The sequence below is a fragment of the Pseudalkalibacillus decolorationis genome, assembly GCF_024609785.1.
GTDB lineage: Bacteria > Bacillota > Bacilli > Bacillales > Fictibacillaceae > Pseudalkalibacillus > Pseudalkalibacillus decolorationis.
This window is the reverse complement of the sequence record NZ_JANHJQ010000014.1, coordinates 1-57,671: the sequence shown is the minus strand read 5'-3', so window position 1 is coordinate 57,671 and position 57,671 is coordinate 1. Positions and strand designations below refer to the sequence as shown.

The following is a 57,671-nucleotide window of genomic DNA, read 5'->3' as shown; positions in this document are numbered from 1 at the left end:
GAAGAGTTGTACGATAGCTTATAAAAGGAGGACATGAGTTTAATGAAAAAATTTCTAAGTATCCTATTAGTAACGATTCTTTCTGTTTCTTTACTAGCGGCATGTTCAAGTAAGGGAGCTTCTAATCAAAGTGCCGATAGCTCAAAAAAAGAATTCTCCCCAAAAAGAGATATTGAAATTGTTGTGCCTTACAGTGCCGGTGGTGGAAGTGACGTGATTGCCCGGGTATTGGCAAAAGTCATTAAAGATAAAAACCTAGTAGATCAAAATGTTTTGGTTGTCAATAAACCAGGTGGTTCCGGTGCAATTGGTAATACTTATACTTATAGTAAACAAGGCGATCCTCATACACTCATGACGTGGGCTCCTGGTCAACAGGCTGGTACCATTATAAATGATGCAGAAGTTAGGTTAGAGGATCTAACTCCGATTGCTACCATGGCGTTAGATTCCTTCTTAGTTGCTGTTGCTGCGGATAGCAAATATGATAGTTTTGAAGCTTTGGTTAAAGCAGCTAAGGAAAACCCGAATCAGGTTACAGTTGGTGGATCGGGCATCGGAAATGAAGATCATTTACTTTTCCATCTAATTAATAAGCACTATGGAACGAAATTGAAATATGTAACGTTTAAAAGTGGTGGTGAGACGACTGCTGCATTGCTAGGAGGGCATGTAGATGTAGTCATTACGAATCCAAACGAAATCATGGCCCAGATCAAGGCAGGGAAAGTAAAAGCTTTGGCTACTTCTTCGGAGGAAAGGTTAGGAAAACCGCTTGATCAAGTCCCTACATTCACGGAATTAGGGCAGCCTGAAGTTCAAGTTGTCATGTTCCGCGGATTCGTTGGCCCGCCGGAAATGCCTGAGGAAGCGGTTAAATATTGGGAGGGCGTTTTAAAGAAAGTCAGTGAATCGAAAGCCTGGCAGGAAGATTACATTAATAAGTTCAACTTAGATAGCGTCTATAAAGGTTCTGAAGAAAGTGAAAAGTTTTTTAAGGATGTACTGGATCAATATTTAGAACTTCATAGAGAAATCGGAACCCTTAAATAATTCTAGTTTACCAAAAACCCTGTTGCTTAAAAATAACAGGTGATATGGAGGTGTAGGATGAGCAGAATTATTCCTTTAATAGTTGCTATAATTGGAACTTACTGTGCTTATCAAGGATGGTTTCAGTATGGTTTTTGGGTCAACAAAGGCCCAGGTGGTGGTTTCCTTCCAGTTATCATAGGTGTACTATGTGCTTTGTTATGTATATACGAAGCGATAAAGAACACGGATACGTCGGTTCGGTTTGAAAGAAAACACCTATTCCCGATCATAGCCACTATTTTGTTATTTTTTGCTATTAACATTGTTGGAATGATTGCAGCCCTTGGTTTGTTTATGATAGCTTGGCTCTTTTTTCTGGAGAAATTTACAATTTATCGATCCGCAACTCTAGGAATATGCACAACTGGTGTCATTTACATTGTATTTAAACTTTTTCTTCATGTCCCATTCCCTGTAGGCTACTTAGGAATATAACTGAAAGGAAGTGATCGTATGGAAGTTTTCCAGTTTCTTTTTGAAGGTTTTACTGTTGCTCTTTCATTTGAAAATGTTTTAGCTGCTATTGCCGGTGCACTTCTGGGTATTGTTGTGGGGGGACTTCCCGGTTTGGGTTCAGTAACAGGTGTAGCTTTACTCTTGCCTTTAACGTTCCAAATGGATCCAACCACAGGTATCATTATGCTTGCAGGTCTTTATTACGGGAGCATGTACGGAGGGTCATTTAGTTCAATTTTGGTCAATATGCCGGGTGAATCTAGTGCCATCACAACAGCCCTGGATGGGTACCCACTGACGAAAAAGGGGTTAGCTGGAAAAGCTTTATTTACATCAAATATGTCTTCTTTTATAGGCGGAACGATCGGCATTATTATTCTAACCTTTATGGGGTCATTTTTGGCTAAAATCGGTTTAGCGTTTGGCCCGCCGGAAATCGCTGCCGTTATACTATTAGCCTTATGCTCCATTGGTTGGCTGTTTGGAGAAAATCCAAGAAAAGGATTAATCACCACCTTTATCGGGATTTTAATTGCAACCATCGGTGTAGACATAACCACGGGACAACCACGATTTACGTTTGGTTCAATGAATTTTTTAGGCGGAGTTTCGTTTATTCCTTTGGTTATCGGGATGTTTGGCTTCAGTCAAATCATTGAAATGATGACTCAGAAACTGAATAAGGAAAAATTTAATAAAAAGATTACTTTAAAAGAAAGCATGTTAAATAAGAGCGAAATGAAAAGGATCATCGCTCCGTCTATTCGAACAGGTCTGCTTGGAAGTTTTGTCGGTATTTTGCCGGGTGCGGGTGCAACGACGGGGTCTATGTTTTCCTATATATTGGAGAAACGAGTAGGGAAGAATAAGGGTCAAATGGGGAAGGGGGCCATCGAGGGTGTAGCGGCAGCAGAATCCGGAAATAATTCGACGGCCGTTGGTGCTTTTGCACCCTTGCTCTCACTGGGAATCCCCGGTTCTGGAACGACGGCAGTACTATTGGGCGGATTAATCATGTGGGGATTACAACCTGGGCCGTTGATGTTTCAAAATAATCCCGATTTTGTCTGGGGGTTGATCTCCTCAATGTACATCGGGAATCTCATTAGCTTGCTTGCGTCGCTGGCGATTATTCCTTTGCTGATACATTTTATTCGTATACCGAATGCCATTTTAATTCCGATTATAACTGTACTATGTGTTTTAGGGGCATATAGCGCACGGAATAACATGTTTGATGTTTGGCTTATGTTGGCCGCTGGTGTAATTGCTTTTCTTTTAATTAGCTATCATTATCCGATCGCGCCGTTAGTGTTGGCTTTTGTTCTAACGCCAATGTTGGAGACGGCTATTCGTCAATCCTTTTCTATGAGTAACGGAGACCCGAGTATATTTGTTAGAGGTCCGATTACGATAACTTTATTATCAATGATTGTATTATTTGTCATCTCGCCAATGATCATTAATGTAGTAAAGAAGAAAAAGAGGCAGGAACAGGATAGTGATTTTCTTGCTAGTTAGGTACGAACGGTGATAACTAGTTTTTAACAAGATGATAGAATCCTAGTCCTCTGATATCAAATGATAGAAGGAATTTGAATATGAATATTTTTATTCAAGTTATTTTTCCTGCATTACTCGTCTTTTTGTCTGGATTCTTTATTCAAAAACGAAGGAATTTAGATATAAGGTCAATATCAACGATTGCTGTATATATTTTTGTTCCTTGTCTCGTTTTTCAATCTTTATATGAAACTAAATTTGATCAACAATACTTGTATATGGTCGTTTTTGATGCACTTTTAATATTAGTGACGATTCTAATAATTAAACTATACGTGAAAATGAAACATTTCAACGCGGATACAGAAAGTGCGTTTATTCTATCAACCGTATTTATGAATGCAGGAAACTTCGGGTCTCCGATTATTTTATTTGCTTACGGGGAAAAGGCATTTCATTTTGCAATTTCATTTTTCGTTTTGCAAACCATCGCCTTAAATTCAATAGGTTTGTATTATGCAGCTAGAAAAAAAGGAGATATAAAAAAGGGATTTATAAACATGTTAAAGTTGCCGGCAATATATGCGGTTATTTTAGCGCTTTTACTGAAAGAAGTGCCATTAAGATTTCCAGATAATATTTACGCTATTATTGAGCTATTAGCGTATGGAGCTATTCCAACAGTCATGGTGATTTTAGGAATGCAAATTGCAGACCTTACCATTTCGACTCTTGATTGGAAACGTATTTCTTTTGTGACGATCATACGTTTAATGTTAGCACCGATTTTAACATTTTTACTTACATTGATGTTTCCGATGGACCCGCTACTTAGAAAAGTATTAATTGTATTAACCGCAATGCCTACTGCTGTGAATGCGTCAACTTTTGCAATCGAATTTAATACAGATCCTAAATTTGTTTCAAGTGTAACGATAATTAACACGCTCATCAGTTTTTTCACGATTACTATTTTAATAGAAATACTGAGCTAATTTTACCCGATAATAGTTTTTTGATGAATAGGAGGAAAAAGAATGACTTATAAAAGAAAGCCTATAATGGGTTTACTTTATGGAGAAGCAACAGGAATTGGTTCAGAGTTAGTCGTAAAATCTCTTCATGAAGCAGAGGTGCGTGAGTCAGCAACATGGGTACTTATTGGTGATGAACGAGTGTTTCAACAAGGGGCACTGATTGCTGGGAAACCTCTACACTACAAAAAGGCAAATAATATAGAAGAGGTTAAACAAGAAAAAGCTGACGTTTGGTTACTTGATACGTCAAACACTGATCCTGCAAGTATCGAACTAGGAAAACTTTCAGTTGAATCCGGTCAAGCCACTGGCGAAACCTTAACTTTTGCCACAAAATTAGCTCAAAACAACAAATTGGATGGGGTGGTTTACGCACCTTTAAATAAAGATGCTCTTTATAAAGGTGGATTCCAATTCGAAGATGACATCCACTTGCTTGCCTCTTTGTTTGGTTATGAATCGGGATTCGGTGAAGTGAACGTAATGGAGGATCTTTGGGTTACCCGTGCTACTTCTCATATTCCTTTGAAGGAAGTGGCGAAGTACATAAACAAAGAAAGAGTATTGGAAGTTATTGAGTTCGCAAATGAAGTTGTAACGAAAGCTGGTTTGACACAACCCAAAATTGTTGTTGCTGCTCTAAATCCTCATGCTGGGGATGGCGGATTGATTGGTATGGAAGAAATTGAAGAGATCAATCCGGCAGTCCAAGCAGCACAGGAGAAAGGCATAAATGTAGAAGGTCCTTATCCAGCTGATACGATTTTTCTACGACAAAAAACAAATCCTTTTGATTGTTTAGTAGCCATGTACCACGATCAAGCTCAAACAGGTATGAAGTTAATGGGTTTTCATAAAGGAGTAACCATAAATGGGGGCTTGCCTATTGTCCTGAACACACCTGCTCACGGAACCGCTTTTGACATTGCTGGAAAAGGAATTGCTAACACCGGAGCGATGATTCATGCGATGAAGCTTGGCGTTAGAATGGTTTTGAATCAATAAAGCTTAATGAAGTGTAATTATTAGTTGTATATGGCCGATAAAGTTATTTTTTCTTCAGGAGCATCAAAACCTTTCTCATATTGTGTTTAATTCAAGGAATTCTCGCATGAAAAGCTTAAAATCGTTTCTGAGGACGTAATAGCCACGATAGTCCTTAATGTATAAGAGTCTACTTTTTTCATAGAGTAGGCTTTTTTTATGTGTGCAGCAGGACCATATGTATTCTAAAGCAATCGTAATCGACAACCCTCTTGGATTAATATTGCTTCTATACAAGTTCCGTTTTATGTAACAGTTTTCAGTCGGATAATTAGCTTAATTTTTTGCTTCTATTCTCTTAAGTTAGATATGTATAATTTAATATGTAAAATTATTGTAAATTTTACAATTCGCATTATGCATGAATTGTCATTTTTTGTGTTTTTATCTTTTCTTACCCCTCGACCAAAGTCATTGATTTCAGTCGGGATACATTATTTTCCCCCTCCTCTTTTTCTAATACTGTTTAACCTTTCCCAATGTTACTATTAGTTTCATACTATAAATAGTCTGATTTCGACACATATAGCTATTAATGTAGTACTTATGAAATAGATTTCGACAATAGTCCAAAGGACTCATAAAAAATTAGGGCTTTATATCGAAATAAATCGAAATGTTGGAAAATGCATAGACAGGAAGTTGTTATTTCTATAAAATAATTTTGAAAGCAACATAGAAAACTTTGTCACTTAAGGAAAATTTACTATAGGGAGGATAGATATGCTAACCTCTAACATTTTTCGACAACTAGAACAAGCATTAAATTACCGTACATTAAAACATGAAACGATCGCCCAAAACATTGCGAATGTTGACACACCGAATTATAAAGCGAAGGCGGTAGAGTTTCGGGGGGAATTAGACCGTTCCATTAGGGCATTTCAAACAGACCCAATGCATATTCCGTTCTCATCAGAAGCTTCAGGGAATCAAGCTTATGCAATTTGTACGAAAACGGATACATCCTATTTACATAATGGAAACAATGTTGATGTGGATAAGGAAATGAGTGAGTTGGCAGAGAATCAGCTATATTATCAGGCTTTGATTCAACGGATGAATGGGAAAATGAGTTCTATTAAAATGGTGGTAAAGGGAGGGAGATAGATAAATGGGATTGTTTAACGCAATGCACATATCAGGCTCAGCCTTGACTGCACAGCGCTTACGTATGGATGTTGCATCCTCGAATATTGCCAATGTTGATACTACTAGGGGCCGTCTTGTTAATGGTGAATGGCAACCCTACCAACGTAAGATGGTAGTCCTAGAGCCGAAAGGTAATGAGTTTAGATCATTTATTCAGAAGGCAAACGGAAGTATGCATGGAGTAAAAGCCACTCAAGTCCTCGATGATAAACAACCGTTCAAGCTTGTCTATCAACCGAACCATCCAGATGCTGATGATCAGGGATACGTACAACTACCTAATGTGGATCCATTAAAGGAAATGGTGGACCTAATGAGTTCAACTCGATCCTATGAAGCGAACGTGACTGTGATGAATGCGGCAAAGGGTATGTATATGAAAGCACTAGAAATCGGTAGGTAATAGGAGTTGAATTTCAATTATGGAACCCATACAAAATAGTTCATCAATCCCTGTAACGAAAGCTGTTACACCCAGTCAAGCGCGTAACGAACTAACCACGTCATTTAAGGACATACTGACCCAAGTGAATGAAGCACAGTTGAAATCGGATGTGGCAACAGAAAAACTAATAACTGGTCAAACTGATAATTTGCATAACGTAATGATCACTGCTGAAAAAGCAAGCATCATGTTACATACTGCTGTGGAAGTTCGAAACAAAGCTGTAGAAGCTTATCAAGAAGTTATGAGAATGCAACTATAGGTTTAATACATACATCTTTTAGACTTCATAAATAGATTCGAGAGGTTTAGAAACTTTATGACCATACATTAGAAATTTTTTAGTGGATGACAACCGGGGGATAAAATGAACGAAAAGATTATGTCTTACAAGAATCAATTTACGCAGTATTGGAAAAATCGATCAAAAAAGCAGAAAATGCGGATCGTCGGTTCATTTGTCGGATTTTTCGCCTTCATCACAATCGTAACGCTCATTTTCACACATCAAAATTTTGTTCCTTTATACTCCGGTCTCTCTCCGGAAGAAACGGGTCAAATTAAGAGCAGTCTTGAGACAAAGGGTATTAATTATGAAATTGCGAGTAATGGCACCGTGATTAATGTTCCTGATAATCAGGTAGATGGATTGAAGGTGGATCTTGCCTCAGAAGGTATACCGAAAAGTGGTGCAATTGATTACGCATTCTTTGGAGAAAATAATGGTTTTGGAATGACGGATAAAGAGTTCGGTGTTTTGGAAAGAGCAGCGATGCAAACTGAGCTTTCGAATTTAATTAATAGTATCGAAGGGATTAAGAGTTCAGAAGTAATGATTAACTTACCTAAGGAAAATGTTTGGGTAACAGATGCGAAGGATACAGCATCAGCCTCTGTTGTACTGGATTTAAAGCCCGGTTACAACTTGAAACAGGAACAAGTGAAAGCCTTGTATCACCTAGTCTCAAAAAGTGTCCCTTCTTTACCTATCGATAATATCGTCATAATGGATCAATATTTTAATTATTTTGATTTGAAAGCTTCAAGTGACACATCTACAACACTATCTACCTATGAACAACAAAGAAGTATCCAAGAAGACATCGAGAAAGATTTACAACGCGATATCCAGAGAGTACTTGGAACGATCATGGGTCCTGAAAAAGTAGTCGTTTCTGTAACGACAGATATTGATTTTACGAAAGAACAAAGAAAAGAAGATCTCGTTGAGCCGGTAGATCAGGAAAAGATGGAAGGAATCCAAATGAGTGTGGAACGGATTCGCGAAACATACACTGGAACAGGGGCACCGCCGGGTGGTGTGACTGGTACGGGGGAGACAGATATCCCAACCTATCAAGGTGAAGACGGAGGCAAAGGTGACTTTGAACGAATTGAGGAGCGTATCAATAATGAAGTGAATCGAATTCACAAGGAAATTGTTGAGTCTCCCTATGATATCCGTGATATAGGGATACAGGTTATGGTTGAACCCCCAAGTCCGGGAGAACCAAATTCTCTACCACCTGAGAGGTTAAACGATATCGAACGTGTTTTGAGCAGTGTTGTACGAACTACTATTTCCAAAGATGCTAATAATCCACTAACGGATGAAGAGATCGGACAGAAAATCGTGGTCTCGTCGCAGCCTTTTAAAGGCAAAGTGGAACTTACAGAACCGAAGCAAACGATACCAATGTGGGTTTATATTGCTGGAGGGGTCCTCCTCATTCTTATTATTATCCTAGTCTTCTTATTGTTAAGAAAAAGAAATTCACGTGAAGAAGAATTAGATGAACCGATTAAATATAACATTCCTGATGTGCCAGATATACAAACACAACAATTTTCAGAAGAATCGAATCGCAAAATACAACTTGAACGATTGGCAAAGGATCGACCTGAGGAATTTGCAAAATTATTAAGATCCTGGCTGTCAGAGGACTAGGGGGGATATCAGTGGTAAGAGGTATACGAGAACTATCAGGTCGAGAGAAGGCTGCTATATTACTGATCTCTTTGGGTCCGGATGTTGCTGCACAAATATATAAGCACCTGAGTGAAGAGGAAATGGAACGGCTGACACTAGAGATATCAAATGTTCGTAAAGTAGAGCCTACCATGAAAGAAGATATCATAGAGCAGTTTCACCAGATTGCATTAGCACAGGAGTATATTACATCGGGTGGGATTGGTTACGCGAAAACTGTACTTGAAAAAGCACTTGGATCCAATGAGGCAATGACGATAATCAACCGCTTAACCTCAACATTACAAGTACGACCATTTGATTTTGCCCGTAAAGCGGATCCGGGCCAAATCTTAAATTTTATCCAAAACGAGCATCCGCAAACGATTGCGTTAATTCTTTCCTACCTGGATTCAATACAATCTGCACAAATATTATCAGAATTACCCCAGGAAGTTCAGGCGGATGTCGCAAAAAGAATAGCAATAATGGATCGAACATCACCTGAAATCATCACGGAGGTTGAACAAATCTTAGAGAAAAAACTTTCAACCACTGTCACTCAAGATTTCACACAAGCCGGTGGCATCGAGGCAGTTGTCGAAGTGTTAAATGGTGTTGATCGTAGTACAGAACGAACGATTCTTGATGCGTTAGAGGTTCAAGATCCCGAACTTGCTGAAGAGATCAAAAAGAGAATGTTTGTGTTTGAGGACATCGTTACGCTTGATAACCGTTCTATACAACGTGTCATACGTGAAATACCTAACGAAGATCTTCTATTATCGTTAAAGGCAGCAAGTGAAGAGGTAAAAGAGATCGTTTATCAAAATATGTCGAACCGCATGGTTGAGAATTTTAAAGAAGAAATGGAATATATGGGACCTGTCCGATTACGTGATGTTGAGGAAGCTCAGACCCGTATCGTATCGATTATAAGGCGGTTAGAGGAAGCTGGGGAAGTAGTTATTGCAAGAGGTGGGGGAGACGATATCATTGTCTAAACTTATCAAGCGATTTCCAAAACAGCAAACTGCGCATTCGATTCAGATTGGTATTCAACACATCACTGGAAATGTACGCCTTTCAGGGGACAGAAACGATCATTCCAATACCTCGATGAATCTAACGAATGCTAAGAAAGAAGCTGAGAGCATCATATTTCAAGCAGAAAAACAGGCCGAATATCTTCTGTTACAAGCGAAACAACATGCAGATGACAAACATCTGGAATTGATAGAAAAGGAAAAAGAAATCGAACACCGTACCATTCAAGCCATAGAGGAAGGTAGAAAGCAAGGCTTTAGTCAAGGTTACGATGAAGGGGTCTTACAATCCAGATCAGAGTATAGTGAGGCAATTACAGAGGCAAGAACGATACTATCAAAAGCGAAATCTGAATATCATGAACGCTTGAATGAAGCTGAATCCTCTCTCATAAAGCTTAGCCTTGAAGTATCCAAGAAAATCATCGGGGACTCGTTACAAATGGATGAAATGTACCAGCGCTATGTTACGGAAGCCTTGAAGCAAATTAAAGGGGAAGAAGATGTTAAATTATTCGTCTCGCCCGATCAGTACAATAATGTCCAAAAAACAGTTAAAAAGTTGGAAAGCGTTTACAACATAGATATTATTATTTACCCAGATGAAACAATGTCAAAACAACAATGTTTGATTGAAACGAAGTATGGTCAGATCGATGCTTCAATTGATAGTCAACTGACGCAGATTAGAGAAAAATTGCTAGACGTAATAGAGGTAGGTGAAGAGGGTGGACATAACACCGATATTGAATACCCTCGATAAGCTAGACTCCTACCGACGATTAGGAAAAGTAAATCGAGTAGTCGGGTTGATGATCGAATCAAAAGGACCAAAGACATCAATTGGTGATGTTTGTTACATCCATACGGGTGATACCAATAAACAACGGATAGCAGCTGAGGTTGTTGGATTTCGAGATGAACATGTGTTGTTAATGCCAATTTCATCGATTCAGGAAATTTCTCCAGGTAGTCTCGTTGAAACCACCGGTAAGCCGTTACAGGTTAAAGCAGGCGATGCCCTAGTTGGTTCTGTGCTTGACGGGATTGGACGACCGTTAAATGGAGAAGACCTGCCAATAGGGTTAACACCACGCTTAACAGAGTCGTCACCACCAAATCCGATGCAGCGTCCACGTATCACAGAAAAGATCAGTTGTGGAGTACGTGCAATCGATAGCTTTCTGAGTGTAGGAGAAGGGCAACGGATTGGAATATTTGCAGGTAGTGGTGTTGGAAAAAGCACATTACTTGGCATGCTTGCAAGACAGTCAAGCGCTGATATAAACATCATCGCTTTGATCGGTGAGAGAGGTCGGGAAGTTAGAGAATTTATCGAGCATGACCTTGGCGAGGAAGGTTTGAAAAAGTCAATAGTAGTAGCTGCAACCTCAGATCAACCTGCCTTGTTAAGAATTAAGGGTGCGTTAACCGCAACGACATTAGCTGAACATTTTCGTGATAAAGGAAAAAGTGTCATGTTGATGATGGACTCCGTAACACGAGTGGCGATGGCGCAGCGCGAAATCGGATTAGCTGTAGGAGAACCCCCCGCTACAAAGGGGTATACTCCATCTGTATTTGCGTTACTTCCAAAGCTTCTTGAAAGATCAGGGACAAATGAATTAGGAAGTATCACTGCCTTCTATACCGTACTTGTCGATGGAGATGATATGAATGAACCGATTGCAGATACAACTCGGGGGATATTAGACGGTCATTTCGTTTTGGACCGGGCATTGGCTAACAAAGGACATTTTCCATCGATCAATATTTTGAAAAGTGTGAGCCGGATCATGACGAATATCGTAGATACTGAACACCTTGGAGCAGCCATGCGTGCAAGAGAGTTGTTAGCCGCATATGCAGAATCAGAAGACTTAATATCCATCGGGGCATATAAGCACGGTACTTCAAAGAAAGTAGATGAAGCGATTGCTTATGAACCAAAACTGATGAACTTCCTAAAGCAGTCAACGAATAATCCAGTCCACTACACCGAATCAAGAGATCAATTGATTAAACTCTTGGGTAAAGGGGAGCAGTACTAATGACATTTCAGTTTCGAATGGAGCAGATTCTTGAATTCAAACATAATCAAAAAGAAATTGTCCTAAAAGAATTTACAGAACACCAAGGTAAATTCCAGGAGCTTGGAATGAAGCTTTATGAGTTACTGAAGAAAAAGGAAACGTGTCAACAAGAACAATCTGAGCGAATTTACATAGGTGAACAAGTTCGAAATATTCAGCATTACGGGATTTATATTGATTATTTAGATAAGGAAGCAACTACCATTCAACAGCATTTACAGATTGCTAGAGAAAATATGGAAGATGCAAAAAACAGGCTCCTTGAAAAAACGATTGATGTAAAAAAATACGAAAAACTCAAAGAGAAACAATATTATCGATATCAAGAACATATAAAGCATCGAGAAGCACAATTAATGGACGAGCTGGTTGTGATCCGGTATACCAATCAAGAAATTAGGTGAAGTACGTGTGGAGAAAAAATCGAATAAAGCTTTATCAATCTTACTTATCATTGTAATACCGCTCTTGTTTACTGCATCATTGTCTGTCATTATTTTTTCCTTAATGGGTGTCAATATTTTCGATAAGGCAAAAGGATATGCGAATTCGATACCTGTTGTTTCTTCTTGGATCGGGGAGGATAACCCAGCAGACCGTACAAATAAAGTAGTGGTTAAACCGATGGAAGAGCAGATCACGTTATTGCAAAAAAAGGTAGAAGAAGCAGAGTCTGCAGTGTTAGATAAAGATACAAAACTTAAACAACAACAAAATGATATTGAACTTCTGAAAAACCAGTTGAAAGAAAAATCAGTAGAAAATAAACAGCAAAATGTTGCTCTCAATAATATCGCTGATGTATACGCTGCAATGGCTCCCAAAGATGCAGCAGCGATCTTCGAAAATATGAAACTGGGAGAAGCGGCATTAATTATAACGAATTTAGATTCTGACATTCAAGCTTCCGTTCTTGCAGAAATGGATCCTAAAAATGCAGCTGAATTAACAAAACTACTAACCAACGAAAAGCATGGTAGCTGAAGGGGGTGAAAATGTGAATAATATAGCGACAATGTCTGTGCATTCAGTACCAGTAAGCAAAACAAATGGATTACAAAAGACACAATCCATTCAAGGTTTTCAATCATTAATTACTGAGGTGTTAACTGCTGACGATACTGTGGGTGAGACGGAGCTCGTAATAGATGAGGAACGAATGGAGTGGCTTCCCCAGTTCCTCCAAGAATTCAATGAATTAACAGAAGCAGACTTGAGTTTTGAGGAGCTTGTCAAGCAGCTACAACATTTATTAACTGAAAATAATAGTGTCAAGCTTCTTCCAGAGACTATCCAAATACAACCGGTAAAGGTCCAGCATGTTCAGTCGGTCTACCAACCGAAGTTAGAGCACTCCCGAATGGTAATGAAAGAACAGCCTGCACAAATTGTTTTTGAACAAAATAATTTGAACAGTGGTCAGAAGGAGCAATTGTTACAAGATTTTCTCCGTTTTCTGATGAAGGAAGGTAAGGGGAAAGGTATGCCACAAATAACAACACTGGAACTTAAAGGCATGCTAAAGGAAGCAGAACCAAGTGTCAATCAGGCGGAGCCAAGTATTGATGGTAAAGGCAATCGGTTAACAGGTATGGTCCATAATCGTTTTCTGTTCACAATAACGAAAACCATTTCTGAACAATCAATTACAAATAATGGCCAAAACCTCCATTCGGTCATCCTGCCTAAACCTGAATCAAAAATTGTTGGTAATATGGTAATCCCTACGAATACAACGATAATGGGCAAAGTTCAGCAATATATCCTTCATGTTCCACAAGAACAAGTATCAACAAGCTCCTTTGTACAGGAATTAACAAAAATTATCAACCGAGGAAGAATGCTAACACTCCCTAATGGGCAAACGCAATTAAGTATAAAACTATTTCCTGAACAACTAGGTACCCTAGATGTACAAATATTTCAGCGTAACGGGGAAATCGCAGCCAAAATTATAGCGTCTACAGCCCAAGCCAAAGATTTAATTGAATCGAATCTTCATCAATTACGTCACTCGTTAGGTGGGCAGAACATAGCTGTCGATAAAATCGAAGTTACACATCATACACCAGAATGGGTAAACGATAAGCAAAATCGCGAGGAAAGAAACCAACCAGATTCACAGCATCAGGAACAAGGTAGGGAATCGACTAAGGATAAGCCTAAAGATGAATCCTTTGAACAGTGGTTGAAGGAAATGGAGCTTGAGGAGGTATGATCACAACATGGGAACTAAGATTGATCAAAGCTTGTTTTTGCCAGATTCAAAGCCTTTAAAGGAAACAGGTAATACAAACCTTGGAAAAGATGACTTTCTTAAACTATTAATTGCCCAACTCGGAAACCAGGACCCCTTAAACCCTATGAAAGATAGAGAATTTATTGCACAGATGGCATCATTTTCAACACTTGAACAAATGTTTAACATGAATCAAACATTAACAAATTGGGTGTCTCACCAAAATAATGGACAATTACTTCAATATAGTGAACTTATAAATAAGGAAGTTTCTTATACTCGTTCGGTAGAAACAGAGGATGGTACGACTGAAGAAGTTACAGGTGTGGGTACTGTGACAAAAATCCATTTTGAAAATGGCGAAATATCAGTTGAATTAACAGACGGCACAATCGTTATGCCGTATGAAATAAATTCAATCTCTGGTTAGTTAAATAGGAATGAGGTGATGCGATGCAACGTATATATCAGCCACCTATCACGTCAGCGATACCCCCAAAAACGAGGCGGAACGAATGTAAAGCTCAGTCAGCCACGAGTGGTTTTAAGAATCTACTCCAAGCAGAGATACAGGAGCTTAAATTGTCCAAGCATGCACAAGTGAGATTGAAGGAACGAAACATTGACCTTAGTCGATCAACATGGGATCAGATCAATAGCAAGATACTTGAAGCGAAAGAAAAAGGAATAAAAGATTCTCTTGTACTAGTAGATAATGCAGCACTTGTTGTAAATGCTCAAAATAAAACCGTCATTACAGCGATGAATCGAAACGAAGCAGCAGATCACATATTCACAAACATTACAGGAGCAATTTTGATTAATTAGAGCTGGACCGAAAGGAAGCTCACAGTTGTTGACTGACAGATGCAACTGACCGTAATTCAAATCTGAAAGGGGAATGTAACATGTTACGTTCAATGTACTCAGGAATAAGTGGAATGAAGAACTTTCAAGCGAAACTCGATGTAATTGGTAACAATATAGCCAATGTCAATACGTATGGTTTTAAAAAGGGAAGGACAACATTTCAAGACCTTGTTTCTCAACAAATTGCCGGGGCAAGTGCACCAGCTAATGGAAAAGGGGGAATTAACCCGAAACAAGTTGGGTTAGGTTCGCAACTTGCATCCATTGATACCATCCATACCCAAGGAAGTCTGCAAACAACCGCACGTCCGCTTGATTTAGCAATTTCAGGTGATGGATACTTTGTTGTTCAAGATGGACCGAATAATTATTTTACAAGAGCGGGTAACTTCTATCTGGATAGTGGCGACGGAACAAATGCTACATTGGTAAATGCCAACGGTTTAAAAGTGTTAGATACTGAAGGACAACCGATTACAATACCAGTAGATGCGGAGAGTTTCAGTATCGGAAATGATGGAAGTGTAACGTATATACGAAATGGTAATCTGAATACCAACCCACAACAAATTGGAATTGCAAAGTTTGCGAATAATGGTGGATTGGCTAAGGCAGGATCGAATCTATATCAACAAACAACCAACTCAGGTAATGTGGATCCTTTAAATGATTTAGTAGCTCCTAAGGAGGATGGAGCTGGTGGGGTGGTTGCTGGTGCACTTGAAATGTCCAATGTTGACCTTTCGGAGGAATTTACTGAAATGATTGTAGCCCAACGTGGTTTCCAGGCAAATACAAGAATAATAACAACCTCTGATGAAATTTTGCAGGAGCTCGTTAATTTAAAGAGATAAGTGAGGTGAATGAGGGTTTTCCATAGGGGGTTACATCAGAGTTTCAAAACGTTATCCCCTTCTATACCCTCTCATTAATAATGGTTGAACTCACCAAATTAAATGGTCAAATGTTTACTCTAAATGCAATCTATATCGAGCAGATACAAGCATTTCCTGACACGACGATCACATTAACAAATGGTAGGAAATTTGTCGTCAAAGAAGAAGTGGATGATGTGAGAAATGCGGTCAATGCCTTTTACCGAAGCATATCGATTCTCGGGTCCCCACTCAAGGAGGAAGATTGATGAAAGGTAAATTGGTGACAACCATGCTTGTGATCATTGCAGCTATCTCGATTGTTGCAGTTGCTGGTGTTTTCCTTTATTTTAATCTCACCTCCGATGAAGCTGAAACTGAAGCATCCGAAAAGCTCTCAGCGTCTGAGTTAGTAGAGCTATCCGTTGATACGAAGGAACTTACAACGAACCTTGCTGATAAAGGATTCGCCAAAGTGCAATTTCGCATACAGGTCGATACACAAAAAGCAAAAAAAGAGTTGGAAACAAGAATGTTTCAGGTTCAAAACAGTATTATTTATGAACTGTCTGGAACAAAGTCGGAGGAGTTACAAGGTCCTGAAGGAATACAGATCCTCGAGGGAGAACTTCAAAAAACGATTAATGATTATCTTGAGCATGGGGAAGTCGTAAGAGTCTACACGACTCAGAAAATTGTACAATAAAATGCTTTCCTAAAAGACGACTAGAACTTGATGCAGAAATGAGGTGTGGCTCTTGGCCGACGTACTTTCGCAAAATGAGATCGATGCACTGTTATCTGCGATTTCAACAGGTGAAATGGATGCTGATGAACTTCGAAAAGAAGAAACCGAGAAAAAGGTAAGAGTTTATGATTTTAAGCGTGCGTTACGTTTTTCAAAAGATCAAGTAAGAAGTCTTACACGGATCCATGAAAATTATGCCCGATTACTGACCACCTTTTTTTCGGCTCAGTTGCGTACATATGTACAAATTTCAGTTGCTTCAGTCGATCAGCTCCCGTATGAAGAATTTATTCGCTCTATACCGAAAATGACAATACTAAATTTATTCGAAGCACCCCCGCTTGAAGGGAGATTATTAATCGAAATAAACCCTAATATTGCATATGCAATGCTTGACAGGGTGCTTGGTGGACAGGGTATGGGGATGAACAAAGTTGATCGTTTAACAGAGATTGAAATCCGGATTATGAATCAATTATTTGAAAGAGCATTAGATAGCTTCGGTGAAGCGTGGAATACAATCGTGGAAATTGAACCGAATATGGTCGACTTTGAGGTGAACCCACAATTTTTACAAATGGTGTCTCCAAACGAGACGGTTGTTGTCATTTCGTTAACGACGACTATAGGTGAGACAAGTGGAATGATCAATATATGTTTGCCTCATGTTGTTCTTGAACCAATAATTCCTAAGCTTTCGGTACACCATTGGATGCAAAAGAAACAGAAGACAAGACTACCAGAAGAAATAGAGAAATTAGAGAGTCGGGTAAAAAAGGCACAATTACCACTTTCTGCTGAACTAGGTCAGTGCCAAATTTCGATTCAGGAATTTTTATCGATGACTGTCCATGATGTGTTAGAGCTAGATCAGAAGATAAAAAATCCATTGTCAATCAGTGTCCAGGGGAAGAAAAAATTTCTTGGACAACCAGGTAAGTTGAAGAATCGAATGGCTATACAAATTCTTGATGACTTTAATGAGGAGGAAGATGGTAATGAGTGATAATATGCTTTCCCAGGCAGAGATCGATGCGCTGCTAAATGGAGGAAATGATGAAAAGGAGCAATCGGTTGAAGAGCTTCTCACGGCAATTGAGCGGGATGCGATCGGTGAGGTTGGAAACATTTCTTTTGGTAGTGCTGCAACTGCTCTTTCTACATTGCTGAATCAAAAGGTCGAAATTACTACTCCAGACGTTTCTGTTGTTAAGCGTGATAGACTCTCCGACGAGTTTCCACAACCACATGTAGCTGTTTTGGTGAGCTATACAGATGGGTTTATCGGTTCGAATCTACTCGTTATCAAAACCTCAGATGCTCAAATAATTGCGGACCTAATGCTTGGTGGTGATGGAAGAAACCCACAAGGTGAACTAGGAGAACTACATCTAAGTGCAGTACAGGAAGCCATGAATCAGATGATGGGTTCTGCCTCCACTTCGATGTCGACCGTTTTTAATAAACGAGTTGATATTTCTCCACCTAAAATCGATATGATGCATGTTGAAGAAAACAAAGGCACAGAACACATTCCTGATGAGGAGATTCTTGTTAAAGTTTCTTTCAATCTCAAAGTGGGGGATTTGATCGATTCCAATCTGATGCAGCTTGTGCCGATCCAATTCGCTAAACAACTTGTTGAGGAATTAATGAATCCGGGTAGAACTGAAGAGCCAATTATCGAAGAAAACAAAGGGACAGCCTCAGAAACTTACAGTTCCAAGACGTTAGGGGGAATAGACCAAATTCAACTAGATAGCCACCATAACGCACCTACGGTAAGAAATCAGGAAGCGCTTCATGAGTTGACTTCTCCTTCCAATCGTAGAGAAGTGAATGTACAGCCCGCTGCCTTTTCGGATTTTTCTGAAGCGGAAGCTGTTTCTGTAAACCGAAAAAATCTCGACATGTTACTGGATATTCCGTTACAGGTAACTGTTGAACTTGGGCGAACGAAGAGGTCAGTCAAGGACATTCTCGAAATGTCTCAAGGATCGATCATTGAGCTCGACAAACTCGCAGGGGAACCAGTGGATATTTTGGTTAATCAGAAGCTAATCGCAAAAGGCGAGGTTGTTGTAATTGATGAGAACTTTGGTGTCAGAGTAACAGAAATTATTAGTCAAAAAGATCGTTTAGAAAAATTGCAATAATTCAGGGGGAAAGAAAACATGGCAAACCGTATAGTAATTGTAGATGATGCAGCATTTATGAGAATGATGATCAAAGATATTTTAGTGAAAAACGGATACGAAATTGTTGGAGAGGCAAGTGATGGAGCTCAAGCAGTTGAGCTATACAAGGAACATACGCCAGACCTCGTAACAATGGATATCACAATGCCGGAAATGGATGGGATTACAGCACTTAAAGAAATTCGAGCTGTGAATGCTGACGCGAAAGTCATTATGTGTTCAGCAATGGGACAACAGGCGATGGTTATTGATGCCATACAAGCAGGAGCAAAAGATTTTATCGTGAAACCTTTCCAGGCAGATCGAGTTCTTGAAGCGATTAAGAAGACGCTGGAAGCATAAGCAGATGCTTGTTGTGATTTTCAAACAAATATTGCTGATCCTCCTATTCCTTTTTGTAGGGCTTGGAGGGTTAGCGGAAAACGGATACGCTACCACCCATCAAACAGCAGGCTGTGAGATGGTTAATGAGTGTATAAAGCAAAATAAAGATGACACCCAAGTACCCTTAAAGTCGAAAACGAAGGATACACCACCATCAAAGAGTAAGGGTGATACATCCACTTTCTCAACTACCATAAAGGTCCTATTTGCACTTGTATTTGTCGTCGGATTACTAATTCTTGTTCTCAAATTGTTACATAAACGAACTCAGGTCGTTCAACAAGGGAAAGGGATTCAAACACTAGGCGGTGCAATGCTCGGTCATCAACGCTCTGTTCAAATGGTTAAAGTGGGGAAAACCGTGTTGGTCTTAGGTGTAGGTGAGAATGTATCGTTGATCAAAGAGATCAATAATGAAGAAGATTTAAAAGGTTTATTATCCCAGTTTGAAACAAGTAGTAGTTCTAAGCCTTTTAAAAGTGGCTTACTCAATTGGGTTAACAACCGCTTCAAAGTGAAATCGGTCAATACTAGTAGTTTTCAAGAAACATTCAAGAAACGATTAGATGAAGCAAGTAAAGGCCGAATGGCAATCTATGAAGAAACGATGAAAAAGGAGCAAAGAGATGATCGAACTACCAGGGATTGGTAATGAGATAGTAAACAGTAGTCCAGATGGTGTAGCGACTACCGTACGATTACTTTTACTGCTGACTGTTCTTTCACTGGCACCTGCGTTTCTTGTTTTAATGACCTCTTTTACACGTATTATTATTGTTTTATCTTTCGTCCGTACAGGGTTGGCTACACAACAAATGCCACCAAATCAAGTATTAATTGGCCTTGCGTTATTTCTAACTTTCTTTATTATGGGACCGATTCTCTCTGAGGTTAATGATAAAGCATTAACACCATTTATTGATGGTGAGATTGGGCAGGAAGAAGCGTTTGACCGAGCAAGTATTCCGATAAAAGAGTTTATGGCAAATCATACACGCCAAAAGGATTTGGCATTGTTTATGGAATATACAGGAGAAGAACGTCCCGAATCTGTGAAGGACATTCCCCTGACGACACTTGTACCAGCGTTTGCAATTAGTGAAATGAAAACAGCTTTTCAAATGGGCTTCATGATTTTTGTACCGTTTCTCGTTATTGACATGATTGTAGCCAGTGTTTTAATGGCGATGGGTATGATGATGCTTCCGCCTGTTATGATTTCGTTACCTTTTAAAATACTGTTATTTATTCTTGTTGATGGATGGTATTTAATCGTTCGTTCACTTCTTGAAAGTTATTAGATCGAAGAAGAAGGTGCACAAATGGATTCGCAATTTATTATTTCTTTAGCAGAAAAGGGTGTATACACAACGTTACTAGTAAGTGGTCCGCTGTTAATTCTTGCTCTTGCGGTTGGTCTGCTTGTCAGTGTTTTTCAGGCAACCACTCAAATACAAGAACAAACACTTGCATTTATACCAAAGATTGTAGCCGTGCTCGTTGCGCTTATCTTTTTCGGTCCATGGATGTTAACTGAAATGGTCACATTCACTTATGAACTCTACAGTAATATGAACGAATATATAGGTTTGTGATGAAATGGTAGAGTTTGTTAACAGTATACCGTCTTTTCTATTAATTTTAGTAAGGATTACAGGATTTTTCGCTACAGTCCCAATTTTTTCATATAAAAACATTCCGACGATTCATAAACTTGGGCTTTCGCTTATTCTATCTTTTTTTGTAATCGTCATGATTCCAGATCCAACAATTGAAATAGATGGCTATTATCTCTTCTATATTATTAAGGAATTGTTGGTCGGACTTAGTATCGGGTTTATTGCATCGATTTTACTTTATGCCTTGCAAGTAGCAGGTGGTTTTATCGATCTACAAATGGGGTTTGCGATGGCGAATGTCTTTGACCCTCAGACGGGGATCCAATCGCCTCTTATTGGGCGGTATCTATATATTTTAGCGATTCTGTTCTTGTTATCTATTGATGCACATCATATGTTACTTAATGGAATCTTTCAGAGCTACCAGCTCGTACCAATTGACGGTTGGCAAATGACGTTTCTCATTCAGGGTGATGTTGCACATCTGGTCGTGGAGACGATTAGTCGTATGTTCTACATTGCGTTTCAAATTGCGATGCCTGTTGTAGGTTGTCTCTTCCTTGTAGACTTAGCACTCGGAATTATTTCCAGAACTGTGCCGCAAGTGAATGTTTTTATCATAGGATTACCATTGAAAATCGCTGTTAGTTTATTCGTATTGCTACTCACTATATCAATCATTTTTCAGGTTGTTGAAGGTCTTTATGTCGATATGCTTTCCGTAATGAAAAAAATGATGAACCTGATTGGTGGACCATAAAGATGTCTTATTTACAGCTTGATCTCCAATATTTTTCACAGGAAAAAACAGAACAAGCAACACCGAAAAAACGACGAGAGAGTCGTACCAAAGGTCAAGTTGCTAAATCTGGAGATGTGAATACGGCCATTATATTATTACTAGTTTTCTTATTTCTGTGGATGATTGGCCCCTATATGTTCGACATTATGTTGAAGATCTATATAATAAGTTTTCGAGATTTCATTCACTATGATGTCACAACCGAAAACACTCAACAAGTCATGTCATCTTTATCGATACAAGCAGCACAGATTGTAGCACCGATTCTATTAGTAGCTATGGTTTCAGGAGTAGCTGCAAATTATCTTCAGATTGGGTTCCTTTTTTCAACGGATCCCTTACTAATGAAATTAGAACGTATTAATCCACTGCAAGGTTTCAAGCGAATTTATTCAATGAGAGCCATCGTCGAGTTAATCAAATCGATTCTTAAGATTTCACTTGTAGGATTTGTTACCTTCCTAGTTTTATGGATGAATCGAGAAAAATTGATTTTACTATCACACGCGACAGTAGAGCAAGCATTAATGATTATCGGCAAATTAACAATTCAAATGGGTCTTGCCGCATCAGTTCTGCTTATTTTCTTGGCTATTCTCGATTACATGTATCAGAAATTCGATTTTGAGAAAAGCATCCGTATGAGTAAGCAAGATTTAAAGGACGAGTATAAGAAGATGGAGGGGGATCCGTTAATTAAGTCTCGTATTAAGGAAAAACAACGACAAATGGCGATGCAAAGGATGATGCAGGAAGTTCCAAAAGCAGACGTCATCATAACAAACCCAACCCATTATGCAATCGCATTAAAATATGATGATGACAAAATGGATGCCCCAATCGTTGTTGCTAAAGGTGTCGATTATATTGCATTAAAAATCCGTGAAATTGCTAAACACAACGATATTTTCACAATAGAGAATCGACCGCTTGCTCGCTCTTTATACGATCAAACAGAGATTGGAGACATGGTACCTGAATCGTTATTTAAGGCGGTGGCAGAGGTCCTTGCATATGTATATCGGTTAAAAAAACTGGTTTGAGCTTTTATCGGAGTATCCCATTGGTAGGTAAGTTTTCTAAAGAGGTAAGAAAGTATAGAATTTTGATGCAGAGAGGCAATGTCTAGCTCCAGCGCCCAGCCACTCGGATCACTTCAGTCCCCTTCCGGCGGCAACACACTGATTTACATCAGGTGTATTCCCACGCAGGACCAAACAGAGTTTGGTTCGAGCCTCCTCAGTGGCCTTCCAGTGACCTTCGTGGCTACCCAGGGCGCTTGCGCTTTTCTTGCATAATTAGAAGGAAAGGAGAGTACAGCAATGAAGCCAAGAGATTTAGCCGTTCTCATAAGTGTTTTATTAATTATAACTATGTTAATTATTCCGCTTCCTTCTTGGATGCTGGACTTCTTAATTATCACAAATATTTCTCTCGCATTATTAATCATTTTAATTGCGATGAATACTCATGAACCTTTACAGTTCTCTATCTTCCCTTCATTGCTGTTACTTGTGACCTTATTTCGGTTAGGTCTGAATGTATCCACTACACGAGCTATTTTGAGTGAAGGAGATGCTGGAAACGTTGTTCATACGTTTGGTTCCTTTGTTGTCGCCGGGAATGTACTAGTAGGTTTTGTCGTATTCGTCATACTAGTCATAATCCAATTTGTTGTTATTACAAAAGGGTCAGAGCGGGTCTCGGAGGTAGCAGCACGTTTTACACTCGATGCGATGCCAGGTAAACAGATGAGTATTGATGCAGATCTAAACGCAGGGCTGATTTCTGATCGAGAAGCTCGAGACCGTCGACAAAAGATTGAACAGGAGGCAGATTTCTACGGAGCAATGGATGGAGCGAGTAAATTTGTAAAGGGTGACGCCATTGCGGGAATTATTATCGTTATCATCAATATGATCTTTGGAATTATTATCGGTATGGTGCAGCAAGGGATGTCGTTAGCTGATTCTTCTTCTACCTATACATTGCTAACAGTCGGTGATGGCTTAGTAAGTCAAATACCAGCACTTATTATCTCAACTGCAACTGGAATTATTGTTACTCGTGCAGCATCTGATGGAAACCTTGGACAAGACATTACAAAGCAACTTCTTGCCTTTCCAAAAATGCTTTATATCGCTGCTGGTGCTATCTTTTTACTCGGGGTATTTACACCCATTTATCAAATCTACACACTGCCAATTGCGGGACTATTAGTTTATGGTGGCTATCAGTTGGGTCGAATTGAAAGTAAACGTATCGAATCGGAAGAAGTGGTAGAGGATGAGATTCAGACTGAAGAATTTAAAAGCCCCGAAAGTGTGGTCAGTTTACTTCAGGTCGATCCAATTGAGTTTGAGTTCGGCTACAGCTTGATTCCATTAGCTGATACAAGCGAAGGCGGAGATCTGCTAGATCGTATTGTCATGATTCGTAGACAATTAGCTCTTGAACTCGGATTAGTTGTTCCGGTTGTTCGGATTCGGGATAACATTCAGCTTCAACCAAATGAATATCGTATCAAAATCAAAGGAAATGAGCTTGCTAAAGGGGAGCTTCTACTTGATCACTACCTTGCAATGTCACCTGGTGTGGAAGATGGAGGAATTGAAGGGATAGAAACAGTTGAGCCTGCATTTGGTCTTCCGGCACTGTGGATTCCAGAGAAACAGAAGGAAAGGGCGGAGTTGTCAGGGTACACAGTCGTTGACCCGCCATCCGTTGTATCGACCCATTTAACTGAGATCATTAAAAGGCACGCACATGAATTACTTGGTAGACAAGAAGTGAAACAACTTGTTGAGCACCTGAAAGAAACGCATACAGCACTCGTAGAGGATGTTACTCCAGACCCATTATCGACTGGAGAAATCCAGAAAGTCTTAACCAAGTTACTTAAAGAAAATATTTCGATTCGAAATTTACCGATTATATTTGAAACGCTTGCCGATTACGGACAAATGACAAAGGATACGGATCTTCTAACCGAATACGTCCGCCAGTCATTATCAAGACAAATCTCTAAACAGTTCGGTGATAATCAAGACTCATTAAAAGTGATCACACTCTCGGGGAAAATTGAAAAGAAAATTGCAGAGTCGATCCAACAGACGGAGCATGGGAATTATTTATCGATGGATCCAAATGATTCTCAACTTATTTTTGATTCGATTACAAGTGAAATCAAGCGGGTAAATGAGGTTAATCCAATGAATGTACTTTTATGTTCTCCTGCTGTTCGCATGTATGTCCGGCAGTTAATTGAGCGCTATCTACCTGATGTTATTGTCTTATCGTACAACGAGCTTGAACCGAGTTTAGAAGTCCAAAGTATAGGCGTGGTGAATGCATCATGAAAATAAAAAAATACATAGCCCTAACAATGCCTGAAGCGATGAAGCGAATTAGAGAGGACTTTGGAAACGATGGGGTCATCCTCAACTCAAAGGAGATTCGCACAGGAGGATTTTTCGGTTTTTTCACAAAGCCGGCGTTAGAAGTGATTGCTGCCCATGATCCTGACCCGTATACGCAAATGGAAACAATAAAACCAAACAAAAAACGACCTACTGCTCCAGTAGAAGATAACAGTCATGTGATTGAAACGGCTGTTGTCAATGATCGAATTCAGAACAGGGAAAAAACGGTAAAAGGGGAGACTGATCATCAGGGTCCATTACCGGGATTACCACACCCAATAGAGGGTATAAATAAATGGCTTATCACGCAAGGATTCCAGTCAGAATTACGTAGAAAACTGATTGACCAAATGCTGCGAAAATGGTACCAAGCAGAATCGGATGTCGAAGCAAAAAGGTCAACAGAAAAATGGCTTGAGGATTGCCTTTTACAATTGTTATCAGACTACAGGTTTGGCGAATTTAATTATGAGAAGAAATATTTGAATTTAATTGGACCAACAGGGGTCGGAAAAACGACGACGATTGCCAAGATTGCTGCAGATACAGTACTAAATAAAAAGAAAAAAGCAGCGATGATAACGACAGATACATATAGAATTGCGGCGATTGACCAATTGAAAACTTACGCAGAGCTGTTAAATATTCCGATCGAGGTCGCCTACAACAGTGACGATTTTAAACGAGCAAAACAAAAATTTGCTGACTTCGATATTATATTTGTTGACTCAGCCGGTAGAAACTTTAAGGATTGTCAATATGTACAAGCTTTAAAGGAAATCATTCATTTTGATACAGAAATGGAAAACTACTTAGTCTTATCTCTCACTTCAAAGCTTCCAGATATGCTCCAGGTTATTAATCAATTTACGGAGGTTCCGATTCATAAGCTTGTTTTTACAAAGAAAGATGAAACGGATACATTTGGCGACCTCTTCAATGTTATTGACAATACTGGCTTGGATGTCGCTTATATAACAACGGGACAAAACGTTCCCGATGATATTATCGAAGCAAATCCAACTTATATCGTTTCTCTTCTGTTGGAGGATCGTAACAAAGATGTCTGATCAGGCGGAATCGCTAAGAAGGAGATTGGAAGCTACTAAACAATTAGAAGCAAAAGTACTGGCAGTTGTTAGTGGGAAAGGTGGTGTGGGGAAATCAAATTTTACGATAAACCTTGCATTGTCACTCGCAAAACAGAATAAAAAGGTACTTGTAATTGATTTGGATATCGGAATGGCTAATCTTGATATCTTAATGGGCTGTACATCCCAATATACAATTGCAGATCTAATCGAAAAGACTCTTCTTATTTCAGAAATAGTTGAGGAGGGCCCTGGAGATATTGACTTTATTGCAGGTGGAAGTGAGCTCAATCGTTTTGTTGAAATATCAGCGAATCAATTTAATCACTTTTGTGAACAAATACAGACACTGCAATCCGATTATGCTTATATTTTCTTCGATATGGGTGCAGGAGCAACAAAGGATAGTTTGCAATTTATCACATCAGCAGACGAGGTATTTCTAATTATCACACCGGAACCGACTGCGATTACAGACGGGTACGCGATGTTAAAGCATGTACACAAGGAAAGCCCCGAACTAGAGGTGTCGATTGTGGTGAATCGAATGGAATCTGAAAAGGAAGGTAAAGTCATCGGGTGTAGGATGAAGGTTGCAGCAGATCAGTTCTTACAAAAAACCGTCACCGTAAAGGGACTCATACCAGATGATCGGACAGTACTTAAGGCAGTTAAAGAACAAAAGCCTTACACTCTTCTGAACCCAAATTGTAAAGCCGCAAAAGCTGTCAATGATATAGCTGGCTTGATCCTGCATGAAACTAAAGAGGCGGACCCTAGAGACCGAAAAACAACAAATTTTATATCGAAGTTTAAGGAATATTTTCAAAAAAGGCAGGTTTTCTAATTGATTACCATCAAGGTCCTTGTTGTGGATGATTCAGCATTCATGAGAAAAGTAATCACGAATCTGCTGACGAGCGACCCCATGATCGAAGTCTGTGGGACCGCTCGAAATGGTGAAGATGCATTAAAAAGGATCGTACAATGTAAGCCCAATGTAGTGACACTCGATGTTGAAATGCCAGTGAAAAATGGTCTTGAAACATTAAAGGGAATTATGAAAGACACGCCTCTTCCAGTTATTATGCTTAGCAGCTTAACGAAGGCAGGAACGAGTCAAACGATTGAAGCCATGCAGCATGGAGCGATTGATTTTATATCGAAACCATCTGGACAAATATCACTTGATCTGCATAAAGTACAAGCCGAGCTTATTGACAAAATCAAGCATGCGGCTCGTGCTAGGGTCCGGAATGATCCAATCATTATAGATGACTATACTAAGCAACTCTCCTACATAGAAGACAACCTCATAGTGAAACATTTATTAGTGGAAAAGGATAAAATTGTAGCGATTGGAACGTCAACAGGCGGGCCTCGAGCACTCGTTGAAGTGTTGGCCCAACTACGAGGCGACCTTGATGCACCAGTAGTAATCGTTCAACATATGCCGCCTGTTTTTACAAAATCACTGGCAGAACGATTAAACCGAATTTCTCCTATCGAAGTGAAAGAGGCTGAGGATGGAGATATTCTTGTAAGAGGAAAAGCATATATCGCACCTGGAGGCTTCCATATGTTTGTAGAAAAAGTTGGGGCAGACCTTAAGGTTAGACTCGATAACCATCTTCCTCCCGAAAGAGGCCATCGACCATCAGTAGATTATCTGTTTCAAAGTTTGTCAGAACTTAGGGAATATCAGACCATCGCTGTTGTTATGACTGGGATGGGCTCGGATGGAACGCAAGGAGTGATTGCTTTAAAGACGAATACTGACTCGGTTGTTATTGCTGAGTCTGAGGAGTCATCAATCGTTTTCGGGATGCCAAGATCAGTGATCGAAAGCAATAAGGTGGATGAGATCTGCCACTTAAATGAAATCGCACACATTATAAGAAGCTATACGAATTAAGGGGTTGTTGTAATGGATATGAACCAATATTTAGATGTTTTTGTCGAGGAAAGTAAAGAACATCTTCAAGCGATCAATGATCATATGCTTCGGCTTGAAAATGAACCGAATGAGAAATCAATTGTTAATGAAATCTTTCGCTCAGCACATACCTTAAAAGGGATGTCTGCAACTATGGGATATGAAGACCTAGCAAATCTTACCCACAAAATGGAGAACGTTCTGGACGCAGTCAGACAAGACCAAATTTCAGTTACTCCTAATATAATCGACGTGTTATTTGATTCTATTGATCATCTGGAAGCTATGGTGGAGTCCATTATTGAAGGGGGAGATGGAAAAAGAGATGTTTCGCACACTGTTCAAACATTAGATCTAATTGAAAACGGAGAAAGTGTTTCCGATCAAGTAAGAGCAGATTCAGGCGATAATGGAATTCAACTTGATGAATTTCAAAAATCGGTAATTCAAGAATCCATGGAGCAGGGCTTTCATCCATATTCGGTTACAATCGCACTCGACCCAAACTGTATTTTAAAAGCTGCTCGGGTTTATATGGTATTTGAAGTGATTGAGCAGGTTGGAGAGGTGATTCACTCTACTCCTTCGGTTAACGAGCTCGAGGAAGAGAAGTTTGATCTTGATTTTACAGTGACCCTTTTATCCAAGCTTCAATCGGATGAACTTATTGCGAGAATCAAAAAGGTTTCTGAAGTTAATAAGGTTGTTGCACGTCCACTAAATATAGAAACAATTAATGAAGGGAAAGTAGAAGCTGCCGCTACAGTAGAAGAACAATCAAATATATCAACGAATACGGAGACAAAAGACAACGAAAAAGGCACATCCTCCAAGCAAACAGTGAACAACAAAACCATCCGAGTAAACATCCAACGTCTCGATCAACTGATGAACCTTTTTGAAGAACTCGTCATTGATCGCGGAAGGCTTGAAACGATTGCTAGTGAGTTGAAGCATCCAGGATTGGTGGATACGGTTGAACATATGACAAGGTTGTCAAGTGACCTCCAAGATACGTTACTTACGATGCGAATGGTTCCGATTGATCAAGTATTTAATCGGTTTCCAAGAATGATTCGGAGTTTAGCTAAGGATCTTGGTAAAAAGGTGAACCTGATCGTACTAGGCGGAGAAACTGAGTTAGATCGGACTGTTATTGATGAAATCGGAGATCCACTCGTCCATTTGTTGAGAAATTCAGTGGATCATGGAATTGAGCTTCCTGAAAAACGTGAAGCCAATCAAAAAGTGTGTGAGGGTAAGATAACTCTAGCCGCATATCACAGCGGTAACCATGTCTACATCGAAATTGAGGATGACGGTGGCGGTATTGACCGAGAAAAAATTCTGCAAAAAGCGGTCGATAACAAAATCGTAGATGCTAGTACAGCCGCTGATATGGATGACCATGATGTATACCAATTATTATTTGCCTCAGGATTTAGCACAGCTGAAATCGTTTCCGATATATCAGGAAGAGGAGTAGGTCTTGATGTTGTAAAAAGTAAGATAGAATCGTTAGGTGGAAAAATTACTGTGACCTCTATCCTTGGTCAAGGGTCTAAGTTCTCGATCCAACTTCCACTGACTATGTCGATTCTATCTGTCATGCTCGTAACTGCTGGTGAAGAAACATACGCATTACCTTTATCAAACATCGTTGAAAGCGTGATCCTTACCAAGGAAGAAATTATGAAAGCACATCAGCAGCAAGTCATTGATTTTAGAGGGAAAGTTGTTCCTCTTGTTTCTCTTCAAAATGTCTTGCACATTCCAGGGGAACGATTAGCTGATGAGTATGTTTCGGTCGTAGTTGTTAAAAAAGGGGATAAGATGGCCGCGCTTAAGGTCGATTCCTTTATTGGTCAACAAGAAATTGTGTTAAAGCCTCTTGGTGATTATTTATCTAATGTATTTGCGATATCTGGTGCAACAATCCTAGGTAATGGACAGGTCGCCCTTATCTTAGACTGTAATGATTTGATTAGATGATTTGAATATATAAGGAGGAGTTAAAGTGTCTGAAATGAAAACGAAAAAAAGAGAAATGAAAGTAATTGTGTTTCAACTTCTGGATGAGGAATATGGAGTGGATATTCACCAGGTTAAATCCATCGAAAGAAACCAAGATATTACACGTGTTCCACGAACACCTTCCTTTGTAAAAGGTGTCATTAATTTACGCGGAGTTGTTACGCCAGTAATTGATCTTCGGAGTCGCTTTGAGCTACCAGAAGCAGTCCATACAGAAGAAACGAGAATTGTAATCGTCAATGCAAATGACCTTGAAGTAGGAATGATTGTGGATGCAGCCAATGATGTGATTGATGTCCCTGATGACTCAGTAGAACCTGCACCAGAGGTAGTAGGAGGAATTGACGCTGAATATTTAGATGGTGTCGTAAAGCTTGATCGCCGTTTACTCATTTTATTGAATCTCGAAAAGGTACTCAATCCAGATGAAATTATAGAGCTTCGAAAGATGAAGGAGACGAAAGAATGATCACCCCTGAGCAGTTTACTGATTTCCATAAAGATGTTTTGAAAGAAATCGGAAACATTGGTGCAGGGAATGCAGCTACTGCTTTATCAAAGCTGGTTCATAAATCAGTTGATATGAGTGTACCTTCTGTGGAACTTGTTCCATTTAATGAGGTAACAGAGTTGATCGGCGGGGCTGAAATGGTAGTCGCAGCTACATTTCTTCGTGTTTCAGGTGATGCACCAGGAAACATGTTTTTCATTCTATCAATTACAGAGGCTGTTCACTTAACCCAACAATTGACAGGTGACCAATCGATTACAGAGGAAACGATCTTAGATTTAGAGATTTCTCGTTCTGCATTACAGGAAACAGGTAACATTTTAGCGGGCTCATATTTATCATCTTTTTCAGACTTTACTGGTCTTAAGTTAGCCCCTTCAGTACCCTTCTTAACCGTGGATATGGTTGCAGCAGTACTATCTCATGGATTAATAGAGATGTCTCAGGTTAGTGATTTTGCCATTATTATTGATACACAACTTATAGATTCGCAACGGAATAAAACAGGTGTAGAGGGACATTTTTTGCTCCTTCCTGATCCAGAGTCGTTTCAGACAATCTTTCAAGCGCTTGGGGTTCCGATAAAATGAATAAAACAATTGAAGTGGTTCAGGTTGGCATCGCGGATTACCAGATAGCAAAGGAACATCAACATTTAAGAACGGTTGGCCTCGGCTCGTGTGTTGGTGTGGTTCTCTACGATTTACACTCTCACGTTGCGGGTTTAGCTCATATCATGCTTCCGAGCTCCAATATTTCGAAAGGTTCATCATTTAACCTTGCTAAATATGCCGATACGGCCATTCCAGCAATGGTCTCGGAACTCAATCATACCTTTAATACAACTCGTAATCGATTACATGCAAAAATTGCTGGTGGTGCTCAAATGTTTCAATTTAGTAATCAGAGCGATACGATGCGCGTTGGACCTCGAAATGTTGAAGCAGTGAAAGAGACCCTTCAGTCTTTAAATATTCCAATTCTCGTTGAAGAGATTGGTGGTACGAATGGGAGAACGATTGAATTTGATCCAGTTACTAGTAAACTCACAGTTCGAACAATTTACAAGGGAACAACAACGATTTAATGAGGCTATTCGATCTAATATACGAGGAGGGATTAGATGCAAAGTGCTAGTAGTGAAGTAAGTGTGCATTGGGATAATTGGACAAGGTATCAGGATAAGGACTCTTGCGAAGCGTTACTAGAGATGCATTTACCTCTGGTGCAATATCATGTACAGCGAATCGCAGGAGGTTTACCACGAAACGTTAACAAGGATGATTTGAGAAGCCACGGTTTGATGGGATTATACGACGCACTGAAAAAGTTTGATCCGAGTCGAGATTTGAAATTTGATACGTATGCTTCCTTCCGAATAAGAGGTTCAATTCTCGATGGATTAAGAAGAGAAGACTGGCTTCCGAGGTCATTGAGAGAGAAATCAAAGAAAATTGAGCTGGCAATTGAACGAATGGAACAAGAACACATGCGAACCGTTTCTGCTGAAGAGGTTGCTGGTCAATTAGGCTTTGCAGAAGTCGATGTCTTAACCATCATGTCAGAAACCTTTTTAGCTAATGTTTTATCGATAGATGAGGAGAGTAAGGATAACGATTCGAATGAGAAGATCGGGTACACAATCGAAGATAAGAAAGTGAAAACACCTGAATCTATAATGTTGACTACGGAATTGCATCAACATTTAACTGAAATTATAGAAGATTTAAACGCAAAGGAACAACTCGTTGTCAGTTTATTTTATTATGAGGAACTGACCTTAACTGAAATTGGACAAGTTCTTGGATTGTCGACTTCACGAATCTCACAAATTCATTCCAAGGCACTTTTCAAGCTTCAAAATGTATTATCCAAATACCTTTAAACGAAGTGGTTTAAGTGGAAAAGAGATCATAAAAGGATTTTGTCCAAGTAAATAAAGTATAAAATTTGTTGCAGCTTCTTGAACTTTTACATTCTAATCACGTTGTATTTGGAATTAAGGAAGGTAAGATAGGAGAATAAATATGATAGGTTTTTTATTTGCAATTAGCTTTATCCTTCATTTACTTACATTGATGGTAATTTTGATTGTATGGAGAAGATTGGACTCCTCAGACAAACAAGAGATCGAAAAAATAAAGGTAGAGATGGAAGATGTTCTACTCGCTTATACGACTGAAATGAAAGAGGAAAATGAGGATTTTCTCAATCAACTTCGTTCGGAAAGAGAATCCCAAAAAAACGAGGAAGTTGAGAATGATTTATGGGCTGATGATAGTGAAGGGACAATTATGGAAGATGATAATCGTTCCGCACTAAAAGGGGCTGTCAACGAAGACCTTGAGTCCTACTCGACACCAACTATAGAAGATAGAGAACAATTTGGTCCATCTTTAACCTCTCAAGTCTTATCTATGTATGAAAAAGGTCAATCCATAGAGGAAATTGCAAAGGTTATGAATAAAGGGAAAGGTGAGATTGAACTATTGATAAAATTTTATCAAGATGGGCAATAGGCACTTGCTAGAATACTTAAGTTTGTGGTATAGTTATTTTCGGTGTTTATTACATCTCACACGTTCGTGGATTGCGGTGTTGGTGCTGTGGCCAACAGGATGTTAGTAACTTCGACGTTAGGCTCACACGATGTGAGTCAGTTCAACGTTGTTACAGGACGTAACAGTTTTGTCGAAGATCCTTGATTTTAAGCATCCTTAAGCAACAGTTGCACTTGATTCGAAGCGGACGGAGGAAAAAACCATAGGAGGTGCCAGAAATGGCAGTTATTTCAATGAAGCAATTGTTAGAAGCGGGTGTGCACTTCGGTCATCAAACACGCCGTTGGAACCCAAAGATGGCACGTTACATCTTCACAGAGCGTAACGGCATCTACATCATCGATCTTCAAAAGACAGTAAAGAAGGTTGAAGAAGCATATAATTATATGCGTGACATCGCAGCTGATGGAGGAAAGATCCTTTTCGTCGGTACGAAAAAGCAGGCTCAAGAATCAGTTAAAGACGAAGCTGCACGTGCGGGTCAATATTACATCAACCATCGTTGGTTAGGTGGAACGTTGACCAACTTCGACACTATTCGCAAGCGTATCAAGCGTCTTAAAGACCTTGAAAAAATGCAAGAAGATGGTACATTCGATGTTCTTCCAAAGAAAGAAGTTATTCTTCTTAAAAAGGAAATGGACCGTCTTGAAAAGTTCCTAGGTGGAATTAAAGACATGAAAGGCCTACCTGACGTACTTTTCGTAATCGATCCTCGTAAAGAGCGTATTGCAATTGCAGAAGCGCGTAAACTCAACATTCCGATCGTTGCAATTGTTGATACAAACTGTGATCCGGATGAGATCGATGTAGTGATCCCTGGTAACGATGACGCTATTCGTGCTGTTAAGCTACTAACTTCTAAAATGGCTGACGCAGTTGTCGAAGCAAACCAGAGCGGTGCTGAAGAAGAAGCTTCCGAAGAGGAAGAAGTAGAAGCAAAAGCATAAATAATTGTTCGATAAGGGTGATAGAGGGGAACTGACCCTTTATCACCCTTTTTAAAGAGAGGCATTAGTATTACATATTTAAAAGGAGGAAATCACACATGGCAGTTACTGCACAAATGGTTAAAGAGTTACGTGGAAAAACGGGTGCTGGAATGATGGATTGTAAAAAGGCACTTACTGAGAACGACGGTAATATGGAAAAAGCAGTAGATTGGCTTCGAGAAAAAGGTATTGCTAAGGCAGCAAAAAAGGCTGACCGAATTGCTGCTGAAGGTTTAACTCATATTGAGATTAATGGAAATGAAGCTGTAATTGTTGAAGTTAACTCTGAAACAGACTTCGTTGCAAAGAACGATGGGTTCAAAAAGTTAATTAAAGACATCGCTTTACACCTTCTAGAAGGGAAGCCATCTTCTGTTGAAGAAGCTAGTAAGCAAACAATGGCTGGCGGAAGTGTTCCTGTAGAAGAATATATTAACAATGCAATCGCGAAAATTGGTGAGAAGATTTCTCTTCGTCGCTTCACGATTTTGCAAAAAGAGGAGAATGATGCATTCGGCGGTTACCTCCACATGGGCGGACGTATCGGTGTATTATCTGTTATCGGTGGTACTACAGATGAAGAGGTTGCAAAAGATGTAGCAATGCATATTGCTGCGGTTAACCCCCGTTACGTGAACCGTGATTCAGTTTCTGATGAAGAAGTTGAACGTGAGCGTGAAGTGTTGACACAACAGGCTCTCAATGAAGGCAAGCCAGAAAAGATTGTCGAAAAAATGGTTGAAGGTCGACTTAACAAGTTCTTCGAAGAAATTTGCCTTGTTGATCAAGGGTTTGTTAAAGATCCAGATCAAAAAGTTGGTAAATATGTAAGCAGTAAAGGTGGATCTGTAAAAGGATTTGTCCGCTATGAAGTTGGAGAAGGTATGGAAAAGCGTGATGACAATTTTGCTGAAGAAGTAATGTCACAGGTGAAAAAGTAATAACGTTCTATGTATATATGTGCAGTATAGAGCGCACTTCTTAGAACCGAAAAATAGGGGACACGCAATGTGTTCCCTATTTTTCAAGCAAACCCATATAATGTAGGAAACGCTGATGGAGGGAAAAGATGAGTACACCGAAATACAACAGAGTGGTCTTAAAGTTAAGCGGAGAAGCATTGTCAGGAACGATGGGCTATGGGATCGAACCTGGCGTAATCCAATCAATCGCAACTCAAGTTAAGGAAATCGTTGAAATGGATGTTGAGGTTGCTGTTGTCGTTGGAGGAGGGAACATTTGGAGAGGTATTGCAGGTAGTGATATGGGAATGGACCGAGCTACCGCTGATTATATGGGGATGCTTGCGACAGTTATGAACTCACTAGCTCTTCAAGATAGTCTCGAAAATATTGGTATTCAAACAAGGGTGCAAACCTCCATTGAAATGCGTCAAGTTGCTGAACCTTATATCCGTCGTAAAGCGATAAGGCATCTTGAGAAGAAGCGTGTTGTCATTTTCGCAGCCGGTACTGGGAATCCTTACTTCTCAACGGATACTACAGCGGCTCTCCGTGCAGCTGAGATTGAAGCAGAAGTCATATTAATGGCGAAAAACAATGTTGATGGCGTTTACTCTGCTGATCCTAAAATGGATGAAAGTGCAACGAAATATAACAAACTTTCGTATCTCGAAGTGCTAAAAGAAGGCTTAGGTGTTATGGATTCAACAGCCTCTTCACTTTGTATGGATAATGACATTCCATTAATCGTATTCTCGATCATGGAAGAAGGAAATATCAAGCGTGTTATCGAAGGAGAAAATATTGGAACTGTAGTAAGGGGGAAATAACATGTCAAAAGAAGTTATGCAACAAACAGATGATAAGATGAATAAAGCAGTTGATTCATTTCGTAGGGAATTATCAACCTTACGTGCTGGACGAGCTAATCCTGCTCTTCTTGATCGCGTGAATGTAGATTATTATGGTGCTGCAACTCCATTGAATCAAATGGCAAACATTTCAGTACCTGAAGCTCGTTTGCTTTTAATTCAACCGTATGATAAGTCAATAATTGGTGACATCGAGAAAGCTATTCAGAAAGCTGAACTCGGTCTAACACCTTCCAATGATGGAGATGTTATCCGTATTGCTATTCCTGCATTAACAGAAGAACGTCGTAAGGAACTTGTTAAGCTTGTTAAGAAGTATGCGGAAGAAGGTAAAGTAGCTGTTCGGAATGTCCGTCGTGATGCTAATGACGATTTGAAAAAGCTCGAAAAGGGCGGAGAAATGACGGAAGATGATTTGAGACATTATAGTGATGAAGTCCAAAAGCTAACAGACAAATTTGTTGCTGAAATTGATTCGATCTCTGCAGCAAAAGAAAAAGAAATCATGGAAGTCTAACAGAATTCAAGTTAAAATAAGATAAGTGAAAAGGAGACATGACTCATCGGTGGGCTGTCTCCTTTATAAAAAGGGTTGACTCCCTGGTTTGAGTCACCCCTTTTTTTACCATACATAGTTCTGTAAAATTGTACATTTTTAACCGATTGCCTTTAGGGTTATCCTTTTGGGACCAAGTTTTCTTAACTGGAGGATACACGATGCTGAACAAGCTTGTAAACTTAACAAAATCAAATAAAGAAACGAAAGACAGTATCGAATTGGATCGTAGCCGGGTTCCAAATCATATTGCTATCATCATGGATGGAAACGGAAGATGGGCTAAAAAGCGAGGACTACCTAGAATTGCTGGCCATCGTGAGGGTATGAAAGTGGTGAGAAAGGTTGTTAAACATGCAAACGAACTTGGTGTTCATGCATTAACCTTATACGCCTTTTCTACTGAAAACTGGAAAAGACCTAAACCTGAAGTTGAATTTATTATGAAATTACCTGAGCAGTTCTTACTCACTTATTTACCGGAGCTCATTAAAGAAAACGTTCAAGTTCGCACTATTGGGCAAAGGGAAGGAATTCCAGCTTACACTCAAAAGGCTGTAAATGAAGCGATCGAAAGAACGAAGCACAATAGTGGTCTCGTTTTGAACTTTGCATTGAATTATGGTAGTCGATATGAAATAACCGAGGCGGTACGTCAATTATCGAAAGATGTGGAAAAAGGAACTATAAGGGCTGAGGATGTTAATGAAAAATTAATAGGATCCTACATGATGACAAATGATATAGGTGATCCTGAGCTCTTGATCCGAACCAGCGGAGAGATCCGTTTAAGTAATTTTATGTTATGGCAACTCGCTTATACGGAATTATGGTTTACAGATGTGTACTGGCCTGATTTTTCAAAAGAAACTCTCGAAGAAGCGATTCTAGAGTATCAACGTAGGGGCAGAAGGTTTGGAGGGGTATAACCCTTAGGAGGAAAATAATGAAGGAACGTATTATTACTGGACTGTTAGCGGCATTAGTCTTCATTCCAATCGTATTTATTGGTGGAATATGGTTCTATATTCTTATTGGAATCATGTCAATTATGGCATTACGTGAGCTTATAAGAATGAAGGGCATAACACTCTGGGATTTTGCTGGCAGTGTCTCCTCTGTTATGGTATTAATTCTCATCATTCCAGGAGTGCTTAATGAAAAGATATTTACCGGTGATTCGATTAAAATCTCAACGATCATAATTGGTTTTCTTTTGTTGCTTACTTGGACGGTTATTACAAAAAACCGTTTCTCTTTTGAGGACGCTAGTTTTGTGTTAATGGCAACGCTTTATATTGGCGTTGGTTTTTTATATTTAAATGAAACGCGCGCATTAGAGAATGGAGTAGAAAGTATCTTTTTTGTATTATTAATTGTCTGGGCTACAGATTCTGGAGCTTATTTCATTGGCAAGTCAATTGGAAAACGAAAGCTATGGCCAGTAATCAGTCCAAATAAGACGATTGAGGGTTCTCTCGGAGGTTTGGGCTGTGCGATTCTCGTAGCTGTGATTTATCAAATGATATTCCCGATTTACTCTACTGTGACTTTGGCTATTCTTGCTGCAATTGTGATTGGTATCTTTGGTCAAATAGGAGACCTAGTAGAATCTGCCTTTAAACGTCATTATGAAGTTAAGGATTCAGGGACACTGCTTCCTGGTCACGGTGGAATACTTGATCGGTTTGACAGCATATTATTCGTTTTGCCGATCTTACATATCTTGCAACTGATGTCTTAATCAGCTTGTTGAATGGGGGAAACTATGAAAAACATTAGTGTGTTAGGGGCTACTGGTTCAATCGGTACTCAAACACTCGAAGTAATACGAGCACACCCAGACCAATTTTGTCTCACCTCACTTTCTTTTGGAACCAATGCGACACTTGGGGTCAAGTTCATTAATGAATTTCGCCCAAAGCGTGTGTCTGTCGCCACAAGAGAGATTGCTGAAGAAATAAAAGGGACTATTGATACGGCTTGTCAAGTATACTATGGGGAAGAGGGTTTGATGGAAGTTGCTGTAGATCCTGATTCTCAGATACTAGTTAATGCTGTTATGGGAAGTATTGGTCTGAATCCGACAATGGCAGCAATAGAAGAGAAAAAGACGATCGCCCTGGCAAATAAAGAAACGTTGGTGACTGCAGGACATATCATTATGGAGAATGCTCGAAAGCACGGCGTAGAAATTATACCGGTGGATAGTGAACATTCTGCGATCTATCAATGTCTTAACGGGGAGAACATCAAGGAAATGTCGAAAATGATCGTGACAGCTTCTGGTGGGAGCTTTCGTGATTACTCAAGAAAAGACTTAGAGGGTGTTACCGTTGAACAGGCTTTAAACCACCCAAATTGGTCGATGGGATCGAAAATAACAATTGATTCAGCAACTATGATGAATAAAGGTCTTGAAGTCATCGAAGCACATTGGTTGTTCAATACTCCTTACGATAAAATTGACGTCCTTTTACATAGGGAAAGCGTCATTCATTCAATGGTTGAATTTATTGATGGAAGTGTAATAGCTCACCTTGGAACACCTGATATGAAAGTTCCGATCCAATATGCACTTACCCTTCCAGATAGACTTGAAGTGTTAAAGGGAAAAAGGTTAAACTTAGTAGAGGTCGGTCAACTTCACTTTGAAGAAATGGACTTACAACGCTTTCCTTGTTTACGTTTCGCATTTGACGCAGGAAGAATCGGTGGTACACTCCCGACTGTACTGAATGCAGCAAATGAGGCAGCAGTAGGGGCTTTCCTTAAGGGACAAATTCGTTTTCTTGATATTGAAGTATTTATTGAAAAAGCATTAGAGCAGCACGAATCAATTAAGGAACCGACCCTTGATGAAATTCGCCAGGTCGATCATATGTCACGTGAATATGTGCAATCACTTCTTGTATAAAGGTGGTCAATAAATGAATACATTTATCGCGATTGTTATTATATTTGGTGCCCTCGTATTTTTTCACGAATTGGGTCACCTAATGCTTGCAAAGAGGGCAGGGATCCTATGCCGGGAATTTGCAATCGGCTTTGGTCCGAAAATCTTCTCTTCCAAAAAAGGAGAAACACTATACACGGTTAGGTTGCTGCCATTAGGCGGTTTTGTAAGGATGGCTGGAGAAGACCCTGAGGGCATTGAAATAAAGCCTGGAGCACGAGTAGGTTTAGCTTTTGACGACAGTCATCGTATTAAACAAATTATCATAAATCAACTGTCTAAATATCCAAATGCAAAGGTTGTTACAGTAGAACACGCCGATCTAGAACGAGAGCTTATCATTCGAGCACATGTAGATGAAGAACTTTCGGAAACCTATACAATCCATCCTGAAGCAGACTGTATACAGGATGGAGTACCGACACAAATCGCTCCATTTGATAGACAATTCGGCTCAAAGTCATTGCTAAACCGTTTTCTTGCTATTTTCGCAGGTCCGTTTATGAATTTCTTGTTAGCGTTTGTTCTTCTAGCTGTTTATGCATTAACCCAAGGAATACCACTGAATGAATCAAAGCTTGGGAAAATAGACCCTGGTGGACCCGCTGCTGAAGCAGGATTACAAAAAGGTGATCAAGTTCTTTCGGTAGACGGTGACGCTGTAAATACATGGGAAGAGCTAGTGACGATTATTCAAAAAAACCCAAAGGAAGAATTACAGTTCTCGATTGAACGTGATGGGGAAACAATGGCTGTTCCGGTGACACCGGGTGAAAGAAAGGCTCAGCAAGGTGGAGCTGAGGGATTTGTTGGTGTATATATGCCAACAGAAGTGTCGTTTCTTGGATCTTTAAAGTATGGAATTGAGAAAAGCGGTCAACTAACCGTAGCCATCGTTCAAGCGCTTGGACAACTAGTGACCGGACAAATTTCAATTGATAATCTATCAGGTCCTGTCGGGATCTATCAATACACGGATAAAGCAGCTGATGAGGGTGCTTTCGTGCTTCTCCAGTGGGCCGCATTTTTGAGCATCAACCTTGGGATCTTTAATCTTTTACCGCTTCCGGCTTTAGACGGAGGAAGGTTGACCTTCCTAGCACTTGAAGGGATTCGTGGCAAACCGATCGATCCACAAAAAGAAGGAATGGTCCATTTTATTGGATTTGCGCTATTAATGTTACTGATGATTGTGGTGACCTGGAACGATATCCATAAGTTTTTCATTCAGTAAATTTGTACGTTGGCAATCGCCTCGATTGGGCCAGGCGATTGCCGTTTTTTACACGTTAAGAAAGTATAAAAATACTTTCTATAGTATAAGCGCAACTAAGGCGATCGCCAGCGCTAAGGCTTGGCGCTAGCCAAGTTTTCTTTATTTAAAGATAATTTCTAAGAAGAGGTGTCAAGATGAGACAAAGTCATTTTTACAGTCCAACATTACGGGAAGTCCCAGCCGATGCTGATGCCAAAAGCCATCAACTTTTATTGCGAGCTGGATTTATACGACAAAACGTGTCAGGTATCTATTCATTTTTACCGCTTGGAAAGAGAGTCCTTCGCAAAATTGAAACGATTGTTCGTGAAGAAATGGACGGGATAGGATCTCAGGAAGTTTTGATGCCTGCACTGCAACCATCTGAGTTATGGGAAGAATCGGGAAGATGGCATACATATGGGCCTGAACTTATGCGTATGAACGATCGCCATGATCGGACGTTTGCATTAGGTGCCACCCACGAGGAACTGATTACTAGTCTAGTTCGAGATGAAGTGAAATCATACAAGAAATTACCAATGGTATTATATCAAATTCAGACGAAATATCGAGATGAAAAGCGTCCCCGTTTTGGACTTCTACGTGGAAGAGAGTTTATTATGAAGGATGCTTATTCATTTGATGCTGATCAAGAAGGCTTGGACAATAGTTATAACAATATGTTTAACGCATACAAAAATGTGTTTTCCCGCTGTGGATTGAACTTTCGCGCGGTTCTCGCTGATTCTGGCGCAATGGGAGGAAAGGACACCCACGAATTTATGGTTCTTGCTGATATCGGGGAGGACACAATTGCTTACTCAAGTGGCTCCGAATTTGCAGCAAATGTGGAAATGGCTCCTGTAAAAATCAATTACTCCAAAATGGATACAGCTCTTCAAAACAAAGAAATCGTACAAACTGAGAATATAAAGTCGATTAATGAGGTTACGGAATATCTTGATGTGTCGGCAAGTGAATGTATTAAATCACTGCTTTGGATCGCCGATGATCAACCTGTCCTCGTCCTCGTTCGTGGTGATCACGAAATCAACGATATTAAGGTAAAAAATGTACTCAGCTCTCAAGTCATTGAATTAGCAACAGAAGAGCAGACAAGGGAAATCCTTGGTTGTGAAGTCGGGTTTATAGGACCGATAATGATTCCTGATCAAGTCCGAGTCATTGCGGACAATGCCGTTCAATTCATTGTCAATGGAGTTTGTGGTGCAAATGAACGAGACAAGCATTTTATAAATGTAAATCCTGAACGTGATTTTCAAGTAGAATTTTATGAAGATCTTAGGTTTATTACAGAAGGGGATCCTTCTCCAGATGGCAAGGGTAATATTGTTTTTGCAAAAGGGATTGAGGTTGGTCATGTATTTAAACTTGGCACACGATACAGTGAATCGATGAACGCTCAATTTTTGGATAAGAACGGAAAATCTTCATCGATTATAATGGGATCATATGGAATCGGGGTTTCAAGAACGCTAGCTGCAGTGGTTGAACAAATGCATGATGAAAACGGTATTCTATGGCCATCTACTCTTACACCATTCGATCTTCACTTGATATGTGTAAATCCTAAAAAGGATGATCAGTCCGCTCTTGGAGAGAGATTGTATGATCAATTAAAAACGGATCGTTGGGATGTCCTTTACGATGACAGGAAAGAACGTGCAGGTGTTAAGTTTACCGATGCGGACCTTATCGGGATTCCAATTCAGATCATCATTGGAAAACGGGCTGACGAAGAAATCGTTGAAGTAAAGAACCGTCAAACAGGGAACAAAGCCGAGGTGTCTGTTTCTGATTTAAAGCAATTTCTATCAAACCTTCAAACTGAAATCCGGTAAGTTCATTTTAAAATATGTAGTTCGTAATGGAAAGGGGCCGAAGTGGTCATGGAAGATCTAGATATTCGTACACAGAGGCTGAGGCTTTTACTAGAACAAATCGCTTTCCCAGAAGATAAGAAGAACTGGTTTGAGGAAGGGTATGTTCAAAAGCTTTCAATAAATAAAGAGCAAAAAAAATGGACTTTTCATATTCATATCAAACAACCACTACCATACACAGTGTTTCAATTGTTTCATACTTTACTGCAAGAAGCGTTCCAAACTATCGCTACAACGGATAGTGTGATCCATTGTGCTGATAATAAACTTTCAGGTGAACTATTTCAAGGGTACTGGGGACGTAGCTTGGAACAATTGAAAGAGAGCTCGCTGCCCGTTAGAGAGATGCTCAGTGCACGATTACCCGAACTTGTGGGCAATAAAGTTACGGTTACGGTAACAAATGACGCCCAGTCCATGTTATTCCAGAGGAAATTAGCACCTGCTCTTGGACAAGCATTTGTTAAATTCGGTTTCCCTCCCCTTTCTTTTGATACAAAAGTAGAGAGAAACGAAGATGATTTTCAAAGGTTTGTAGAACAACGAGCGCAAGAAGATAAATCAAAGGTATTAGCAGCATTGATGGAAAAAGAGAAGGCCGAGAAAAAAATCGCAAATGGAGTTTCACAAGAACGTCTTAAGATTGGTTATGGCATAAAGGATGAACCTGTTGAAATACAGTCGATCGTAGATGAAGAGCGGAAAATTACGGTCCAAGGATACGTATTTGATGCTGAAACACGCGAACTACGTAGTGGCCGCTTGTTATTAACGTTCAAAATAACAGATTACACAGATTCAATTCTAATAAAAATGTTTTCGCGGGATAAAGAGGATATTCCGAAGCTGCAATCTCTTAAAAAAGGAATGTGGGTGAAAGCACGCGGTGGAATTCAAAATGATACATTCGTAAGGGATCTTGTGATGATCGCCAATGATGTTGAAGAATTAAAACCTGCTTTACGACAAGATGAAATGACCGAAGAAGAAAAGCGTGTTGAACTTCATCTCCATACACCTATGAGCCAAATGGATGCAATCAGCTCAACCTCTTCACTAGTAGAACAGGCAGCGAAGTGGGGGCATCCAGCTGTTGCTATTACGGATCATGCGGTCGTACAATCCTATCCGGAAGCTTATTCAGCAGGGAAGAAGCATGGAATCAAAGTGATATTTGGACTAGAGGCAAACCTTGTTGATGATGGAGTACCCATTGCATACAACGATCAAGATCGATCCTTGTTGGATGAGACATATATCGTATTTGACGTTGAAACGACAGGTCTGAGCGCGGTTTATAATAAAATAATTGAGCTCGCAGCTGTTAAGGTAAAAGATGGAGAAATTATAGATCGATTTGAGTCGTTTGCCAATCCTCACCACTCATTATCGCAAACAACGATCGAACTGACAGGAATTACCGATGATATGGTTTCAAGCGCTCCTGAAATCGAAAAGGTTTTAGAAGACTTTCATCAATTTATTGGTGACGACATTCTAGTTGCCCATAATGCTAGTTTTGATATGGGATTCTTAAACGTTGGATTTCGAAAGATTGGTATCGGAGAAGCGAAAAACCCTGTCATTGACACACTGGAATACGGCCGTTTTCTTTATCCAGAGTTCAAGAACCATCGCCTTAACTCATTATGTAAAAAGTTTGATATCGAACTGACACAGCACCATAGAGCAATTTATGATGCAGAGGCGACGGGATTCTTATTATGGAAGATGGTCAAAGACGGTGTTGAAAAAGGAATTGTAAATCATAACGAATTAAACGATCATATGGGTGAAACAGGATTCGAAAGAACTCGCCCTTCTCACTGCATACTTCTTGCAAAAAACCAAGAAGGATTAAAAAATATTTACAAGCTTGTTTCAGAGTCTCATATGAATTATTTTTATCGTACACCTAGGATCCCTCGTTCTAGGCTGACTAAATACCGTAATGGATTACTTGTTGGATCAGGTTGTGATAAAGGGGAAGTTTTTGAAGGAATGATGCAAAAGTCTCCTGAAGAGGTAGAGGAAATCGCGAAATTTTATGATTATCTTGAAATCCAACCCTTAAGTAACTATAACCACTTAATTGAACGAGAGCTCGTTCAGGATCAGCTTGCATTACGGGAGATCGTGTCGAATATAGTCAAATTGGCCGAGAAGCAAGATAAAGCAGTGGTAGCAACGGGAAATGTTCATTATTTGAATGAAACAGATAAAGTTTATCGACAAATATTGATTGCTAGTCAAGGGAATGCCAATCCCTTAAATCGTCAACAAATGCTACCGGATGTTCATTTCAGAACGACAAATGAAATGCTGGAATGCTTTTCGTTTCTCGGTGATGAAAAGGCGAAAGAAGTTGTCATAGCAAATACGCAAAGGATTGCTCAAGAAATCGATGAAGTAAAACCAATACCAGATGATTTGTATACACCCAAAATCGAGGGAGCAGACGACGAAGTTCGTAACATGAGCTATGAGCGTGCAAGGAGTATATATGGAAACAATTTACCTGAAATCGTGGAGCATCGGCTGGAAAAAGAGCTGAAAAGTATCATCGGCCACGGATTTGCCGTTATTTATCTAATTTCACATAAGTTAGTAAAAAAATCATTAATAGATGGTTATCTCGTAGGGTCAAGGGGATCCGTCGGTTCTTCCTTCGTCGCAACGATGACGGAAATTACCGAAGTAAACCCATTACCTCCGCATTATGTTTGCCCTTCTTGTAACCATTCCACCTTCTTCGACGATGGATCGGTAGGTTCAGGTTTTGATTTACCTGATAAGAATTGTGAAGAATGTGGTACGACATATACAAAAGATGGACATGATATTCCATTTGAAACATTCCTTGGCTTCAAGGGAGATAAAGTACCAGATATCGATTTGAACTTTTCGGGTGAATACCAACCAAGAGCCCATAATTATACGAAAGAACTTTTTGGTGAAGGTTATGTATATCGGGCAGGTACAATTGGTACTGTTGCAGAGAAGACGGCATACGGCTATGTAAAGGGTTACGCGTCGGATCATAATTTACACTATCGATCTGCAGAAATTGATCGCCTTGTTTCTGGATGTACAGGTGTTAAACGGACGACAGGTCAGCACCCAGGTGGAATTATCGTCGTCCCAGATTATATGGATATATACGATTTCTGCCCGGTTCAGTTTCCTGCAGATGATAAGAATTCTGAATGGAAAACGACTCACTTTGATTTTCACTCAATTCATGATAATTTACTGAAGCTCGACATTCTTGGTCATGATGACCCAACGGTGATTCGTATGCTCCAAGATTTAAGTGGGATTGATCCGAAGACAATTCCTACTGATGATAAAGAAGTTATGAAGATCTTCAGCGGTACAGAATCGCTGGGGGTTACTGAAGATCAGATCATGTGTAAGACCGGTACGCTTGGAATCCCTGAATTTGGAACACGCTTTGTAAGACAGATGCTTGAAGAAACGAAACCAAGTACGTTTTCTGAACTTGTCCAAATCTCAGGACTATCACACGGAACGGATGTCTGGCTCAACAACGCAAACGAATTAATTGCGAATGGAACCTGTGAGCTAAAGGATGTTATTGGTTGTAGAGATGACATTATGGTTTATTTAATTTATAAAGGACTCGAACCTTCTCTTGCCTTCAAAATCATGGAATTCGTACGTAAAGGTAAAGGACTCCAGGAAGAGTGGATCGAAGAAATGAAGAAACATGATGTACCGGATTGGTATATCGATTCCTGCTTGAAAATCAAATACATGTTTCCGAAAGCCCATGCCACTGCATACGTATTAATGGCTGTCAGGATTGCCTATTTCAAAGTACACCATCCAATCTGGTTCTATGCAGCCTACTTTACAGTACGTGCTGATGACTTTGATCTCGACGCAATGGTTAAAGGACTTACAACAATTCGACATCGGATCGATGAAATTAACCAAAAAGGATTAGAAGCATCACCTAAAGAAAAGAGTTTGCTTACTGTTCTTGAAATCGCCCTTGAAATGTGTGAAAGAGGTTTTGCGTTTAAGAAAGTAGACCTCTATCGCTCTTCTGCATCCGAATTTATAGTTGAAGACAATGAGTTAATTCCACCATTTAACGCGATTCCAGGACTCGGCACCAATGCTGCGATCAATATAGTCAAAGCGAGAGAAAATGGCGAATTTTTGTCAAAAGAAGATTTGCAGCAGCGTAGTAAGATCTCAAAGACAGTGCTGCAGTATTTAGAAGATCAGGGTTGTTTGGAGGGGTTACCGGACGCGAATCAACTATCCCTCTTTTAGAGGTTGTTCAAAAAGTCCGGTAAAAATAGCTGTCGAATTTCTTCGTTGCTCGGTCTCTTCGGTCCTCACGTATTAATAGCATACGNAGAGGTTGTTCAAAAAGTCCGGTAAAAATAGCTGTCGAATTTCTTCGTTGCTCGGTCTCTTCGGTCCTCACGTATTAATAGCATACGTTCCGGTCCTCGAGACTTTTCGCGCCTCGAACTTCTCGGCTCTTTTTATCCTCCTTTTTGAACACGCACTTTTGGAGTGGAAGTTTAAAAAGTCCCAGAATACCCATCAGTTGCAAGCTGATGAACGTTTATGGTATAGTAAATTTGGAAATACTAGTGAATAGGTCGTCTCGGAAAGAGTGGGTTTCAAACCCGCTCTTTCATTATGTTTGACATCTTTTCAGTGCGGAAAATGTAAATATTGAGACATGAAAACGTTACGGTTATTAAAGGAGGACCATTCATGAGCAAAAAGGTGACCGAGATAGCAGAAGAGCTTGTTATCCCTATACTAGAATCGATGAACCTTGAACTTGTTGATGTCGAATTCGTTAAAGAGGGTAAGAACTGGTTTTTAAGAGTATACATTGACAGCGATGAAGGTGTTGACATCGAGGAATGTGGAAAGGTAAGCGAACAGCTTGGTGGGAAGCTGGATGAACTCGATCCAATTCAAGAAGCCTACTTTCTAGAAGTTTCTTCACCAGGTGTTGAGCGACCATTGAAAAAAGAGCAGGATATTCGTAAGGCAATCGGGAAATTGGTTCATATAAAAACCTATGAACAGATTGAAGGACAAAAAGAGTTTGAAGGAACATTAGTCAATTTTGATGGGAACGATTTAACCATTGAGATACGTGTAAAAACTCGAATTAAATCAATGTCGATACCCTATGACAAAGTTGCGAATGCACGTCTAGCGGTATCATTTTAAAATAAGGGGGAGAGTCCAGTGAGCGATTTAATGGATGCATTAACCGTTCTTGAAAAGGAAAAAGGAATCAGTAAAGACGTTATTGTTGAGGCAATTGAAGCAGCATTGATTTCAGCATATAAACGTAACTTTCATCAAGCGCAAAACGTGCGTGTGGATTTTAACCAAGGAACTGGTAGTGTAAAAGTATTCGCGCGAAAAAACGTTGTTGAATTAGTAGAGGACAGTCGTTTAGAAATCCCTCTAGATCAGGCTAAAGAAATGAGTCCGCAATATGAGGTCGGAGATGTTGTAGAACTTGAAGTTACTCCGAAGGACTTTGGGCGAATTGCTGCACAAACTGCAAAACAAGTAGTGACACAACGTGTTCGTGAAGCAGAACGCGGAATTATTTTCTCTGAGTTTATCGACCGCGAAGAAGATATTATTACAGGAATTGTCCAACGTCAGGATCATCGGAATATGTATGTTGATCTTGGTAGAGTAGAGGCATTGCTACCAGTTACTGAACAAATTCAATCAGAACGTTATAAGACAAATGATCGAATCAAAGTCTTTATCACAAAAGTTGAAAAAACAACAAAAGGTCCGCAAATTATGGTTTCTAGAACACACCCAGGACTTTTAAAACGTCTGTTCGAACTTGAAGTGCCGGAAATTTATGATGGTACGGTAGAGATTAGATCCATTTCACGAGAAGCCGGAGACCGGTCGAAAATTTCAGTACATGCAGAAGACCCTGAGGTAGACCCAGTTGGCTCATGTGTCGGACCAAGAGGTCAACGCGTTCAGACGATTGTAAACGAGCTTAATGGTGAGAAGATTGACATTGTACGCTGGTCAAATGATCCGGTTGAATATGTTGCAAATGCATTGAGCCCTTCTAAAGTTGTAGAGGTCCAAGTTAAAGAAGAAGAAAAAATGACTCGTGTGATCGTACCCGATTATCAATTGTCGTTAGCGATCGGTAAACGAGGTCAAAATGCTAGATTAGCCGCAAAATTAACAGGCTGGAAGATTGACATCAAGAGCGAATCAGAAGCAATAGAACAAGGATTATTCAATCCTAACAAAGCAGCTGATGAAGGCCAGGATATCGTCGAGGATGAACTGGAAGGGTAAAAGGAGAGGGAAACGATGAAGAAACGGAAAATTCCAATGCGAAAATGTGTGGCTTGCCAAGAAAACAAGCCGAAGAAGGAACTGATTCGTATTGTCCGTACTCCAGATGGAGAAATTTCGATTGACCACTCCGGCAAAAAATCTGGTCGGGGCGCATACATTTGCAATTCACAAACGTGTTTTGAACTAGCACATAGGAAGAAATCATTACAAAATCAATTGTCAACTCAGATTGATGATTCGATTTATGAAGAGCTTAAGAAGCAAGTCAGCGAAACGAGGGAATAGAATGAAATCACCCTGGACATCGTTGCTGGGCCTTGCCAATCGGGCAGGGAAATGTATATCTGGCGAAGAGCTTGTCATTAAAGAAATCCGACATAATCGTGCTCAAATCGTTTTGCTTGCCGAAGATGCGTCCGCAAACACTCGAAAAAAAGTGATTGATAAATGCACTTATTATCATGTTCCTTACTATTTCGTTCCAAACCGATACGAATTAGGAAATGCAATTGGAAAAGAACAACGGGTAACCGTTGCTGTGATCGATAATGGATTTGCCAAAAAATTAAAAACCCTAGTCGATCAATAATCTTGGGGGTGACAAAATGAGTAAGATGCGCGTCTATGAATTTGCAAAAAAATATAACGTACAAAGTAAAGATATTATTCAAAAATTAAAAGGAATGGATATAGAAGTATCCAACCACATGTCTATGATCGATGATAATACAGCAGCTAAATTAGAAAAATCGTATCAATCGTCAAAACAAGAACAAACTAAAAAAAATGTAGACAATAAGCCGCAAAGACCAACAAACCAGTCAGCTAATAAGTCCACGGGGAATAAACAAGCAAAGCGGCCTAATGAAAACAAATCAAACAGTGGTGATAATCAATCGATGGGTAATAAACCGAAGCAGGACAATAAGTTTAAAAAGAATAATCAAGCAAATAATAATAATCGTGGAAACAACCGTTCAAATAATCGAGGGAATAAACGACGCCCTGGAAACGATTTCAAACCAAATAATACTGCAATCAAACCGAAAACACCGGAGAAAATTACATTTGAGGGATCATTGACAGTAGGTGAATTAGCCAAAAAGCTGCACAAAGAATCCTCTGAAATCATTAAGAAATTAATGGGTCTAGGCGTTATGGCTACAATTAACCAGGAACTTGATAAAGAAACAATCGAGCTAATCGGTGCAGATTACAGTGTTGAGGTTGAAGAAGAGATCATCATTGATGAAACAGACTTTGAAAGTAACGAAATCGTTGAAGATGAGTCGTTGTTGTCAATCCGACCACCTGTCGTAACGATTATGGGACACGTTGACCACGGAAAAACAACGCTCCTAGACTCGATCAGAAACACGAAGGTAACCGCAGGTGAAGCTGGTGGTATAACTCAGCACATTGGTGCCTATCAGATTGAAGAAAATGGAAAGCCGATTACATTCCTTGATACACCAGGTCACGCAGCATTCACTACCATGCGTGCACGAGGAGCACAAGTTACGGATATTACAATCCTCGTCGTTGCAGCCGACGATGGAGTAATGCCTCAAACAATTGAAGCCATTAACCATGCGAAAGCCGCAGAAGTACCAATTATTGTGGCCGTGAACAAAATTGACAAAGAAGGTGCAAACCCTGACCGTGTCATGCAAGAATTAACAGAGCATGGCCTGATCCCTGAAGACTGGGGGGGAGATACGATCTTCGTCAAGCTCTCTGCACTTAACGGTGAAGGGATTGACGGATTACTTGAGATGATTCTTTTGATTTCAGAAGTGGAAGAATATAAATCTAATCCAGATCGTTTTGCGAACGGAACAGTTATTGAAGCACAATTAGACAAAGGACGCGGTCCAGTCGCGACCCTGCTTGTTCAAGGTGGTACACTTGAAATTGGTGACCCGATTGTTGTCGGGAATGCATTCGGCCGTGTCCGCGCAATGGTGAACGATCTTGGTCGCAGAGTTAAAAAAGTGGGTCCATCGACACCTGTTGAGATTACAGGGTTGAACGATGTTCCACATGCAGGTGACCAATTCCGTGTCTTTAAGGACGAAAAGAAAGCACGTTCAATTGGTGAAACGAGAGCTAAACGACAAATTGAACAACAGCGAAAAGAAAGCTCGAAGCTCAACTTAGATGATCTCTTTGAACAAATCAAAGAGGGCGCAATCAAGGAAATTAATGTCATTATCAAGGCCGATGTGCAAGGTTCTGTTGAGGCGCTCGCAGGTGCTCTTAACAAAATCGATGTAGCAGGCGTAAAGGTAAAGATTATACACACAGGTGTCGGTGGAATTGCCGAATCAGATATTATCCTTGCATCCGCTTCAAACGCGATCATCATTGGATTTAATGTGCGTCCGGATAACAATGCGAAACGTACAGCAGATGTTGAAAAGGTGGATATCCGTCTTCACAGAATTATTTATAATGCAATTGATGAGATTGAAGCTGCAATGAAAGGAATGCTCGATCCAGAATTTGCTGAAAAGGTGATCGGCCAAGTTGAAGTTCGAACAACGTTTAAAGTATCTAAAGTTGGAACAATTGCTGGCTGTCATGTTACAGAAGGTAAGATTACAAGAGATGCAGGAGTTCGCTTAATTCGAGATGGAATTGTCATCTATGAAGGTGTCGTAGATACACTTAAACGATATAAAGATGATGCGAAAGAAGTTGCTACAGGTTACGAATGTGGAATAACTCTTGACAAGTTCAATGACATTAAAGAAGGCGATATTATCGAAGCCTACGTCATGGAAGAAATTAAACCGAAATGATTGGGAGTTTGAAGTGTGAGTGTCATATTTATGATGCTCATTCTTTAAAAGATAAACGATCTGTTGTCAAGAAAGTGACCCAACGGCTAAAGAATAACTATAACGTTGCTGTTGCAGAAACGGATCACCTTGACTTGTGGCAAAGGTTTGAAATAAGCGTTGCAACTGTGTCGAAAGATAAACAAATGATTGAAAAAGAATTACAAAAAATAATTAAGTTTATCGATCGATTTGATGAATTTGAACTCACAAGTTACGAAATAGAACTTCTTTGATTTGAAATACCTTCGTCAAGATAGACGAAAAGAGGTGCATACGATGTCAAATGTTCGTGCAAATCGAGTCGGCGAGCAAATGAAAAAAGAGCTTGGAGAGATCATCGGTCAAAAGATAAAGGATCCTCGTGTTGGATTTGTGACCGTTACCGCAGTTGAAGTAACTGGGGATTTACAACAAGCCACTGTTTTTATTTCAGTATTCGGGAATGATGAAGAAAAAGCGAATACGTTAGCTGGCCTTGCCAAAGCTACAGGATTTATTCGATCAGAAATCGGAAAGCGAATTCGCTTACGAAAAACACCCGAAATTCTTTTTGAGTTTGACCATTCGATTGAATATGGGAATCGGATTGATACGTTGCTTACCGATATAAACAAGCAACGTGATTAGTTTAGTGTAAAGGGGTTGACCTACAGAGAGGCATTTGGATTGTCTGACTCCTCTTAAAGCGTCGGCTCCTTTTCTTTTTGTTTTACATAAAGAGGATGTTCAATAAGTCAAAGGTCAACAGGAGGTAAATCGGCTTCGATGTTCGTACAGAAAGTTTTGGGTCTAGTCGAACTTCCCTTAATCTGCACCGAATATAAACAATTTTCATGACAGGAAGAGAGGACGTATTTTTGCGTATTTTAATTGATGGAATAATCCCCTTGCTTAAACCTTCAGGGCTTACTTCTCATGATTGTGTCGCACGATTGCGAAAGTTACTTGGCACAAAAAAGGTTGGGCATACAGGTACATTAGACCCTGCAGTTACTGGAGTGTTGCCAATATGTATCAATCGAGCTACAAAGGTTGCAGAATATATGAGTGACTACAACAAAACATATGAGGCTGTTGTATCATTGGGCTCCTCGACCACCACAGAAGATCAAACTGGTGAAATTATTGAAACGACACCAGTAGGAGAATTGAGTAAATCAGAAATAAATGCGGTACTAAAAGAATTTGTAGGAGACTTAACACAAGTACCTCCAATGTATTCTGCAGTCAAAGTGAACGGAAAAAAGTTATATGAATACGCACGAGCAGGTGAAACTGTAGAGCGTCCATCTAGAAAAGTCCATATACACTCTATACATCTACTTTCTCAAATTACGAGGGATGAATCTGGTAGTGTAACTTTTAAAGTTCGAGTATCCTGCAGTAAAGGAACATATATACGTACACTAGCAGTTGATATTGGCAAAAGGTTAGGCTTGCCTGCACACATGGCTTCTTTAGTACGAGTACAATCAGGTCCATTTAACATAGAAGACTCCATTTCGTTTGAAGAATTAGAGGATGCAGTTAAAAATGACACTTTGACATCGCATCTATTACCAATTGAAAAGGCATTGAAAATTTTCCCATCAGTCACGGTTTCTGCTCAAGAAGAAAAGCTTGTATTAAACGGCTCGGTTCTTCAAGAGACTGAATACCTTTCCAATCCAAGGACTGCCGTTTATAATGAACAAGGAGAGTGTTTGGCCATTTACAAACCACATCCGACACGTCCTGGATGGGTCAAACCTGAGAAGGTGATTAAAATATAGAACAATAGGTGGTTCGTTTGAAGACATTCCGAATAGAATACCCCGATTTGAATAAAGAACTGAGAAAAGAACGTGAAGCTGTACTAGCGATTGGTTATTTCGACGGCATTCATCTTGGTCATAAACATGTGATTGAGACAGCCAAGCACATTGCAGATGAGCGAGGTTATGAATCGGCAGTAATGACCTTTGACCCTCATCCATCTGTTGTCCTAGGTAAGGGTGACAAAGAACTGGCTCATATAACACCCGTTATAGACAAGGAAAAAATAATTGAAACGCTTGGAATTGACCGATTATATATCGTGAATTTCAGTAAAGAGTTTGCTGCATTGACACCACAGAACTTCGTGGATTTATTTATTATTGGATTTAATATCAAGCATGTCGTAGCTGGATTTGATTTTTCCTTTGGTAAAAAAGGAGAAGGGACAATGGAAACCCTGCCATTCCATTCACGAGAGAAATTTGGTCATACGGTTATCCATAAGGTATCAATAAATGGAGAGAAAGTCAGTTCAACCCTAATTCGCAAGTTAATTCGAGAAGGGTCTGTCAGTGAGATTCCTACTTATATGGACCGTAACTATCAAATTCGCGGATCGGTGGTTCATGGTGATAAACGTGGCAGCACGATAGGCTTTCCTACTGCAAACGTGGTTCCATCGGATACATATATTTACCCTGCAACCGGTGTATATGCTGTTAGAATGTTTGTAGAAAATGAGTGGTGTGAGGGTGTATGTAACGTTGGATATAAGCCGACCTTCTATAGCGAACAAGCTTCTGTTCCATCAATTGAAGTCCATCTGTTTTCTTTTGATCGGTTTATATACGGTAAAGAAGTTACTATCGAGTGGTGTAAGAGGCTACGTGCTGAGAAAAAGTTTTCATCTATTGATGAGTTAATCCAACAAATTTCAATAGATAAAGAAAGAGCAAACCATTATTTCCAATAATGATAAGTTGGAATAGGTTGCATTTCAAGTTAAAAAGATGTATTCTTGAACATGTACAAATGTACAGAACCGTTTCTTGGCACAGCGAATCACCGACGTTTGCTAGGGAACCGGGGATTATAAGAAAAGGAGGTGAATAGGATGGCTATTTCACAAGAACGTAAGAATGGATTGATCGAAGAATATAAGACTCATGATAATGACACTGGGTCTCCTGAAGTACAGATTGCTATCCTTACTGAGCAAATTAACGAGTTAAACGATCATTTACGAACTCATAAGAAAGATCACCACTCACGTCGTGGTCTTCTAAAAATGGTTGGTAAGCGTCGTAATTTGTTAACGTACCTAAGAAAAAAAGACGTAACACGATACCGAACACTTATCAACAAGCTTGGTTTACGTCGATAGTCACAAAAAAGCGGGTTCTCCCCGCTTTTTTGCACGTTTAGAAAGTATAAAAATACTTTCCATAGTATAAAGTAAAACTGAGACGGTCACCACGCTTAAGGTGGTTGTAGTTTGATTTTTTACACGTTAAGAAAGTATAAAAATACTTTCTATAGTATAAGCGCACCTAAGGCTCAGCCGGCGCCAAAGGCTTGGCTGAGCCAAGTTTTCTTTATTTACCTCTTAGAAAATGTTCAAAAGTACCGTCCACTTTTTGAATACATACTTTTGGGTTATAATAATACTAATAAGATTATTTTTGAAGTTCGAGAGGAGTTCTCACAAAATGGAACAAAATAAGCAAGTGTATTCCCTGGATTGGGCTGGACGAAAGCTAACCATCGAGGTTGGGAACCTAGCTAAACAGGCGAATGGATCCGTAATGGTTCGCTATGGCGACACAGCAGTACTATCAACTGCAACAGCATCAAAAGAACCGAAGAATTTAAGTTTTTTCCCATTAACTGTAAACTACGAAGAACGTCTGTATGCAGTAGGTAAGATTCCAGGCGGTTTTATTAAACGGGAAGGAAGACCTAGTGAAAGAGCAGTTCTTACTTCGCGACTGATTGACAGACCGATAAGACCGTTATTTGCTGAAGGTTTCCGTAACGAAGTACAAGTAATTAGTATCGTCATGAGTGTTGATCAGGATTGTTCATCTGAAATGGCAGCAATGTTTGGGTCTTCTTTAGCTCTTAGTGTTTCTGACATTCCTTTTGAAGGACCAATTGCTGGAGTTACAGTGGGACGAATTAATGGAGAGTTTATCATAAACCCGACCGTGGGACAGAAAGATGAAAGTGACATTAACCTCATTGTTGCCGGTACGAAAGACGCAATTAACATGGTAGAATCAGGTGCTGACGAAGTACCAGAAGAAATCATGCTCGAAGCGATTATTTTTGGTCACGAAGAGATTAAGAAGCTGATTGAATTTCAAGAACAAATTGCTTCTGAAATTGGTAAAGAAAAGATGGAAGTAAAGCTCCACCAGCTTGATGCAGATCTAACGGAAGAAGTCCGTGGTAAGTTTATCAATGATATAAAGGAAGCTGTAAAAGTAATTGAAAAGCATGCTCGTCGAGATGCATTAAATGCGGTTACAGAAAAAGTTCTTGCTGAATATGAAGAAGATGAAGAAAAAGCAACAGAAGCCAAGGAAATTTTACATACGCTTATAAAAGGAGAGGTTCGCCGGTTAATATTGAAAGATAAGGTGCGACCAGATGGAAGAAAAATTGATGAAATTCGTCCATTATCTTCTGACATTGGTTTATTACCAAGAGCGCATGGTTCTGGATTATTTACCCGAGGACAAACCCAAGCATTAAGTATTTGTACACTTGGTGCACTTGGAGATGTTCAAGTGTTAGATGGACTTGATACTGAAGAATCCAAACGATTTATGCATCATTATAATTTCCCACCATTCAGTGTTGGTGAAACCGGCTTTATGCGTGGACCAGGACGCAGGGAAATTGGACATGGAGCATTAGGTGAACGAGCACTTGAAGCCGTTGTCCCCTCAGAAGACGAATTTCCATATACAATAAGACTTGTTAGTGAAGTACTCGAATCGAACGGTTCTTCTTCACAGGCGAGTATTTGTGCAAGTACGATGGCAATGATGGATGCGGGTGTTCCTTTGAAAGCACCAGTTGCTGGAATTGCGATGGGACTGATCAGTGATGGAGAAGAAGTTACTGTTTTAACGGATATCCAAGGAATGGAAGACCATCTTGGTGATATGGACTTCAAGGTAGCTGGGACCAAGAAAGGTGTTACAGCTTTACAAATGGATATTAAAATCTCTGGAATTAATCGAGATACTCTTCAAGAGGCGATGTTCCAAGCTCGTGAAGGTAGAATGGCAATACTCGATTCAATGATGAGTACGATTCCTGAACCGCGTAAAGAGCTATCTCAATATGCACCAAAGATCTTAACAATGAAGATTAATCCGGATAAAATACGGGATGTTATTGGACCTAGTGGGAAAATGATTAATAAAATTATTGAAGATACAGGCGTTAAAATCGATATTGAACAAGATGGTATGGTCTTTATTGCTTCTTCAGATGAATCGATGAATCAAAAGGCAAAGCAAACGATTGAGGACCTTGTCCGCGAAGTAGTGGTTGGTGAAATGTACCTTGGTAAAGTAAAGCGTATCGAAAAGTTCGGTGCCTTCGTTGAGCTATTTAGCGGTAAAGACGGACTCGTTCATATTTCGGAGCTTGCTGAAGAACGTATTCCTAAAGTGGAAGATGTCGTCAAGCTTGGAGACGAAATTCTAGTCAAAGTTACCGAAATTGATAATCAAGGTCGCGTCAACCTTTCTCGAAAGGCCGTTATAAAAGAACAGAAAAAAGCCCAAGAACAAAAGTAAGAGTCGGATGAGTTGATCCGTCTCTTTTTTTATATAAATAATACATAAAAGTTTGCTGCATCGATGCAATGTCTAGCTTCAGCGCCCAGGTGCTCGAGGTCGCTTCGATTCTTCCACAAACACAAAAAGCGTGTTATGTTGCAGAACCTCCAGCGCTAGTCACACCTGAACAGGGCGCTTCCGCTTTTCTATAATGTCTAGCTTCAGCGCCCAGGTGCTCGAGGTCGCTTCGATTCTTCCACAAACACAAAAAGCGTGTTATGTT

The 57,671-nt window shown here is 39.8% G+C and carries 59 protein-coding genes; all 59 read left to right on the top strand.

Translation table 11 applies throughout. The annotated features are described in order from the left end of the window. Positions 1 to 42 precede the first annotated feature (42 nt). Positions 43 to 1,053 (top strand): Bug family tripartite tricarboxylate transporter substrate binding protein, encoded by a 1,011-nt coding sequence (locus NON16_RS14530; RefSeq protein ID WP_257350082.1) that lies wholly within the window; start codon positions 43 to 45, stop codon positions 1,051 to 1,053. A 57-nt stretch (positions 1,054 to 1,110) separates the two neighbouring features. Further along, entirely contained in the window at positions 1,111 to 1,530 is a 420-nt protein-coding gene (locus NON16_RS14525; protein ID WP_257350079.1) for a tripartite tricarboxylate transporter TctB family protein, read from the top strand. A gap of 18 nt (positions 1,531 to 1,548) precedes the next feature. After that, complete coding sequence (locus tag NON16_RS14520; RefSeq protein ID WP_257350077.1) at positions 1,549 to 3,072, top strand: tripartite tricarboxylate transporter permease; 1,524 nt, start codon at positions 1,549 to 1,551, stop codon at positions 3,070 to 3,072. Between the two features lie 80 nt (positions 3,073 to 3,152). Beyond that, positions 3,153 to 4,049 carry an AEC family transporter gene (locus tag NON16_RS14515; protein ID WP_257350075.1) on the top strand — a complete coding sequence of 299 codons (897 nt, stop codon included), beginning with the start codon at positions 3,153 to 3,155 and terminating at the stop codon, positions 4,047 to 4,049. A gap of 42 nt (positions 4,050 to 4,091) precedes the next feature. Beyond that, positions 4,092 to 5,096, top strand: coding sequence for a PdxA family dehydrogenase (locus NON16_RS14510; protein WP_257350072.1), 1,005 nt, complete (start codon positions 4,092 to 4,094; stop codon positions 5,094 to 5,096). A gap of 762 nt (positions 5,097 to 5,858) precedes the next feature. After that, positions 5,859 to 6,245 carry a flagellar basal body rod protein FlgB gene (gene flgB / locus NON16_RS14505; RefSeq protein ID WP_257350069.1) on the top strand — a complete coding sequence of 129 codons (387 nt, stop codon included), beginning with the start codon at positions 5,859 to 5,861 and terminating at the stop codon, positions 6,243 to 6,245. Between the two features lie 4 nt (positions 6,246 to 6,249). After that, positions 6,250 to 6,690 (top strand): flagellar basal body rod protein FlgC, encoded by a 441-nt coding sequence (gene flgC, locus NON16_RS14500; RefSeq protein WP_257350067.1) that lies wholly within the window; start codon positions 6,250 to 6,252, stop codon positions 6,688 to 6,690. Positions 6,691 to 6,709: 19 nt separating this feature from the next. Further along, entirely contained in the window at positions 6,710 to 6,994 is a 285-nt protein-coding gene (gene fliE, locus NON16_RS14495) for a flagellar hook-basal body complex protein FliE (protein WP_257350065.1), read from the top strand. Positions 6,995 to 7,099: 105 nt separating this feature from the next. Further along, positions 7,100 to 8,680, top strand: a complete 1,581-nt coding sequence (gene fliF, locus NON16_RS14490; RefSeq protein ID WP_257350063.1) for a flagellar basal-body MS-ring/collar protein FliF — start codon at positions 7,100 to 7,102, stop codon at positions 8,678 to 8,680. Positions 8,681 to 8,691: 11 nt separating this feature from the next. Then, a complete protein-coding gene (fliG, locus tag NON16_RS14485; RefSeq protein WP_257350061.1) occupies positions 8,692 to 9,705 on the top strand; it encodes a flagellar motor switch protein FliG in 1,014 nt (337 codons plus the stop codon). Then, positions 9,698 to 10,510 carry a flagellar assembly protein FliH gene (gene fliH / locus NON16_RS14480; RefSeq protein ID WP_257350059.1) on the top strand — a complete coding sequence of 271 codons (813 nt, stop codon included), beginning with the start codon at positions 9,698 to 9,700 and terminating at the stop codon, positions 10,508 to 10,510. The genes fliG and fliH overlap by 8 nt, the downstream gene beginning before the upstream one ends. Beyond that, complete coding sequence (gene fliI / locus NON16_RS14475) at positions 10,476 to 11,798, top strand: flagellar protein export ATPase FliI (protein WP_257350058.1); 1,323 nt, start codon at positions 10,476 to 10,478, stop codon at positions 11,796 to 11,798. The genes fliH and fliI overlap by 35 nt, the downstream gene beginning before the upstream one ends. Next, positions 11,798 to 12,244 (top strand): flagellar export protein FliJ, encoded by a 447-nt coding sequence (gene fliJ / locus NON16_RS14470; protein WP_257350056.1) that lies wholly within the window; start codon positions 11,798 to 11,800, stop codon positions 12,242 to 12,244. Before fliI ends, fliJ begins: the two co-directional genes overlap by 1 nt. A 7-nt stretch (positions 12,245 to 12,251) precedes the next feature. Then, on the top strand, positions 12,252 to 12,824 hold the full coding sequence (locus NON16_RS14465; RefSeq protein WP_257350054.1) for a MotE family protein: 573 nt from the start codon (positions 12,252 to 12,254) through the stop codon (positions 12,822 to 12,824). Positions 12,825 to 12,837: 13 nt separating this feature from the next. Then, positions 12,838 to 14,058: a flagellar hook-length control protein FliK gene (locus NON16_RS14460; protein ID WP_257350052.1), complete on the top strand. Its 1,221-nt coding sequence runs from the start codon at positions 12,838 to 12,840 to the stop codon at positions 14,056 to 14,058. 7 nt (positions 14,059 to 14,065) lie between these two features. Further along, the gene (flgD, locus tag NON16_RS14455) at positions 14,066 to 14,509 is read left to right on the top strand and encodes a flagellar hook assembly protein FlgD (RefSeq protein WP_257350049.1); all 444 of its coding nucleotides are present in this window, start codon (positions 14,066 to 14,068) and stop codon (positions 14,507 to 14,509) included. A gap of 23 nt (positions 14,510 to 14,532) precedes the next feature. Beyond that, positions 14,533 to 14,907, top strand: a complete 375-nt coding sequence (locus NON16_RS14450; RefSeq protein WP_257350048.1) for a TIGR02530 family flagellar biosynthesis protein — start codon at positions 14,533 to 14,535, stop codon at positions 14,905 to 14,907. An 80-nt stretch (positions 14,908 to 14,987) separates the two neighbouring features. Then, positions 14,988 to 15,803 (top strand): flagellar basal body rod protein FlgG, encoded by an 816-nt coding sequence (flgG, locus tag NON16_RS14445; RefSeq protein WP_257350046.1) that lies wholly within the window; start codon positions 14,988 to 14,990, stop codon positions 15,801 to 15,803. 80 nt (positions 15,804 to 15,883) lie between these two features. Continuing rightward, entirely contained in the window at positions 15,884 to 16,093 is a 210-nt protein-coding gene (locus NON16_RS14440) for a flagellar FlbD family protein (protein WP_257350045.1), read from the top strand. Continuing rightward, the gene (fliL, locus tag NON16_RS14435; RefSeq protein ID WP_257350043.1) at positions 16,093 to 16,530 is read left to right on the top strand and encodes a flagellar basal body-associated protein FliL; all 438 of its coding nucleotides are present in this window, start codon (positions 16,093 to 16,095) and stop codon (positions 16,528 to 16,530) included. The genes NON16_RS14440 and fliL overlap by 1 nt, the downstream gene beginning before the upstream one ends. Before the next feature lie 52 nt (positions 16,531 to 16,582). Next, complete coding sequence (gene fliM, locus NON16_RS14430) at positions 16,583 to 17,578, top strand: flagellar motor switch protein FliM (protein ID WP_257350041.1); 996 nt, start codon at positions 16,583 to 16,585, stop codon at positions 17,576 to 17,578. Continuing rightward, positions 17,571 to 18,728, top strand: a complete 1,158-nt coding sequence (fliY, locus tag NON16_RS14425) for a flagellar motor switch phosphatase FliY (protein WP_257350039.1) — start codon at positions 17,571 to 17,573, stop codon at positions 18,726 to 18,728. The genes fliM and fliY overlap by 8 nt, the downstream gene beginning before the upstream one ends. Before the next feature lie 18 nt (positions 18,729 to 18,746). Continuing rightward, positions 18,747 to 19,112 carry a response regulator gene (locus NON16_RS14420; RefSeq protein ID WP_257350038.1) on the top strand — a complete coding sequence of 122 codons (366 nt, stop codon included), beginning with the start codon at positions 18,747 to 18,749 and terminating at the stop codon, positions 19,110 to 19,112. Between the two features lie 4 nt (positions 19,113 to 19,116). Further along, positions 19,117 to 19,806: a flagellar biosynthetic protein FliO gene (locus tag NON16_RS14415; protein WP_257350037.1), complete on the top strand. Its 690-nt coding sequence runs from the start codon at positions 19,117 to 19,119 to the stop codon at positions 19,804 to 19,806. Then, positions 19,781 to 20,455 carry a flagellar type III secretion system pore protein FliP gene (gene fliP / locus NON16_RS14410; protein ID WP_257350036.1) on the top strand — a complete coding sequence of 225 codons (675 nt, stop codon included), beginning with the start codon at positions 19,781 to 19,783 and terminating at the stop codon, positions 20,453 to 20,455. Before NON16_RS14415 ends, fliP begins: the two co-directional genes overlap by 26 nt. A 21-nt stretch (positions 20,456 to 20,476) precedes the next feature. Continuing rightward, entirely contained in the window at positions 20,477 to 20,749 is a 273-nt protein-coding gene (fliQ, locus tag NON16_RS14405; protein WP_257350035.1) for a flagellar biosynthesis protein FliQ, read from the top strand. Between the two features lie 4 nt (positions 20,750 to 20,753). Beyond that, entirely contained in the window at positions 20,754 to 21,533 is a 780-nt protein-coding gene (fliR, locus tag NON16_RS14400) for a flagellar biosynthetic protein FliR (RefSeq protein WP_257350032.1), read from the top strand. Between the two features lie 2 nt (positions 21,534 to 21,535). Further along, positions 21,536 to 22,618 carry a flagellar biosynthesis protein FlhB gene (gene flhB / locus NON16_RS14395; RefSeq protein WP_257350030.1) on the top strand — a complete coding sequence of 361 codons (1,083 nt, stop codon included), beginning with the start codon at positions 21,536 to 21,538 and terminating at the stop codon, positions 22,616 to 22,618. Between the two features lie 279 nt (positions 22,619 to 22,897). After that, positions 22,898 to 24,934 carry a flagellar biosynthesis protein FlhA gene (gene flhA, locus NON16_RS14390; RefSeq protein ID WP_257350029.1) on the top strand — a complete coding sequence of 679 codons (2,037 nt, stop codon included), beginning with the start codon at positions 22,898 to 22,900 and terminating at the stop codon, positions 24,932 to 24,934. Then, the gene (gene flhF / locus NON16_RS14385; RefSeq protein ID WP_257350028.1) at positions 24,931 to 26,067 is read left to right on the top strand and encodes a flagellar biosynthesis GTPase FlhF; all 1,137 of its coding nucleotides are present in this window, start codon (positions 24,931 to 24,933) and stop codon (positions 26,065 to 26,067) included. The genes flhA and flhF overlap by 4 nt, the downstream gene beginning before the upstream one ends. After that, positions 26,060 to 26,935, top strand: a complete 876-nt coding sequence (locus NON16_RS14380) for a MinD/ParA family protein (RefSeq protein ID WP_257350027.1) — start codon at positions 26,060 to 26,062, stop codon at positions 26,933 to 26,935. Before flhF ends, NON16_RS14380 begins: the two co-directional genes overlap by 8 nt. Beyond that, positions 26,936 to 28,003: a protein-glutamate methylesterase/protein-glutamine glutaminase gene (locus NON16_RS14375; protein ID WP_308216614.1), complete on the top strand. Its 1,068-nt coding sequence runs from the start codon at positions 26,936 to 26,938 to the stop codon at positions 28,001 to 28,003. It abuts the gene before it with no gap. 12 nt (positions 28,004 to 28,015) lie between these two features. Beyond that, positions 28,016 to 30,016 (top strand): chemotaxis protein CheA, encoded by a 2,001-nt coding sequence (locus NON16_RS14370; protein WP_257350026.1) that lies wholly within the window; start codon positions 28,016 to 28,018, stop codon positions 30,014 to 30,016. A 34-nt stretch (positions 30,017 to 30,050) separates the two neighbouring features. After that, positions 30,051 to 30,527 carry a chemotaxis protein CheW gene (locus NON16_RS14365; protein WP_257350182.1) on the top strand — a complete coding sequence of 159 codons (477 nt, stop codon included), beginning with the start codon at positions 30,051 to 30,053 and terminating at the stop codon, positions 30,525 to 30,527. Continuing rightward, positions 30,524 to 31,159, top strand: coding sequence for a chemotaxis protein CheC (locus NON16_RS14360; protein ID WP_257350025.1), 636 nt, complete (start codon positions 30,524 to 30,526; stop codon positions 31,157 to 31,159). The genes NON16_RS14365 and NON16_RS14360 overlap by 4 nt, the downstream gene beginning before the upstream one ends. After that, positions 31,156 to 31,656, top strand: coding sequence for a chemotaxis protein CheD (locus NON16_RS14355; RefSeq protein ID WP_257350024.1), 501 nt, complete (start codon positions 31,156 to 31,158; stop codon positions 31,654 to 31,656). Before NON16_RS14360 ends, NON16_RS14355 begins: the two co-directional genes overlap by 4 nt. 36 nt (positions 31,657 to 31,692) lie before the next feature. Further along, the gene (locus NON16_RS14350) at positions 31,693 to 32,454 is read left to right on the top strand and encodes a FliA/WhiG family RNA polymerase sigma factor (RefSeq protein WP_257350023.1); all 762 of its coding nucleotides are present in this window, start codon (positions 31,693 to 31,695) and stop codon (positions 32,452 to 32,454) included. A 142-nt stretch (positions 32,455 to 32,596) separates the two neighbouring features. Next, positions 32,597 to 33,088: a DUF6115 domain-containing protein gene (locus NON16_RS14345; RefSeq protein ID WP_257350022.1), complete on the top strand. Its 492-nt coding sequence runs from the start codon at positions 32,597 to 32,599 to the stop codon at positions 33,086 to 33,088. Positions 33,089 to 33,348: 260 nt separating this feature from the next. Next, complete coding sequence (rpsB, locus tag NON16_RS14340; RefSeq protein ID WP_257350021.1) at positions 33,349 to 34,080, top strand: 30S ribosomal protein S2; 732 nt, start codon at positions 33,349 to 33,351, stop codon at positions 34,078 to 34,080. A 98-nt stretch (positions 34,081 to 34,178) separates the two neighbouring features. Then, complete coding sequence (gene tsf, locus NON16_RS14335) at positions 34,179 to 35,063, top strand: translation elongation factor Ts (RefSeq protein ID WP_257350020.1); 885 nt, start codon at positions 34,179 to 34,181, stop codon at positions 35,061 to 35,063. A 128-nt stretch (positions 35,064 to 35,191) separates the two neighbouring features. Further along, positions 35,192 to 35,914 (top strand): UMP kinase, encoded by a 723-nt coding sequence (gene pyrH / locus NON16_RS14330; RefSeq protein ID WP_257350018.1) that lies wholly within the window; start codon positions 35,192 to 35,194, stop codon positions 35,912 to 35,914. Position 35,915: 1 nt separating this feature from the next. Then, positions 35,916 to 36,473: a ribosome recycling factor gene (frr, locus tag NON16_RS14325; RefSeq protein WP_257350017.1), complete on the top strand. Its 558-nt coding sequence runs from the start codon at positions 35,916 to 35,918 to the stop codon at positions 36,471 to 36,473. A gap of 200 nt (positions 36,474 to 36,673) precedes the next feature. Next, on the top strand, positions 36,674 to 37,441 hold the full coding sequence (gene uppS / locus NON16_RS14320; RefSeq protein ID WP_257350015.1) for an undecaprenyl pyrophosphate synthase: 768 nt from the start codon (positions 36,674 to 36,676) through the stop codon (positions 37,439 to 37,441). 17 nt (positions 37,442 to 37,458) lie between these two features. Beyond that, complete coding sequence (locus NON16_RS14315; RefSeq protein WP_257350012.1) at positions 37,459 to 38,256, top strand: phosphatidate cytidylyltransferase; 798 nt, start codon at positions 37,459 to 37,461, stop codon at positions 38,254 to 38,256. 24 nt (positions 38,257 to 38,280) lie between these two features. Further along, complete coding sequence (locus tag NON16_RS14310) at positions 38,281 to 39,429, top strand: 1-deoxy-D-xylulose-5-phosphate reductoisomerase (RefSeq protein WP_257350010.1); 1,149 nt, start codon at positions 38,281 to 38,283, stop codon at positions 39,427 to 39,429. A 13-nt stretch (positions 39,430 to 39,442) separates the two neighbouring features. After that, positions 39,443 to 40,702 (top strand): RIP metalloprotease RseP, encoded by a 1,260-nt coding sequence (gene rseP, locus NON16_RS14305; protein ID WP_257350009.1) that lies wholly within the window; start codon positions 39,443 to 39,445, stop codon positions 40,700 to 40,702. A 176-nt stretch (positions 40,703 to 40,878) separates the two neighbouring features. Continuing rightward, complete coding sequence (locus tag NON16_RS14300) at positions 40,879 to 42,588, top strand: proline--tRNA ligase (RefSeq protein WP_257350007.1); 1,710 nt, start codon at positions 40,879 to 40,881, stop codon at positions 42,586 to 42,588. 48 nt (positions 42,589 to 42,636) lie between these two features. Further along, complete coding sequence (locus tag NON16_RS14295) at positions 42,637 to 46,935, top strand: PolC-type DNA polymerase III (protein ID WP_257350006.1); 4,299 nt, start codon at positions 42,637 to 42,639, stop codon at positions 46,933 to 46,935. 456 nt (positions 46,936 to 47,391) lie between these two features. Beyond that, positions 47,392 to 47,862: a ribosome maturation factor RimP gene (rimP, locus tag NON16_RS14290; protein ID WP_257350003.1), complete on the top strand. Its 471-nt coding sequence runs from the start codon at positions 47,392 to 47,394 to the stop codon at positions 47,860 to 47,862. A 30-nt stretch (positions 47,863 to 47,892) separates the two neighbouring features. Then, a complete protein-coding gene (gene nusA, locus NON16_RS14285; protein WP_257350181.1) occupies positions 47,893 to 48,984 on the top strand; it encodes a transcription termination factor NusA in 1,092 nt (363 codons plus the stop codon). Positions 48,985 to 48,999: 15 nt separating this feature from the next. Beyond that, complete coding sequence (gene rnpM, locus NON16_RS14280; RefSeq protein WP_257350002.1) at positions 49,000 to 49,272, top strand: RNase P modulator RnpM; 273 nt, start codon at positions 49,000 to 49,002, stop codon at positions 49,270 to 49,272. A gap of 1 nt (position 49,273) precedes the next feature. Next, a complete protein-coding gene (locus tag NON16_RS14275; RefSeq protein ID WP_257350001.1) occupies positions 49,274 to 49,576 on the top strand; it encodes a YlxQ family RNA-binding protein in 303 nt (100 codons plus the stop codon). 16 nt (positions 49,577 to 49,592) lie between these two features. Beyond that, positions 49,593 to 51,791 (top strand): translation initiation factor IF-2, encoded by a 2,199-nt coding sequence (gene infB, locus NON16_RS14270; protein WP_257350000.1) that lies wholly within the window; start codon positions 49,593 to 49,595, stop codon positions 51,789 to 51,791. Beyond that, positions 51,788 to 52,066, top strand: coding sequence for a DUF503 domain-containing protein (locus NON16_RS14265; protein ID WP_257349999.1), 279 nt, complete (start codon positions 51,788 to 51,790; stop codon positions 52,064 to 52,066). Before infB ends, NON16_RS14265 begins: the two co-directional genes overlap by 4 nt. Positions 52,067 to 52,109: 43 nt before the next feature. Continuing rightward, complete coding sequence (gene rbfA / locus NON16_RS14260) at positions 52,110 to 52,460, top strand: 30S ribosome-binding factor RbfA (protein WP_257349998.1); 351 nt, start codon at positions 52,110 to 52,112, stop codon at positions 52,458 to 52,460. A 236-nt stretch (positions 52,461 to 52,696) separates the two neighbouring features. Next, positions 52,697 to 53,605, top strand: coding sequence for a tRNA pseudouridine(55) synthase TruB (gene truB, locus NON16_RS14255; RefSeq protein WP_308216615.1), 909 nt, complete (start codon positions 52,697 to 52,699; stop codon positions 53,603 to 53,605). A 17-nt stretch (positions 53,606 to 53,622) separates the two neighbouring features. Continuing rightward, positions 53,623 to 54,564 (top strand): bifunctional riboflavin kinase/FAD synthetase, encoded by a 942-nt coding sequence (gene ribF, locus NON16_RS14250; protein ID WP_372508813.1) that lies wholly within the window; start codon positions 53,623 to 53,625, stop codon positions 54,562 to 54,564. A gap of 141 nt (positions 54,565 to 54,705) precedes the next feature. Then, positions 54,706 to 54,975, top strand: a complete 270-nt coding sequence (rpsO, locus tag NON16_RS14245) for a 30S ribosomal protein S15 (RefSeq protein ID WP_236332504.1) — start codon at positions 54,706 to 54,708, stop codon at positions 54,973 to 54,975. A 325-nt stretch (positions 54,976 to 55,300) separates the two neighbouring features. Continuing rightward, positions 55,301 to 57,406 (top strand): polyribonucleotide nucleotidyltransferase, encoded by a 2,106-nt coding sequence (gene pnp / locus NON16_RS14240; RefSeq protein WP_257349995.1) that lies wholly within the window; start codon positions 55,301 to 55,303, stop codon positions 57,404 to 57,406. The last annotated feature ends 265 nt before the right edge of the window (positions 57,407 to 57,671 follow it).

What these genes read in the sequence shown, in the direction of transcription:
- NON16_RS14380 (WP_257350027.1), top strand. Translation starts at nt 26,060, where the DNA reads ATGTCTGATCAGGCGGAATCGCTAAGAAGGAGATTGGAAGCTACTAAA.
- flhA (WP_257350029.1), top strand. Translation starts at nt 22,898, where the DNA reads ATGAAGCCAAGAGATTTAGCCGTTCTCATAAGTGTTTTATTAATTATA.
- NON16_RS14370 (WP_257350026.1), top strand. Translation starts at nt 28,016, where the DNA reads ATGGATATGAACCAATATTTAGATGTTTTTGTCGAGGAAAGTAAAGAA.
- NON16_RS14310 (WP_257350010.1), top strand. Translation starts at nt 38,281, where the DNA reads ATGAAAAACATTAGTGTGTTAGGGGCTACTGGTTCAATCGGTACTCAA.
- NON16_RS14275 (WP_257350001.1), top strand. Translation starts at nt 49,274, where the DNA reads ATGAAATCACCCTGGACATCGTTGCTGGGCCTTGCCAATCGGGCAGGG.
- flhF (WP_257350028.1), top strand. Translation starts at nt 24,931, where the DNA reads ATGAAAATAAAAAAATACATAGCCCTAACAATGCCTGAAGCGATGAAG.
- uppS (WP_257350015.1), top strand. Translation starts at nt 36,674, where the DNA reads ATGCTGAACAAGCTTGTAAACTTAACAAAATCAAATAAAGAAACGAAA.
- NON16_RS14440 (WP_257350045.1), top strand. Translation starts at nt 15,884, where the DNA reads ATGGTTGAACTCACCAAATTAAATGGTCAAATGTTTACTCTAAATGCA.
- rpsB (WP_257350021.1), top strand. Translation starts at nt 33,349, where the DNA reads ATGGCAGTTATTTCAATGAAGCAATTGTTAGAAGCGGGTGTGCACTTC.
- flgD (WP_257350049.1), top strand. Translation starts at nt 14,066, where the DNA reads ATGGGAACTAAGATTGATCAAAGCTTGTTTTTGCCAGATTCAAAGCCT.
- fliY (WP_257350039.1), top strand. Translation starts at nt 17,571, where the DNA reads ATGAGTGATAATATGCTTTCCCAGGCAGAGATCGATGCGCTGCTAAAT.
- rpsO (WP_236332504.1), top strand. Translation starts at nt 54,706, where the DNA reads ATGGCTATTTCACAAGAACGTAAGAATGGATTGATCGAAGAATATAAG.
- flgC (WP_257350067.1), top strand. Translation starts at nt 6,250, where the DNA reads ATGGGATTGTTTAACGCAATGCACATATCAGGCTCAGCCTTGACTGCA.
- pnp (WP_257349995.1), top strand. Translation starts at nt 55,301, where the DNA reads ATGGAACAAAATAAGCAAGTGTATTCCCTGGATTGGGCTGGACGAAAG.
- infB (WP_257350000.1), top strand. Translation starts at nt 49,593, where the DNA reads ATGAGTAAGATGCGCGTCTATGAATTTGCAAAAAAATATAACGTACAA.
- NON16_RS14295 (WP_257350006.1), top strand. Translation starts at nt 42,637, where the DNA reads ATGGAAGATCTAGATATTCGTACACAGAGGCTGAGGCTTTTACTAGAA.
- NON16_RS14415 (WP_257350037.1), top strand. Translation starts at nt 19,117, where the DNA reads ATGCTTGTTGTGATTTTCAAACAAATATTGCTGATCCTCCTATTCCTT.
- flgB (WP_257350069.1), top strand. Translation starts at nt 5,859, where the DNA reads ATGCTAACCTCTAACATTTTTCGACAACTAGAACAAGCATTAAATTAC.
- NON16_RS14360 (WP_257350025.1), top strand. Translation starts at nt 30,524, where the DNA reads ATGATCACCCCTGAGCAGTTTACTGATTTCCATAAAGATGTTTTGAAA.
- fliJ (WP_257350056.1), top strand. Translation starts at nt 11,798, where the DNA reads ATGACATTTCAGTTTCGAATGGAGCAGATTCTTGAATTCAAACATAAT.
- fliP (WP_257350036.1), top strand. Translation starts at nt 19,781, where the DNA reads ATGATCGAACTACCAGGGATTGGTAATGAGATAGTAAACAGTAGTCCA.
- NON16_RS14300 (WP_257350007.1), top strand. Translation starts at nt 40,879, where the DNA reads ATGAGACAAAGTCATTTTTACAGTCCAACATTACGGGAAGTCCCAGCC.
- NON16_RS14315 (WP_257350012.1), top strand. Translation starts at nt 37,459, where the DNA reads ATGAAGGAACGTATTATTACTGGACTGTTAGCGGCATTAGTCTTCATT.
- pyrH (WP_257350018.1), top strand. Translation starts at nt 35,192, where the DNA reads ATGAGTACACCGAAATACAACAGAGTGGTCTTAAAGTTAAGCGGAGAA.
- NON16_RS14420 (WP_257350038.1), top strand. Translation starts at nt 18,747, where the DNA reads ATGGCAAACCGTATAGTAATTGTAGATGATGCAGCATTTATGAGAATG.
- flhB (WP_257350030.1), top strand. Translation starts at nt 21,536, where the DNA reads ATGTCTTATTTACAGCTTGATCTCCAATATTTTTCACAGGAAAAAACA.
- rbfA (WP_257349998.1), top strand. Translation starts at nt 52,110, where the DNA reads ATGTCAAATGTTCGTGCAAATCGAGTCGGCGAGCAAATGAAAAAAGAG.
- frr (WP_257350017.1), top strand. Translation starts at nt 35,916, where the DNA reads ATGTCAAAAGAAGTTATGCAACAAACAGATGATAAGATGAATAAAGCA.
- fliR (WP_257350032.1), top strand. Translation starts at nt 20,754, where the DNA reads ATGGTAGAGTTTGTTAACAGTATACCGTCTTTTCTATTAATTTTAGTA.
- fliF (WP_257350063.1), top strand. Translation starts at nt 7,100, where the DNA reads ATGAACGAAAAGATTATGTCTTACAAGAATCAATTTACGCAGTATTGG.
- tsf (WP_257350020.1), top strand. Translation starts at nt 34,179, where the DNA reads ATGGCAGTTACTGCACAAATGGTTAAAGAGTTACGTGGAAAAACGGGT.
- fliL (WP_257350043.1), top strand. Translation starts at nt 16,093, where the DNA reads ATGAAAGGTAAATTGGTGACAACCATGCTTGTGATCATTGCAGCTATC.
- NON16_RS14345 (WP_257350022.1), top strand. Translation starts at nt 32,597, where the DNA reads ATGATAGGTTTTTTATTTGCAATTAGCTTTATCCTTCATTTACTTACA.
- rseP (WP_257350009.1), top strand. Translation starts at nt 39,443, where the DNA reads ATGAATACATTTATCGCGATTGTTATTATATTTGGTGCCCTCGTATTT.
- NON16_RS14350 (WP_257350023.1), top strand. Translation starts at nt 31,693, where the DNA reads ATGCAAAGTGCTAGTAGTGAAGTAAGTGTGCATTGGGATAATTGGACA.
- NON16_RS14530 (WP_257350082.1), top strand. Translation starts at nt 43, where the DNA reads ATGAAAAAATTTCTAAGTATCCTATTAGTAACGATTCTTTCTGTTTCT.
- rnpM (WP_257350002.1), top strand. Translation starts at nt 49,000, where the DNA reads ATGAAGAAACGGAAAATTCCAATGCGAAAATGTGTGGCTTGCCAAGAA.
- NON16_RS14355 (WP_257350024.1), top strand. Translation starts at nt 31,156, where the DNA reads ATGAATAAAACAATTGAAGTGGTTCAGGTTGGCATCGCGGATTACCAG.
- nusA (WP_257350181.1), top strand. Translation starts at nt 47,893, where the DNA reads ATGGATGCATTAACCGTTCTTGAAAAGGAAAAAGGAATCAGTAAAGAC.
- flgG (WP_257350046.1), top strand. Translation starts at nt 14,988, where the DNA reads ATGTTACGTTCAATGTACTCAGGAATAAGTGGAATGAAGAACTTTCAA.
- fliQ (WP_257350035.1), top strand. Translation starts at nt 20,477, where the DNA reads ATGGATTCGCAATTTATTATTTCTTTAGCAGAAAAGGGTGTATACACA.
- NON16_RS14265 (WP_257349999.1), top strand. Translation starts at nt 51,788, where the DNA reads ATGATTGGGAGTTTGAAGTGTGAGTGTCATATTTATGATGCTCATTCT.
- NON16_RS14450 (WP_257350048.1), top strand. Translation starts at nt 14,533, where the DNA reads ATGCAACGTATATATCAGCCACCTATCACGTCAGCGATACCCCCAAAA.
- NON16_RS14365 (WP_257350182.1), top strand. Translation starts at nt 30,051, where the DNA reads ATGAAAACGAAAAAAAGAGAAATGAAAGTAATTGTGTTTCAACTTCTG.
- NON16_RS14515 (WP_257350075.1), top strand. Translation starts at nt 3,153, where the DNA reads ATGAATATTTTTATTCAAGTTATTTTTCCTGCATTACTCGTCTTTTTG.
- NON16_RS14520 (WP_257350077.1), top strand. Translation starts at nt 1,549, where the DNA reads ATGGAAGTTTTCCAGTTTCTTTTTGAAGGTTTTACTGTTGCTCTTTCA.
- NON16_RS14510 (WP_257350072.1), top strand. Translation starts at nt 4,092, where the DNA reads ATGACTTATAAAAGAAAGCCTATAATGGGTTTACTTTATGGAGAAGCA.
- rimP (WP_257350003.1), top strand. Translation starts at nt 47,392, where the DNA reads ATGAGCAAAAAGGTGACCGAGATAGCAGAAGAGCTTGTTATCCCTATA.
- fliE (WP_257350065.1), top strand. Translation starts at nt 6,710, where the DNA reads ATGGAACCCATACAAAATAGTTCATCAATCCCTGTAACGAAAGCTGTT.
- NON16_RS14525 (WP_257350079.1), top strand. Translation starts at nt 1,111, where the DNA reads ATGAGCAGAATTATTCCTTTAATAGTTGCTATAATTGGAACTTACTGT.